A 43994-nucleotide genomic window follows, 5' to 3' on the forward strand; every position below is an offset into this window, starting at 1 on the left:
ATAGCGGCGGGGTTCCACCTCTTCCCATTCCGAACAGAGAAGTTAAGCCCGCCAGCGCCGATGGTACTGCATTTATGTGGGAGAGTAGGTCGTCGCCCTCTTTTCAAGCCCGTTGTTCTCCAGAGCATCGGGCTTTTTTTTGCCCTCTGTTTTGGGGACTGACTTTTTTGCTATCTTCGGAATACCGAATGACTATTGCCCTAATGAATAAACTCAGTCGAAACGACCTTTTCTACGTAGGCCTATTAATATTTGCTATTGCATTGCCATTTTCTGTAGCACTAATTTCTATGGCAGCGGTACTACTTTTCGTTCTTTCAATAGCCGCTGGAAAGCAGATACCTGGCAATGGAGAAATAAAAGAACGTAAATACCTTCTACTAATCATTTCTGTGTACCTGATTCATGTTTTTGGAATTTTGTTTTGCAAGGATTTAAACGCAGGACTGTATGATTTAAAGAAAGCAATTCCTTTCTTATTAGTCCCATTATCATTCTTTTGGGCGCCGAAAATGTCTCCGCAAAAACTTCGGAGGGTATTGCAGGTTTTCGTTCTATCTGTTTTTATTTCCGCGTTCATAACTTTTTGCCGTTTTCATTGGTTCGGAAATCAACCCCTATTGGCTGCCCAATCTGTTGGTTTTGTTCACCATATCCGCTTTAGCCTGATGATTATTTTGGCTATAAGTATCCAAACATATTTGATCAGCAAGGCGAAAACTAGTTATCCAATCAGGTATCGCATCATTCTCTTACCAATCGTTTTATTTCTTTTGTATTTTTTGTTCTGGCAGCAATCTTTAACAGGCATCATAACGTTTTTGGGAGTTGTTCTTATTTCAATAGGGCAGTTTCTACTTGTAAATTCAAGCTACAAATGGAGGTTGGCATCATTGTTAGTGGCGATTGCTTTAGTTGCCATTCCGTCATTTTATCTATATACGGTGATAACCGATTTTTACAGGATAGACGAAGTAGAACTGGAGAAATTGCCAACTCAAACGGCATTGGGAAATCCTTACTGGCACGATTTTGATAATCCTTTTACTGAAAATGGACACTTTGTTGGATTGTATATATGCGAAAGCGAGTTGAGAGAAGAATGGAACAAAAGGTCGACACTGGATTTTGACGGACTCGATAAGAAAGATTATCGTGTTCAGGATACATTGATTCGCTACTTAAGTTCGAGGAACCTAACCAAAGACGCAATGGGATTGGCGCAACTTTCTGGCGAGGAGATTAAATATATCGAGTCGGGAATTAGTAATTATATGCTTACAACGCGGCATCTATCTCTGTACCCTCGTTTGTACGTTAGTGTTTGGGAAATCGATAATTATATGAAGACAGGAAACGCCAATGATAAGTCGTTGGCGCAGCGTATTGAGTATTATACAGCCGCATGGTCGATCTGGCACGATAACTTTTGGTTTGGAGTAGGAACCGGAAATTGGAAGGTAGCCTACCAACAGGCTTATCAGGAAATGGGATCTGATATGGCAGAGGATCAATATGCCGATGCGCACAATCAATATTTAGCTTGGCTGGTACGATTTGGGCTGCTCGGAACCCTTCTAATTCTGTGTTTATTAGCCCTGCCGATTATCCAATCCGGGATGTGCCGAAATGCAATTGGGATGGCATTTGTGGCCATTTTGTTGATTAGTAACCTCGGCGATTCGAATCTGGACACCCATGTTGGCGGATACTTTTTCATTTTGTTTTATTGCCTTTTCCTGACAAACATCGATCAATTGGAATCGCCATCGAGTCAAATGGCCTAAAAGGGATTGTTCTTGACGGAATTCCTATAATAGAGCCGGTATTCGCTCGTTTTTTTGTTATTTTGAATCGCTGAAAACGAATAGAATGATTCAAACAATTACAATAATCGGAGCTGGAAATCTTGCCACACGGCTGGGGACGGCTCTTTATCAGGCAGGGTTGCAAATTATGCAGGTCTATAGTCGTACCGAGGCTTCTGCGGTTGCTCTTGCCAAACAGCTTAACTGCGACTTCACAGTTGAGATAAACAAGATCTGTCTGGATGCCGATTTGTTGATTTTTGCTGTGAAAGACGACGCACTTGAAGGTCTACTGGGACAGTTGGCTTGCAATGAAAAGTTGATTGTCCATACAGCCGGCAGTTTGCCCATGTCGGTTTTGGCAGGTCATTCGTGCAATTATGGTGTTTTTTATCCATTGCAAACATTCTCGAAACAGCGAGAGATTAGTTTTAAATCAATACCAATCTGTATCGAAGCTTCAAGTCCTGAAACTCTCGCCAAACTGAAGGCCTTAGCATCGCTCTTGTCAAATCAGGTTGAAGAGATTAATTCTGCTCAAAGGCAAAGTTTGCACCTGGCAGCGGTTTTTACTTGTAATTTTGTCAACCACTTTTATTACCTGGGGCAACAGGTAGTCGAGGAAAGTGGTGTCGATTTTAATTTACTGAAACCCCTAATTGTAGAGACCGCGGCTAAAGTGATGGAAGTTTTACCCTTTGACGCTCAAACCGGTCCAGCAAAACGATTTGACGAAGCAATTATTAATAAGCATTTGAAAATTTTAGAGCAACAACCTGAACTGCAAGAAATCTATAGTTTTGTATCTAAAAGTATTTTCGAGGCTCATAAAATACCAAATAAATGACATTTATAAAAGATAAACTGAAGGACATAAAAGCCCTTGTTTTTGATATCGACGGGGTTCTGTCGATGGATACCTCAGCGCTCAATTCAGAAGGTGATCCGGTTCGGACAGCCAACGTGAAAGATGGTTACGCTCTGCGAAATGCGCTGAATATGGGCTATCATGTAGCCATTATCACAGGTGGTGCGGTCGACCGGGTACGGATGAGATACGAAAAGTTAGGCGTTCCACATATTTACATGGGTGTTCGCGATAAAATACAGCCATTGAACGACTTTATGGAAAAGGTTGGCATTACTGCCGATCAAGTGCTGTATATGGGCGACGACCTGATCGATTTTCAAATTATGTCGTTGGTCGGATTTCCTTGCAGCCCAATCGACGCAGTGCACGAAATCAAAGAAATTTCTTTGTATATTTCTGATAAAAAAGGAGGAGAAGGATGTGTTCGCGACATCATCGAACAAGTCATGCGTGCACAAGACACCTGGATCAACGAAAAATCTTATTACTGGAGGTCAATCTAATGATGCTCGAAAATCTCATTAAATATAAATTGGTGCTAGCGTCAGCTTCACCGCGTCGCCAACAGTTGTTAGACGAGTTGGGCTTGAAATTTGAAGTCAGACCATCGGATTCTGACGAATTCTATCCGGAGGAACTTGGAATGACCGCTATTCCGGAGTATCTGGCTCAATTGAAAGCCGACTCACTGACCCAAAACATGGCTGACGATGAACTAATTATCACAGCGGATACCATTGTTTGGAAAGACGAAAAAGTTTTGGGAAAGCCGGCTGACAGGAACGAAGCATTCGATATGTTGAAATCCCTCTCCGGCTCACAACATCAGGTGATAACCGGGATGTATTTACAAAGCATCAATAAAAAAGTATCGTTCCATGCGGTTACCGAAGTTTGGTTCGATGAGATGAGCGATGACGAAATCAATTATTACATCGATAAATATCAACCCTACGACAAAGCAGGAGCTTACGGCATTCAGGAATGGATCGGTTTTGTGGGAATCTATAAAATCGAAGGATCGTTTTACAATGTGATGGGCTTACCGGTTCATAAATTGTATCAACATTTAAAGGAGTTTGAATAGAACCCGGTTTACAGCTGTCGCGCGAACAGGCTCTGAAAAACGGCTAATTTACTGATGAATGTCAGGCTGTCAATCAGGGGAGAGCCTTACTTTTGGATGCTGGCTTGCCGGCATTTTTTATTTCATCCGATAAAGTCAAAAAGAATAGAAAACGATAAGTGAAGAAAATGGTGAAAATTAAAATTCTACTGTTGGGAATATTAGTGCATTGCATTCTAATCGCCTCGGGTAACGAGGGAATGTGGATCCCAACCTTACTTAAAAAGTACAATATCGACGAAATGAAGCAAATGGGCTTTAGGCTCACTGCTGATGATATTTACAGTATTAACAACAGTAGTATGAAAGACGGTGTGGTATTGTTCGGACGTGGCTGCACCGGTGAAATGGTTTCCGATCAAGGTCTACTGTTTACAAACCATCATTGTGGCTATTCGCAAATTCAGTCGCATAGTTCAGTCGAAAATGACTACCTGACAAATGGTTTTTGGGCGAAGTCGCAAAAAGAAGAACTCCCAAACCCCGGTTTGACAGTGCGTTTTCTCGATCGTATGGAGGACGTGTCGCAACAGGTTTTTGCAGGAACCGATAGTTTAAAAGGTCAGGATTTGACGAATCGAATACAACGAAATATCACCAAAATCGAAAGAGCAGCGAAGGATAGTAATCACTATGAGGTCGTTGTGAAGCCAATATTCAACGGGAATCAGTATTTTCTGTACGTCTACAAAGTTTTTAGCGATGTACGTCTGGTTGGAGCTCCTCCCTCGGCTATTGGAAAGTTTGGTGGTGATACCGACAACTGGATGTGGCCCCGGCATACCGGCGATTTTTCGGTGTTTCGAGTATATGCCGATAAAAATAATGAGCCAGCCGACTATTCACCAGACAATGTTCCGTACAAGCCCAAAGCCTTCTTCCCCATTTCAATGAAGGGAATTCAACCCGAAGATTTCATCTTGATTTTTGGCTTTCCCGGAAGTACCAATCAGTATCTGCCCAAAGTGGCGGTAGATTTGCTGATGAACCAAAGCAATCCGGATCGAATAGAAATCAGAACGAAGAAACTCGACATTCTTCGGTCACATATGGATGCTGATCCAAAAGTACGGATTCAGTATGCGGCTAAATATGCGTCAACCAGTAATTCGTGGAAACGATGGCAAGGCGAAATTCGTGGTTTGAAACGGATGAACGCGCTGGATATGAAACAAAATTTTGAAGATGAATTTGAAGCATGGGTTCAGACAGATAGCCGATTGAAAGCCCAATATGGAAGTGTTTTGAACGTGTTCGAGAAGCTTTATTATGACCTGATTCCCTACGATCGGGCAAAAAACTATTACGATGAGATTGTGTTTCGTGGAACTGATATATTTAGTTTGGCGACCCTTGTTCCACGAAATAAAGCCAGCTGGGAACAAGCCGGAGCAGACGTTCAACTTAAACTGAAAGACGAGCTCATTGTAAAACTAGACAAGCATTTTAAAGATTTCGACCAGGCGACAGATGAACAGGTCTTTACCGAACTGATGCGTATGCTGAGAGCAGATTTGGATCCGACGCTTCTTCCGAAGGAGTTCAAGAAATTGCTGGGAAAATACGACGACCAAAAATTACTTCAAAAGGTCTATCGAAAGTCGATTCTGACCAATCGGGTAAAGCTGGCCGAGCTAATTCATAATCTGGATGAAAAAGGAATAGAGCAATTGCAAAACGATCCAATCATTTCGCTCTTCGATAATTTGCGCGGCTATTATCTGACCAATGTGGAAAAGCCATACCGGGAATTAAACGACGCGATAGAAAAGGCGCAAAAGACCTATATGGCCGGCATTTTGGAGATGAAAGAAGGAGAAGCTTTATATCCCGATGCGAACCTGACTTTACGCGTAGCGTACGGAAAAGTAGAAGGTTATCGGCCCTATGACGGTGTCGAATATTTGAACTTTACCACGCTCAAAGGAATTATGGAAAAGGATAATCCCAATATTTACGATTACGATGTGCCTCAGCATCTGAGAGATTTGTATGCTTCGAAAGATTTTGGCCGGTATGCAGTAAATGGGGAAGTTCCTGTTGCGTTCACCGCTTCGGTACACACCACAGGCGGAAACTCAGGTAGCCCGGCAATAAATGAAAACGGAGAATTGGTTGGGATTAATTTCGATCGCTGTTGGGAGGGCACTATGAGCGACATTCTGTTCGATCCCGATCAATGCCGAAACATCATGATTGATGTGCGTTACCTGCTCTTCATCATTGATAAGTTTGCCGGAGCAGGCTACCTGTTGGACGAAATGAAGCTGGTGACCGAATAACCGAAAATACAACAAAGGAGGCTTTGGCAGCCAAAAATGAAAGGATGTCATCTCTGGTAAAGATGACATCCTTTCATGCATTTCGGGTGATGTGTTTCGTTGCTGAAGGAGAGTAAATTGGCCTTTTTGTTTGAAGATTCTGTTGATCCGAAAATGGATTCTTCAACCTGTTTGATGCAGATTTAAAATTATTTCACGTTCTTGGGAAACTGAAAATTGGGATATGGAAGAAAGACAGAGTGTTCGATGTAATAAGTATTTAAGCGAAATAGGCTTTTGTTCACGAAGGGAGGCCGATGAATTGGTGCGCAGCAAACGAGTAACCATTAACGACCAGGTTGCCGAATTGGGAGCGCTGGTTTCTGATGGAGATGTGGTGAAGGTTGATGGCGACACGCTTTCTGCCCCCAAAAAAGCAAAATTCGTTTACATTGCTTTTAATAAGCCTGCCGGAATTGTTTGTACGACCGATGGTAAAAGGGAGAAAAACAATATTGTCGACTTTATTGGGCACGACAAACGTATTTTTCCGATTGGACGACTCGACAAGGATAGTGAAGGCCTGATTTTTTTAACCAACGATGGCGATATTGTCAATAAAATTCTGCGGGCTGAAAACCAACACGATAAAGAATACGTCGTATCGGTGAACAAAGCGATTGATGCGGCTTTTATCGAAGGAATGGCTGGAGGCGTGCCAATTCTGGGGACTAAAACCAAAAAGTGTGAAGTTGAGATGTTGGGCAGACAACAGTTCCGTATCGTTCTAACGCAGGGACTTAACCGGCAGATTCGGCGCATGTGCCAATATTTTGGCTACGAGGTAAAATCGCTTACCCGCATTCGAATTATGAATATGAAGCTGGATTTGCCAGTTGGTAAATGGCGAAATTTTAAAGAACACGAAATAGCTGAACTAAAAGCACTGATTTCCGGTTCCAGCAAGATCGCCGGTTCGCCGTCAGCTAAATCAACCGGAAGTTCCGGTAGAAGCTCTCAAAACAGTGCAACTCCCAAAGCCCGACCGCCGAAAAAAGGAACAACCGAAAATAAAGGGAGTTGGGTAAATCCAAAATCAAAATCTTTACGAAACTCGGGGCGCAGAAAATAATCCTTTTTATTTTCTGCAGAACTCTCTTTATTTGTTGAATTTCGTAGCATTCATCACCGGTGATTTAAACGGTAATTACAATCATACCATCGACAATCTGTAGCGGATACGTTTTTAGTGGTCCAAATGGGAGGTTGTCAACATCTAATTGTTTCAGAAGATCTTCATCAATTTTATCAATCCGAACTGCTCCGGTTGTCAGATCGAAACAGGTGCCGTGGTTCGAGCAGGTTAACGTGCCTTCTTCAACCCGACCGCTAACCAATCGGGTTTGGGCATGTGGGCAGAGGTTGTCTACTGCAAAATAAGCTCCGTCGGTATAAACGAGCAAAATTTCCAACCCATCAACTACTACAACTTTTTTACCAGACGACTGGCATTCTTCCAACGAACATACTTCAATATTTTTCATGCCTTAAAACTAAACGAATCATTGAAAGAAACACACCTAAGCATTCGGGTTTTCCGAAATAGTAATAATGGGCTAACACTAATTTGGGCAGCTATTACCTGTTTGAGTCGCAGCGAAAACGGGTGTTTATTTTAGTTTATCAACGATATAGGAATGAAGATTTTCCTTTAAATAGAAATAACTGTTGGAGTTGTAGAACTCGGTATTTTCATAGCCGATTGGAAATCCTTTTTCTACGTAATCGTCATTAATTTCAACGGTTAAGTCCAATAATGAATTGAAGACATTGCCTTGCTCATTGCTGTTAATGTCGATGAATTTTACCGTGGCGCTTGGGGAGAAGTCGCAATCTGAGAGGCAAAGCTTTTTTATCGCTTGTCCTTGGTCGGATCTAAAATAGACGATATCGTTTTTCAAGTCAGCCACCACTTGCCATTCTCCGGGTTTTATCCGATCCAACACACTAAAGGCAAAGCTGACCGGGTTTTCGTTGTTCGATGAGTCGTAGTTCGAAATGTGATAGGCTGCTTTTGCGAATCTGTTTTCCCAACTTTGAGGGTTTAAAGACAAGGTCTCAGTTCCCCCAAACGGTTCAAATTTTTTGATTTGGATTAACTCATCCTGATATTTTTTGTTGCACAAAATCGGAATTGGCATCGTTTCCCCGGTTGATATACTGTATTTGCCATCAATTAGCTCAATCGCAGCAGTATTTCCGTCCTTGTCGCTAATAAAGAAATGACTTCCCGGAAATGTCGGCCACCAGTCAATGTTTGCTGTCGTTTGCAAACCGTCAATCACTTCAGATACAGTCGCATAGTTGTCCAGTTGATATTGGATCCATTGGGCCCAAAACATGTTCGGTTTTAGGCTGTCTTTCGCGGTGAAGGTATGATCGAGAAACAATTCGACAACAAACAAGCCTTTTTCATTTACGCCATAACACGGAAGGTCGAGCCCAAGTAAATTAAAACTTATTGAACCATACTTTGAAGTCCACTCCATCTCCGGTTCTGATGGTTTTTCCTTCGACACAAGATGCTTCCAGCTTAAATTTCGTTTAACAACATTTCGTTTATTCGAGACCACTATCCCGGGCATCGACTTCCAGTTTTCGTTAAACCCAACGATACAATAATTATCTCCTTTCATTAAAAAGGCAGAGCAACTAAACACATTCGTATTCTCAACAATTAAGCACACAAAGGCGAAGGTAATCTTCAAGATGAATTGGATTCGTTGTTTCATTAGGTTGTTTTGTCAGTTTGAGCAGTCTAACTTCGAGCAATTGGATGATCAGGCAGTGCCGTTTCCAGGTTCAATTTACAAAACTTCACCGAAGGTATTCACCGATAAGAAACATTTATCGGTATTCAGAAATAATTGAAATTTGTTCACCGGCTATTCGGGTTCGGTTTTTTTTTTGCCCGGTTGTTACCCGAAATTGAAGAGATGGATTTTCCCCAGTTTGAAGCCAAAGCTAGTTCGCATTGCCAAACCGGTAAACCAACGAGAGCTGTTGCTGCTGGTCGAGCGTGCTTCCGTCCACTAAGTGAAACGAAAGGTTGAACGTACCCTGAATATTGTTGTATTGCAGAAATTTCCAGATCACATCAGTGCGCAGGTAGCTGTCTTGTGCATAGTACGGGTCACCGTTCATTAGTTGGTGTCCTTCGCCAAAACTAAAAGTCGACCGCAGGGCAAAGCGTTTGCCTTCTCCATAAAGCTGCCCGCTCAGGCTGGTGCCGGTCGTGTAGCCATCATCAACATTCCGTTCCCGAATCGATGAGCCTAAAACGCCCACTTTCAGATAGGCTTTTTGAAGTCCGGTTAATTGTTGAAAGTTGTACCCTAAATACAATGCATACCCCATATTGTCGGAAATATGTTCGTCGGCGTTTTCGGCAGCGGTAAGTGCATGGTGATAGAGCAACAGGTAATTCTGAAAATAAAACAGGTTGAAGCGCATCTCTCCCGACAGACCGGCCATAAATGTTTCGCGTTGGGTCATTGTTTGTCGGCTGGTCCAATCAACAAAGCCCAGTTGATGGCCCCAGCTCCAGCTATGCTTACCGAACAATCCTTCAATATTGGGACGGTAATACAAGAAGGTGTCAGCGAGCATGGCCAGCGGAAAATCCAGCAAGTCCATTCGCGGAAAGGCGCCGAAAAAGAAGGTGTTTGTTTGGTCGTTGTAGCGGTAGTAGGCTGTTAGTTTGGGCTTCACCTGATCGGCCTCGGTGCCAAATTCGAACAAGTGACTCAGGCCGAACCGAAATCGGTGCAGGCTGTCGATGGTTGTTCCCAGCTCGATGCTGGTTCGCTCGCCCATGATGGTTTGTGGGTAGCTGTATTTTTGTGTGAATTCGCGGTTATCACCAATGCCATGGAACAGAACCTCGTACTCAGGTTTTTGTGCCATACTGGTCATACTTATGGTGAAGAGTAAAATGAAGGTGAGAAATTGCTTTGTCATAGTTGAGTTATTCTTTCGCGAATTAAACGAAATTGAAGCTTGGATGTTGTTGCTCCGTGTCGATCCTAAAATTGAATTAATCGCATAAAATGTACATGTCGCGTTTCGGATTAATGCACATGACCGGAATATTTCCGGCCCGTTTCACAAGCTTGGTTTCGGGCAATCCAATCATGATATCGAGCAGGCTAATGTGTTGGCTGGCCGGAATAATCATCAGATTATGGGCGTCGACCCGACAACGATCAAGCGACTCAAAGGGCAGTTTGTAACTGCCTTTTTGCGATTCGGAGAATTGCACATCAACCTGAAGTTTGTATAGCAGCTGTTCGATAAATTTGCGGTTTTTGCGTACCATTAACTGGTTGTCCTTGTTTGTTTCGCGGGCGCAAAAAACCTCAATAGCCGATTGGTTGAACCGGCCAAAGTAGGAGGCCCATAGTGCCGTGTCTTTCATTACTTTTCGGTAATCAACCGGCAGCATGGCCCTGTCGTAGCGCAGACTTTCCGGGCTGCTTCCGTTAATAAACAAAAAGGGAATCTGACTTTCCTGTAACGCCTGAATTTTAGTTTTCAGATTTTCCACATTCAAAACCAACATAATCGCGTCGTACTCTTCAGCGATCCGCGAAATGTTTCGGCTTAAATTGCCTTTCAACGTCAGGCTCGAAATCGTCGCCGACGGGAAATCTTCTTTCAACCTTCGGATAATTAGTCCAAGACCTCTTTGTGCACCAAGCTTGTTGTCTTTCGACCCATAACCATAGGGGTGAAAAAGGCAAAGCTCTTTCTTGAAAATCTGGCTAATTCGCAATCCATGTACAATGGCGTCGTTCATCGACTCCGAAAAGTCGCAGTAAACCATTATTCGTTGTTCAGAAGTTTTGCTCATAATTAGTAGGCAAAACTATCTATAATTTTCTAGAAGCTTCGGTTTTGGACTAAAAAAGTTGGCTGTATTGCTTGTTCGTTTCGTATGGGTTTGGAAGTTGAGAAGTCCTCCATGTTTTTATAAAAATCGGATTTGCTACGATTGAGTGAAAGCATTGATCCTGATTTTGCTAAGCGGTAAAATTTAAGCTGAAATTCAATAACGAGCAGCTGACCAAAATCAGCACGAATTATTGATGGCTTTACTACCTTTGGTAAAAACCAGATTGAATCATGCTTAATCAAGCTTTACTTCATCCAAAGTCTATTGTTGTTGTTGGAGCCTCTAATACGCTATCGAAGCCAGGAGGTCATTTGTTGCAAAATTTGCTGGTGCATCCTTTTACCGGCGATTTGTATGTGGTGAATCCTCGGGAGGATCGTATTCAAGGCATCGAGGCTTTTGCTTCAGTTGATGAACTGCCGGCGGTTGATCTGGCTATTTTGGCCATCCCCGCAGCTGCCTGTGTCGATGCGGTAGAGGTGTTAGCAAGGGATAAAGGAGCGAGGGGATTTGTGGTAATTTCGGCCGGATTTTCGGAAAGCGGAGTTGAAGGAAGGGAGTTGGAAACCCGATTGTTGTCGTTGGTTAATTTATACCAAGCCAGCTTAATTGGTCCTAATTGCATCGGATTAATCAGTGCGACTTATGCAGGGGTGTTTACCAGTCCGGTTCCCGCTTTGGATCCGCAGGGAATCGATTTTATTTCGGGTTCGGGTGCAACAGCTGTTTTTATCCTCGAGTCGGGGATGGCTAAAGGCTTGCGTTTCGCATCGGTGTTTTCTGTCGGGAATTCGACCCAAATTGGTGTCGAAGAAGTACTCGAACATTTTGACCAAACTTTCGATCCGCAGCAAAGTTCTCGGGTTAAATTGCTGTACTTGGAAAGTATTCGCAACCCACAAAAACTACTGAAACATGCCGGTTCGTTGATTCAGAAGGGCTGTCGGATTGCGGCCATAAAAGCAGGAGTTGGCGATTCGGGAGCAAGGGCGGCACTGTCGCACACCGGCGCTTTGGCATCTTCCGATCTGGCAGTTGACGCGCTGTTTCGCAAGGCCGGAGTTATTCGCTGCTATGGGAGAGAAGAGTTAACAACGATGGGCGGTTTGCTGCTTTCAAAAGAAATGGCCGGAACTAACTTCGCCGTCATCACCCATGCCGGTGGTCCTGCTGTTATGTTGACCGATACGCTTGAGAAGGGAGGTTTTAAGGTGCCTCGGATCTTGGATTCAGAAAAAAAAAGCAAATTAAAGGCAAAACTGTTTCTGGGGGCATCGGTCGAAAATCCCATCGACTTTTTGGCTACCGGTACGGCCGATCAGTTGAGTGAAATTATTGATGCCGGCGAGAATGACTTTTCCGAAATTGATGCGATGGTGGTTATTTTTGGTAGTCCTGGACTGGGGGCGGTCGATCGGGTTTATCAGGTGCTTAAAGCTAAGATGAAAAGCTGTCGGAAACCAATTTATGCGGTGTTGCCATCGGTCGTGAATGCCGAGGCGGAAATGCGCGAGTTTATTGCATCTGGTCAGGTTTGCTTCCCCGATGAGGTGGAGCTGGGAAAAGCATTGATTCGACTCAGGGAACAATCTGTTCCGAAAATAGCCACACACGAGGCTTTTCCGATTGATCAGGAAGCTGTTCGTGCAATTATGTCGAATGCTCCGGATGGATTTTTAGAGCCTGCTATTGCCGGCGAGCTGCTTAAGGCGGCCGGAATTCCAGTTGTGGCAGATTGTGTCGCTCATTCCGAGAATGAAGCATTACAGGCGGCTCGGCAACTCGGTTTTCCGCTGGTTATGAAGGTTGTTGGTCCGTTGCATAAAAGCGATGTTGATGGGGTTGTGTTGGATATCAATACGTTTGACGAGGTTGTGGTCCATTTTCGTCGATTAATGAACGTTCCCGGAACGCATGCGATCTTGCTTGCCCAAATGGTTTCAGGCATGGAGCTCTACATAGGCGTGAAAAAGGAAATCGGTTTTGGGCATCTGGTTTTGTGTGGATTAGGTGGGGTTTGGCTCGAAGCGATCCGCGATATTCAATGCAGTCTGGCACCACTTAGCGTCGAAGAGGCCGAACAAATGATCACGAAGCTTAGCGCATATCCAATTTTGGCAGGTTTCAGGGGCAAGGCAGGAATTGATTTGGCTGGTTTTGTAGCGTTGCTTTGTCGGGTATCGCATCTTTTGCAGCTTGCGCCCGAAATTTGCGAAATGGATTTGAACCCGATATTAGCGCAAGCCACATCGTTTCAAGCTGTCGATATACGCATTCGAATCGCGAACCAAGTTTCAAAATAAACAGAAGAGGAATTGGTTCGATGTAGAATAGCAGAATTTGAAACCTCGCACATTACATGATAATTAATTTTACGATTTTAATAGCGTCATTGATCAGGATCATTGGAATTTTGTTCGATCTTGAAAGTCCATAGCTGAAGTATGAGAAATAGAAAACTGATTTATTCAAGCCCGTTTCTTTTGTTGATAGTTCTGTTGCTGAATTTAACTGCCAGCGCTCAGGCTCCAACCGAACCGAAGCGCCCAAAAGTTGGATTAGTATTGAGTGGTGGAGGTGCAAAGGGATTTGCGCATATCGGCGTGATTAAAGTATTGGAGGAGGAAGGAATTCCCATTGACATTATTGTTGGAACCAGTATTGGTAGTTTAATTGGCGGGATTTATTCATTGGGGTATTCATCGGACGAATTGGAAAAAATAGTGCAGGCCCAGAATTGGGAGCAGGTGCTGTCGGATGACGTTTCGCGCTTATACCTTTCGCCTCGAGATCAGGCGCTGAAACAGCGCTATCTTTTCTCGTTGCCCTTCAATAATCAGCGTAAGTTGAGTTTGCCGCAGGGCGTAATTCGTGGACAAAATGTAATGAACGTGTTTTGCGGCCTGGCCGGCAATGTGCCCGGTGATGCTGATTTTACGAAATTTCCGATCGCTTTCGCGTGTCTGGCTACCAATTTGGAAAATGGAAATGAAGAAATTCTCGATCATGGCTTTCTTCCAACAGCAATGTATGCGAGTATGGCCATCCCCGGGGTTTTCTTACCTGGCGAGCACGATGGCAAGTTGCTGGTCGATGGGGGAGTCGTGAACAATTTCCCGGTTGATGTGGCGAAAAATATGGGAGCCGATATTATCATTGGTGTCGATATACGCGACGATTATTACGATCGGACTCAAATTAAGTCGTTGGGTGAAATATTTTTGAACCTCATCAATTTTTACAGTAAAAGTAAAGATGAGGAAAACCAAAGCTTTTGCAACCTGATTATTCGACCGAATGTGTCAGGTTTTACCGGAGCCAGTTTCAGCCGAGCAGCTTCGGATACGCTTGTTAAGCGAGGAGCTGAGGCAACCTTGAATTTGCGCGAACAAATTCGGGAATTGAAGAAGCAGTATCAACTTGAGCCGAGGTCAGTTTCCCGCGAGTTGGTAGAGCAACAGAAGTGGTTTGTTTCCGATATTAAGCTGCAAAGCGACAAGGAGATGAACAGGTCGTTTTTAGAGGAAATTATGAATCTGCCTGTTGATCAACGATATGACTATGCCGATATAAAAGGAGCGATAGATCGTTTGTACGGAACCGGTGGGTTCGATCATGTGTATTTCGAACTGGATGATAATGAAAACGGAAAAACGCTTGTACTGCATTTAACACCAAGAGAGGCTCGGTCGCAGAATATTGGGTTCAGAGTAAACACAACCGAAGCAGCTGCCTTACTATTGAATGCCACTTGGAAAGACTATTCCCGAACCTTTAGTTTTCTGTCGGTAAGTACTGAGCTGTCGGCCAACCCAAGCTTGGAACTGGTGGCCGAAACAAATTGGCATGGATTTCCCGATTTAGGTTTTGCGGTCAATGCCAAATATCAAAATTATAATATTTATAACGACGGAAAGAAGGCTTTCGACGCGGATGTTTTTTATACTTCCGGAAAGATTTATATTGAACAGCGATCTAATACGTTTAGGACCGGGTTTGCCTTTCAGGAAGAGTTTTTTGATGGTGATGTTTTTGCCAGGGATGCATCGGATATACTCTCCGACCAAACCAGTTTTTTACTTAGTGGCGCCAGTTTTTACCTGTCATTCGATAATCAGGATCAGTTTTATTTTCCTCGAAAAGGAACCCGGCTTTATTGCGAATTCAATTTCAATACCGATTTGAAGAAAGATGGCGAGTCGTCGCCCTTCCTTTTGTTGAAAATGGAGAATATTTTCCCGGTTAGCTCTAAAACCGCATTCCTGGTGAATTTATACGGACGAGGAATTCTCAACGAATATTTCCCGTCAATCAAATCAACTTTAATTGGTGGCGAAGCTTATTCCCGCTATTTCAATTATCATTTCCCCTTCACCGGAATGCCGCCTGTAGTTATCGGCGAGCGGTACTCTGCGATCGGTTTGCTGGGAGTGCGTTTTCGCCTGTCATCGAGCCAGTATCTTTCGTTTGTCTTCAATAGCTTGCAGCAAGGACGCGAATACAATGAAATTCTTCCGGAGTTGGCGGTCTACGGCGGAGGTGTAAAATACTCGCTAAAAACCATCGTCGGTCCGCTGGATGTTGGTGTGGGCTATTCCGATTATCATAGCAAGCCAACTTTCTCTGCCAACCTGGGTTATTGGTTCTAATTTGGCCCTAAATTTTTGTGGCTCTGGCTGTTTCCACTTCATTGAATGGCTGGGGATTGAAGTCTGTTCATATCTTTTTTTATGCCCGTGCGTAAATAAAACCGTTGATTTGAATGAGAACGGACTTTATTCCCTGACGATATGAATATAACTGAACTTCTTTCGGGCGAAAAGGTTGAGCGATTGAAAAGTATTGAAGAGAAGCTCCTGTCGCGTCGTAAAAATGGTAAAGTAGCCGGAATTGCCGCTATGTTAACCGCAGTGGGACAAGTACTGGTGTTGTTTTGGCCGGTTTTAAAAGAAATGCTAAGCGATGAAAAAACAGTTGATTTAACCCCGTATTTCATCAATCCGGTTAACTACGCGCTGCTTTTGCTGGTGGTCATTTTCCTGTTGATTTATTTTTTGCTGCGGCGGACTAGTGTTTTGTTAAAAGCAACAGAAGAGCCGTTTCGATATACTTTTTACGTTGAACCGTTTCAATTTTTGGAACAGGTAAACGATGCGTTTCAGCTAAAGAATGTGGAACGATTGAAGATGCTCAATTACGATCTCACCGAGCTGATTAATAAACGCATCAAACGATTTTCTATTCTGAAAGAAGAAAGCTCTGATGAAGAGAAATCGATGCAGGCAACTGACCCCAGGAAAACGTCACACATTCGGATTTACGGAAATTATTCGGTACGCGAAGACAAAGAAAACGGCGATTGGATCATTCATATCATGCCTTACGTTCAGGTTGGCAATTCCGCGCGCCCGGCGACTTTGGCCCAATCGGTCAGGTTTTCGCTCACCACCGACGAAACACCCGATATCCTCGACACCCGCGAATATAATCAGCTGATGGAGCGGGTTTATTCAAGAGTAACCACCGAAATTTATTCGCGAATAAAGCAGGATATCGACGGTAAAGTTAAGCTGTTCCCAACTTCATTCCTTCAGGAAAACGCGCTGTATCAGGAAGCGCGCGATATGGCGGCATCGAATACCATTAATGCATTCGACAGTGCAATTGACTTGTACGAGCGAGCCATGCATCAGAGCGAAACTTCTATTCGGGTAAAATTTGCCCGTTGGTTGCTCCTGATCCCCCTGCTCCGTTTTTCCATTATTCGTTTTCTACATCACTATTCCCGAATCCGGATCGGCCATTCGCTCTGTCTTATTTATAAAAAGCGAATCGCTAGTTTGTCGGGGCGAAATGCCAATCCAATTTTTGAAATCAGGCATAACCTAAAGATGGTGATCTCCCGATTGGAACAGGCTATCTTTCTAATTGGCCGGAACCCGGGAAACCGTCCGTATCAGGAAGATTTGAAAACGTTTATGAATTTGGCATTTTTGTCGTTCCCGACGGACTCGCTGATGCGAAAAATATTGTTGCGACCTTCCCGCAGTTTATTCGATGATACCCGGGAAATCCTTTTCAATGCTTATGTCGTCCATGCTCTTTCCGACACCTTGCTGAATGCCTTTAAGCTGGCTCGTGAGCAGCTGGAATGTGCCAAAGCGCTGGCTCCCGACCTCTGCCGGAATAGCGTGCTGTACATCTTAGCCGAAGGATATCTGGAGCCTGACATCGACAAGGCAATCTTGCTGTTTCAAAAGGCCTGCGAAAAAGATCCGAGTTTTCAAATCGCCCGTTATGATCTGGCATTCTGGAGTGAAATGAAATTTCGTAAAGACGGACTAACTGATCGTGACCAGGCGTATTTGGTATTAGGTGAATATGATAATGTATTGAAAGTCAATCCGGGAAATATAGCAGCTCTTGCCGCACAGGGATATATTTACTGGATTTTGAAGGAGTTGAACAAAGCCAGGCGAAAGTTTGAAGAGGGAATTGAAATAAAAGCGATTGTGAGCGAAACGTTTGTTGGTATTTTATGGTGCGGTCTGGCTCGCGTGTATGCCGAAAAAGGTTACATCACCAAAAGCTTCAACTACTATAATCAGGCCATTGTGTCCAGCCCAAATGTTGGTGCTTATTTCATGTACGATAACTCCAATCTCAATACTTCTTTTTACGAATTTATTTCTCCCGGCTTGCTAAATCGTTTTGAAGATTATCAGCATAATTTCTTTCATTTTCGAAGTTTTGGGGTGAACAATGTCGCTCAATTACCCGATGAGCAGGGGTTGTTGCGAAAGGCCTTGCAGGAAAGAAATACGGCTTTTGTTTCGGACATGCTGCATCGGCACGGACTAACGTCCGGCTCACTGGAGATCATCCCCGGAGAAAGTTCAGAGCATTGGACGATTAAATCGAAAAGCGATGAGTTGATGCCATCGGCCCGCATGCAGTTCTACATGCTCGAACTGTCGGAGAAGTCCATCATCGTTCGTCAGGAAGCTTCCGATAATTTGCTGCATGCAGTTAGCAGCTATATTTTGAACGATCTCGGGAATGCCCGGCTGAATTTCTTTCGGCGTTTTGGCGACCAGTCACAACTAAATCAATCGGTAGCTCATTTTGAAGAAGCGATTAAATTCAACGCTAAAAACCTAGTGGCCAAGTACAACAAGTCGTTGGCGCTGCTCTATCAAAAGCCATTGTTGAAACAAATTGATGAGGCTGAAATTGAATGGGACAACATTCGCGAACTCATTGATATTTCAGCGGAAGTGATTCAAAACTATCCGAATTGGATGGAAGGCTTGTCATCGTATTTCGAAATCATGAAACGAACCCGCCAGGACTTGATTGTTCGCAAAGCAGACCTGGAGGCAAAGATAAAACAGCACGAAAAGGTTGAACAGGTGTTCAAACTAAATGTGTTGCAAAGCGGTGCTCCCTCGCAGCAAGTGTTCGATTCCGGAACTGGTGAATTGTCCTCGGTGAATAAAACAACTAACCGAACTGCTCCTGTTAGCAAGGTGGCGGTGTTGGAGCCCAGCGAAAGCCAGACGGTTGACGTTCCGGAAATGACCAAACAGGTTGATCAGATTCGGACAATTCTGGGGATAATCGATGAGAATATTCGGAAGTTGGTGTGGAAGTCGATAGAATCGACCAGCTATGATCCACTTTATCAGGGATTGCAATTGGGTGATTTCGATTCGCAGGCAATCCTTCAATTGATGGATAAAGAAATTGAATGGGTGAAGCTAAACGAGATGGATGCCCGCTCGTTGAAGCTGTATGCTACTGCATTTCAGTATTTTAAAGCGAGTGATTTGTCCGCGAATTATGAAGCTGTTTCCCGCTTGTTCGATCACTTGCTGAATTATTTCTTCCCCGAAGATTTTGATATTTCACTATTGCGGAAGAGCTTGCTCGACGAGATCTCCGGAACAGATCGATACCGCAACGAGGGCTACGAAGTTATCCGGACAAAAGGACGCTTGAGTCTAGCAATTATGGAAAGCCTTCGGAACGAGGAGGTACCGCCAAAATTGAAGGCATTTTTTATCGGGTTGGGATTACCGCTGGAAAAAGATTACGACTGTCAGCTCGAGGATCAATCAAACGAGCATGTTCGTTTTGCAATTACCTGTAAAGACCGACACGATTTGAAACGACGCCATTTCTTGGTTCGGAAAAAAGGGAAACGCATTCAAATCGCCCAATCGCGAGCCGATTATTACGATGAGATTTTAAAATCCTTCACCCTGTTTTCTCTGGCTCAGGATGCTGTTAATTTCGAATACCTAAATTATTATGCCGCGAATTACTTATCGGAAGCGGCCTACAAGAACTGCCTGGTCAATGCGTTATACAGGAACTTCAACCCAATGATCCTGGCATTGTATTCACAGTCACGGGTTGACTGTGACGAACTTATTCGTGTAATTTCTGAATTTGAGAAAAACCTCAACGTAGATGAATCGCCGGTGACCATGGCGAACGTGTATAACCGAGCCGGTAACTTGCTTTACGAAAAGGGGAGGGTGCGCGAAGCAATAAAATATTATCAGAAAGCTACTGCTTTGGATGAAACGAAGCCTATTTACAGGGCAAATCTTGGGTTGATGTATGCTCAACTCGATCCGGCAGACTACAAAAATGCAGATCACAATTACCAGTTGGCTGTGGCACTTCGCAAGAAAGCTGTATCCGATGATTATGATTTGGAATTTTATTTGGAAGGATGGGCTGAAGTGCTTTATAAGATCGATAAACTGGAACTTTTCGAATCCGAAGCAAGCAAACTCACGAGAGCAGGGGCGGATATGGCGCGTTTAGCCGGTGTTTATAACCGTATTGGCAACCTGTATTTTGGCGATCGGCGATTGAATGAAGCGATCGGCTTTTATGAACAAGCCATCCTTTTCGATCCAATTCGACCGATTTTTCATGCCAATCGGGCATTAATGGCTTTGGAGCTTGAAAGTCCCGATTATGAGCTTGCCCTGGCCGAGTATCAAAAAGCTTTAAAGCTACGTAAGGAACTGGATAAAGACGAGTTCAGTCTGTCGTATTATTATGAGTATTTGGCCGATACGTCGTTTAAAGCCGGTAAAATGCAGGAGTTCATCACACAATGGGAGGGGGAAGATCCATCGATTTTAAAAGCGGAAGATAAAGCGAATGTTTACAATAGGCTCGGTAATTTGTACTATAACGGCGAGCAATACCAGCAAGCCAAAAATTGCTATGCCGAAGCGATTCGGTTAGTTCCCCAACGCCCAATTTATCAGGCCAACATGGGACTCGTGTTGAAAAATCAACCATCGCCCGATGTGCAGCAGGCCTTGCAGTTTTACAAAGAAGCCGTACGATTGCGCAGGGTGGCTGCATCTGATGAATATTCACTGAGTTACTATTTGGAGTATTATGCCGATTGTGCCCGTAGTGCCGGATGTTTGTCGGATTTTATGGCTGTATTTGATCGGAAAGAGCTTGAACGCGAAAAGCCGGAAGATGCGGCCAGTTTATATAATTTACTGGGCAATCTTCTTTTTCAGGACTCGCGGGTTTCGGATGCCATTCCGTATTACCAATTGGCGATTAAATTGCAAGAGAATCGCCCGATTTTCTATGCCAACCTGGGCTTAATGTTCACGAAACAGATTTCGCCCGATTTGCAGACTGCTTATTCATTTTATGTGAAGGCTGTTTCGGTGCGAAAGAATGTCCGGGAGGATGCATATGATTTGTCGTACTATCTCAACTATTTGGCCGATTCGGCCGTTCGGGTGGAACGATTGGCGGAGTTTTCAACCTATATGGACCAGTCGGGCGATTTGATTGATAAGCCGGAAGAGTTGGCCTATTTGTATAATATTATTGGGAATGCGCTTTATGAGTTGGGCAACCCGGGTGAAGCAAAGAGCTGGTATTCTAAAGCGATTGAATTGAATGCGCAGCGTCCGGTATTCTATTCTAATCTGGCGCTCATGTATCGCGAGCTTTCACCTCCGGATTATCAACAGGCGCTAAAATACTACGAACAAGCTTATCGGATTCGGGAAACCCTTGAGCAGGATGACTACGATCTGACGTTCTTTCAATCCCAAATCGACCAGGTGAAGGCGCTCATTTAAATTGAATTTAGTCTGAGATTGCAGAACATTTTGTCATGTGGTTATTTTCTCAGCAACAGGTTTTCACGGTAAACTTCCAAGGCTGCCGGAAAAGGCTGAAGGGCTCGTTCAAAAATCCCCAGCGAGTAGGCAATGGTTAAACCATAATTGGTAATCGGAATTGATAACTGACGGGCCTTCATTATACGCGACAACATTTCACGTCGGTTCCACATACAAGCTCCGCAGTGGATGATGATTTTGTAATCCGTGATGTTTTCGGGGAAGTCGCGTCCCCGGGCGTGGTCAATCTCCAGTTTTCCACCAACATATTGGGTCAGCCATCGCGGAATTTTTACCGTACCAATGTCTTCGCCAATCGGGTGATGCGAACAGGCTTCAGCGATCAAAATTTTGTCACCGGCTTTTAACTGGTCAATCGCCATCGCTCCACGAACCATCTCTGCCAAATCGCCCTGATGGCGCGCAAATAAAATGGAGAAGCTTGTCAATGGAATATTGGGAGGCGTATCAGCGGCTACTTTTAAAAAGGCCTGACTATCGGTTACCACCAGTTTGGGCGGTGTGTTCAGCCGGTTCAAAGCTTCGCGCAATTCGCGTTCTTTAACTACCATACAGAACGAATCGCCGTCGAGCAGGTCGCGTATACTTTGCACTTGTGGCAGAATTAAACGGCCTTTAGGGGCTTCTTTGTCAATCGGAACTACCAGCATTGCCATTTCGCCGGGGCCAACCAAATCCGAAACAATGGCTGGTCGGTTAATAAAATCATCCGGAGCCGATTTCAGAATAGCCTCGCGCAATTCAGGAATGCCCATTCCGGTAGTAGCCGAAGTTTGCAAACATTGCAGCTTTTCACCGGCTAAGCTATTGAGCAGGCACGATTGAGCAGGGAAAAGATCGCATTTGTTGAAAACAATGAGCATCGGAATCTCGCGTTCCCGAAATTGTTGTACCAATGTTTCCTCAAATTCACCCCATTCCTGGCTGTTCGAAACAACGATGGCCAAATCTGTCCGGTCGATTACCGACATGGTTTTCCGGATGCGCAGTTCTCCCAGTGCACCTTCATCATCAACACCGGCAGTGTCGATAAATAAAACAGGTCCCAACGGAAGTAGTTCCATTGGTTTTTCAACCGGGTCGGTTGTTGTTCCGGCAATTTCCGAAACAATAGAAACCTGCTGGCTGGTCAAAACATTCAGCAAGGATGATTTGCCAACGTTGCGCCGTCCGAATAAACCGATATGCAAACGAAAGGATTTGGGAGCTTTCATGGATTTGAATTTGAGGCGAAAATACAAAGCTTTTGGCTCGGAATCAAATAATTGTTGACAGCTGTATCGTGTCGGTTTCATTGAGTAGGCACCCGCAGCCGCCCACTTAACAATGCATTTCCAGACTTAAGTATGGCATGTTTTCGGGTGTCAGATTTCTTTAAAAATAGCTTTGATAATTTGATGATCGTTTATTGATATTTTTAGAGAGCTAGAGCTATCAGACAGAATACGTTCCCATTTACCATTTGTGTATGATTCCCAATGGTCAAATTGATAGCCTTGAATGTTGTCAAAAGTTTCAATTTTTATCTCTTTGTTTTGGGGATAGCAGCGTTGGAATTGACTACTTCCGCTATGTTGCAGCCCATTAATATCTGCTGCAGATATATTGTAATATAGCTCCGGTATGTCGATATTGCTGTAGAATTTTAGAGTTTTGAAACTACTACTGAGCTTCTGACTATCGTAGGTTATTTTTACAACGATCGATTTAAATTGCGCAGGACTGTTGAACCATGGCTTAATGCGAATGTCAGCGTTTACGCCTGGTGTCGAAAATAGTGATAGGTCACCTTGCGTGTCTTTTCCTGATGCGTCAAGTAAAAGTGATTTTGAATCATTTGAAATGCTTTCTGTCTGGATGTCATTGCCGATTAAGTCAATGTGTGATTCCCAACAGACAGGGTCGTGTTTGTCGCTGCTCAAATGGTTAAATTTGTATAAACGGCCATCCTTTTGCAAGGTACTAATGCCCGAATGAATAAAATTTAGATTAATGTAATTGCTGCCCTCCTTTTCAAGTGTTACTTCGTTGTTCTGGTTCGCATGGATAAAGTGATCGTTGGAGAAAGAACAAGATGCGACGCTCAAGTCAACTAACCTAAGATTTTCTTCGTTGGGGGGGAACAAGTTCTCTTTTTCGTACAAATTAAGTTCAATGGTTTTGCCGGCATTAATTTGATTTATTTCAGATTTGTTTAACGAATAGTAAATAACATCGGAGGACAGTAAGCTCCCGCCAGAATTAAAGTGACTGATTATTCTAAAGTTTATTTTTTGTATAATTTCATTGAAAAGGATGCTTGATTTTTCCAGAACACTTTCATCGAACTTACCATTAGCCTGTTGAATTGTCTTTTGAACATTTCCTACAAATTCTTCCACATTTACATTATCCTCAGGAAAGGATTCAATCAGCCGATATTCATAGGCTTTGGCCATGAGGTAGTGGTATTCGAATAACCTTTTCATCGACGCATTTTTCAAATTCTCGATGGTGAGCTTTTCAGCAGGAGAGAGTGCACTTTTATCCTCAGAAAGAATTCTGTCTTTTAAAAGTAGTATTTCAAGATTTCGTTGAATCTTATTTTCGTTTGCCCAATATGTCGATAGTTTTTCGTTTATGGAATTGCAAATTACCAGTGCACTGTCAACAGCTTTTTTTAGCTGTTCCGTTAGTTTGTTATGGTCGCTATTTGCTGACAATAGTTTTTTTAATTCTTCTTCAACTTTTTTGTTATTCGCGACTTGGCCGGGTAGTTGCTGAAACGCTCGAACTGTTTCCACAGTATTGTCTAGTGAGTTTTTCACACAGCCTGCATATTTTGTGGTATTTTCAGCTAGTTCCTTGTGTTTTTTGTTTTTTAGTGCTTTTGAATCACTTTGGGCAACGATTGAAGAGCTCGCTTCAATTTCTTCATCCGGTATTGAATTTGCCACTTGCTCGATGCTTTCCGCCAATTCTCCTGCATTCGCAGCGACAAGTTCAATATTCTGGAGGCTCAATGGATCGTCAATGTCAATATCCGCAACGGTGCTCGCTATCACAGAAACCCCGACAGCAACTGCTGCAACGATCTGACCACCTGGGACTACTACTGCAACACTCGCGACTGTTTTTGCAACAAAACTGATCATGTTTCCCCATGCTCGTTTGGTCACATTCCGTTTTGCATTCGGATGTAAATCGCGGGCCAATTCTGAAATTTGGTTTTTGCAGGTCGTTTGAAGAGTTTTCATCTCAACTAAAAGTGTCGAATCACTTTCGATTTTACTCAGCAATTTTGCGTCTTCATTTTCAAGATCGGAGTTCTCTGATTTAAGCTTTTTTATTGCGTCATCTATTTTTTTAATTTCCTCTTGTAAGCTGTTGTTCGCAGAACCCAAAACATAATTGATGAAAATAGCGTTTGAAGCGTATTCGATCTCTTTTGTAAATGCAGCCTTGTTGATTTCATAGGACACCATTGGAACCCATCCGGGGGGATTGCCATAAATATCCAACCCATTTAATGCGTTAAATTGTAAACTTTGAAATTCAGAAAGCAACAGCCTTCCTTCATTTTTAATACGTTCATCGTTTGTTCTTGCAACAAAATCAGATAACTCTTTAATGCTATTTCTACAGATTATTCGCGCAGAATAATAATTGCAATTTCCCAAATAGGTTTCTGCTTTTGCAAAGTTATCGGCATGCCGGACCAGATCCCGATCATATCCATTTGTATATTTCCGTCCAACTGATGACCCCGACTTGAAAAGTAGGGCCGAATACTCAGAACTGATACTGCTTTGGATATAAATTGTATTCGCTTTTGACGTGATTTCGGAGGTTTTAAGATTATAGGTACCTAGCCAATAGGGATTTTTAAAATCATGACTCAGGACTTCCACTTCCTTGCTATATTTTCGATTGAGATAGTTTGTTGTTTCGTTTTTCAAGCTGAAAGGAGAAATTTCGATATAATTGAAGGATTTGTTGATTGTAAAAAACGGGTGTTTTTTGCATGAGTCGGTAAAAAAATCGAAAATTAAATTACTGTCCGGTTCATAAAATAGATACAAGCGTTTATCATGTGAGATTACGATATCAGTAAAATCAAATGTATTTATTGTATCTACGGCACAGGCTAATCTTTGATTTTCATATTTTGTGATGTCGGTAATAATTGGGAAGATATAGTCTCTGATCTGACCATCAGTCTGCTCTAGTTTAACCAAAAGCCAAGTGTTTTTTAAGGCAGAATAGGTATTCATGGCAACACTCAAACAAAAGTCAAGCGCATTGTCTCCACGGTAACTTTCATTAAACAGAACTTCGTTATTGCCAATGATTTGTTTTTCAATAATTCTTTTGAAATCTTTTTGGTTAAACGAAACAATTGTGTTGGCGTGTTTAGCGAACTGTTTGGCTTGAGCTCCCTCCTGTTGCCGCATGACCTCAATACTTTTGGGTAAGTTGTTTATTGAAATATCGTATTTCGGTGATTTTTCGAAATCGGATGAAATGTCATATTCATAAACACGTTGGTCAATCAAAACCGTTGTTTCAGGAGATAAAACATCGGGAGATGATTGTTGTTCCATGGTTTTGTTAACGACACCAAAAGAGAGTGGTGTCAATTTAAGAGGATTGATATAATCTGCGTAGTCTTTGGCTTTTTGTTCGTTACTACATGAGCAGGCCAAAATTAAGGTAAACATGAAAAGGTAGTACAACTGATTAATTTTGTTCATTGGGATGTGCGAATAAAGGTTGTTGTAGACAATAAAGATGCGACAAAATTAATCTTTAATAGGTATTAGACAACAATAGAATATGGTTAAGTAGGTTTTTGCATTGTTATTTCATTCGTTGGCGTTTGCCAGTTGGGTGGCTGAATTGGATTTTGATCATAAAACTTAAATAAATTATAGATTCTATGTCGGTATGATGACAATGTCGGCCGTTTATATATATATCATGAGCAGTTCCAATTGATATGTGCGCTATTTATTAAAGTTGTGGCAATGTATTGAAAACAACGTTTCGGATTTAGCATTAACAGGATAATGAGGGCTGATAATGATAGTTCTTTGTCTATGGGCTATTCTTCTACTTAATTCGATTGTCGATTAATTCTTGAAGCCAATCGATCAATGTTACGGTAAGTGGTTGGCGGTAGAAACTTTATTTCGTTTCACACAAATTTAGTAGCTTGTTTTAGCAAACAATTTGTTTACTAGAGCTTTGTTGGGCGTTCACAACAGGACAATAAAAAAGAGGCTGTCCAATTTTACTTTTTGGACAACCTCTTTGTATTTCGAATGTGAATCGACTATTCTTTTTCAGTCTTTTCAGTTTTTTTGTCGCAACAGGCTTTGTCTGCTTTTTCCGCTTTTTTGTCACAAGCTTTTTTCTCGCTGCAGCATTTCTTTTCTTTATCGCAAGTTTTTTCTGTTTTTGGCTTTTCGTCAGTCGTATTTACAGGAACTGCGAAAGTTACTCCACATGTAAAAACTATCGCCATCATCAAGACCAATTTTTTCATTTCTTTCAATTTAAGGATTTATAACTGGCAGCAATTTATCGAGAATAGTTCTAAATAAAAAATACTATTAACAAAGTTTTAAAAATTTATCGAAAATCATTAATAGTTCTAAAATCCTAGTTTATTGACTGCTTCGGGACTGATTAGTTGTTCGAAGGTACTCTCGTCTATCAGTTTTTGCCGAAGTACAACCTCCCTGATTGAGCAGTTTTCTTGTTTGGCTAGCCCGGCAATTTTTGAACATTGTTCGTAGCCCAGTTTGGGGATCAGTGCGGTGATGACAGCTGTTGAGTTTAGCACCTGAGAGCGGCATTTGTCGCGGTTGGCAGCCAGGCCGGCAACGCACCTGGTACGAAACGAAGTCGCTGCTTTTTCCAGTAATTGCAAACTGCCAAGCAGTGCGTCGGCAATAACCGGCATAAACTGGTTAAGCTCCAGATTCCCGTTCATACAGGCCTGCGTGATAAGCTGATCGTTTGCGATCACCTGCATTGCTGCCTGCGCAATGCTTTCCGGAATTACCGGGTTCACTTTGCCCGGCATAATAGACGAACCGGCCTGCACGGGCGGTAGCGTAATTTCTCCCAAGCCCCCGTCGGGGCCACTCGAAAGTAGCCGCAAGTCATTAGCGACCTTGAACAGATTGGCGGCGCAAGCTTTCAATATGCCCGATACTTCAACAAACACATCGGTGTTTTGTGTGCATTCCATCAGGTTTTCTGCACGGGCTAGTGAGCTGTTTGTTAACTCGCGTAAACGGTCGGTTGCCCGAAAGATGAATTGACGCGGAGCACCCAGTCCACTGCCAATCGCTGTTCCACCGAGATTGACAACCCGCAGTCGTTCCTCACATTTGTATATCCGCCAGCGATCGCGGTTAAAAGCTTCAGCATAGGCAGCCATTTCGCGGCCTAGCGTAGTCAGAACGGCATCCTGCAGCTGGGTTCGTCCTATTTTTACCACATCGGCAAATTCCTTTTCTTTTTGTTGAAAGGCTTCCTGCAGTTGCAATACGGCTTGTTCAACAGTTCGCAGCCGAAGAATTGCTGCCAGTTTCGTGGCGGTGGGGTAGCTGTCGTTGGTTGATTGGTGCAGGTTTATATCGTCTAGAGGAGACACGGATTGGTAGTCGCCTAATTCTTTCCCTAAAATTTGCAGAGCCCGGTTGGCAATTACTTCGTTTACGTTCATGTTGGTTGAGGTGCCAGCCCCGCCCTGTATAGCGTCAACTACAATCCACCGGTTCAGTTCGCCGGCGGCCAGTTCGCGACAAGCTTTTTCAATAGCATCCGCTTTTTCGGCCTCGGTGAAATAGCCCAACTCCCGATTAATCTGGAAACAGGCCAGTTTTACCCAGCCGTAAGCGCTTTTCAAATCCGGATTCACAGGGCGTCCGGCTAGTTCAAAGTTCTGCAAAGCCCTTGCTGTATGAATTCCATACAGCGCTTTTGCCGGAATTTCGAGACTGCCTAAAAAGTCGGTTTCCGTTCGGGTTGGTGTAGTTCCGGAATTCATGTTTTAAGGTTTGGGATTGTATTTGGAGTTCGTGTTGAAACGAGAGTGAGAGCTTTAGGCTCATCACTCAAGTCTCAGTCCTTTAGTCGTTTTTAACAAAATACGTCCGTTTGGCCCTTGTTTACCCGGTCTACGAGTTTGCGGGCACGTTCAGCCGGAAGTCCCTCCAGTTCAGCAATAGTTCGTTCAACCAAATCAACGCCAACTTTATAGGTTTCGGGCGATGCGTAATTGTTAAGGTATTCCATAAAACTACTTAGTGCGTTTGGTCCGCAATGTGCTTTTATTGCTCCGGGTTTGGCCAGATCCATAAAATCCTGACCTGTTCGCCCCAGGCGATAGCAGCCGGTACAGAACGAGGGAATATAGCCCATCAGAGCCACATCGCGAATGACCTCGTCCATCGGACGGTGATCGCCGAGGCTAAATTGGCCGGATATTTCGTCATCTTCTTCGTAGCCACCCGGATTGGTGCGGCTTCCTGCCGATATTTGCGATACGCCCAAGGCAAAGGTATCGCGGCGCATTTGTTGGGTTTCTCGCGTCGACATAATTATACCGGTGTAGGGAACGGCGCAGCGCAGAATGGCAACAATACGTCGGAACTCCAAATCGTTGACTGGGAATGGCGGTTGCGATGCCAGGTCGGATCCGGTGGCGGGTTCCAAACGCGGAACGCTAATTGTGTGTGGCCCAACACCAAATGCACGTTCCAGCTCACGAATGTGTTGCATTAGTGCCAGCAACTCGAAACGGTAATCGTACAGACCAAACAGTACACCGATACCAATATCATCGATACCAGCCTCCATAGCCCGGTGTGGTGCTGTTACCCGCCAGTCGTAGTCCATTTTTTTTCCGCCAATGTGTACTTTTTTATACGTTTCGCGGTGGTAGGTTTCCTGAAAAATCTGGTAGGTTCCTATTTTTTCAGCCTTCAGTAGCTTGAACTCGTCTACTGTGAGCGGAGCAACATTCACATTCACACGACGAATTTCAGCTCCTTCGTAACTAGCTTCGTAAACCGAGCGAACAGAATCGAGCACATATTGAAACCCTTGTTTGGGGTAGCTTTCACCGGCCACCAGCAGCACCCGTTTATGACCTTGTTTGATCAGCGCTTGAGTTTCGTGTTTAATCTCCTCCTGATTCAATGCACGACGAACAATGGCTTTGTTTTTTGCGCGGAAAGCGCAATAGGTACATTCGTTGGCACACAGGTTGGTAATGTAAAGCGGTGCAAACACAACAAGGCGCTTGCCATAAATGGTGTCTTTTATAAAGTTGGCGGTATCGAACAGTTCCTTCATCTGCAACGGATCGCTCATGCCGGTCAGCACGGCCACATCTTCCAGCGAAAGGCCTTTCATTTCGCGCGCTTTCACCAGCACTTCCTGAACCTTTGCAGTATCGGGTTTGCTGTGTTTCGAAAGAATTTCGCTGATCGATTGGTCGTTTATGAAATCGGTGTTTATGGTCATTTCTGTAGTGGTTATTTTTTTGATAATGCGGATTTTACCTGAACGCCGGGGATTAAACCCAGCCGGCCTGTTAGCTGCCCCAGCTCGTCGGTTGTACTGTCGACAACCAAGGTGATAACGGAATTTTCACCTTTAATATGCGGAATTCCGGTACGGGCTAAAATAATTGAGGCATGTTTAGAAAGAATTTCGTTGACTGGAGAAGCAGCTTGTTCGCGGTCTTCAAGGATAATTCCCACAAAACCCAATCTTTTTTCGGTGTTCATGACGTTTGGTTTTTGCGGGGAGATGCGGACAATAATTAGTTACTAAATCAATCGGCAAGAAACGAACCGGCTTTCATTCAGCAATAATTTAACAACAAGTCCCTTGAAGTCAGTCTGCCGACCTTCCCGCAGGTTATTGGACAAAATTACAAATCTTCTTCCATTTTCCGGGAGGTGAAGCGGACAAATTGGGAGGGAAATGGAAAATTAATCCTTGAAAATCAGCCACAACGGTATTGGCTTTGGCGATTTATTTCATCTTATTGAGCGATTTTTGGATCATCTCTGCCAAAACATGCCAGTCAATATCAGCGAGTTTATTAAAATAGAGGCATCCTTTGCCGGTTTTGTGTTTGCCAAGGCGTTTCAGCTCGTCGGCTAACTCTTCTGGCGCATTGCACGACATCAGATAAATCGAAAAATTCTGTTTACGAGGAGAGAACCCAATTTGAAACCAGTCGCCCTCGCGACCACTGGCGTATTGGTAATGGTAATCTCCGAACCCGATAATGCTATCGCCCCACATTTTAGGTGGAAATCCGCTGAGCTTTTTCATCAGTTCCAGAATTTTAAAACTGTCGTCGCGTTTTTGCGGTGGATCAACGGTCTGCAGGAAGTCCTCGACAGATTGGTTGGTCGCTTTGGTTTTTAGTTCAGCCATATCACTTGTTTTTTTAGTGAAACAACTTTAAAGGGTTTAGGTTGAAGGCGATTCACCGGATGAGCGTTCGGAAATCAGCCGGAGAAATTCTTATCTTCGCAGCGTGAAAAAGTTTGACGATATTTTGGCACAGCTCGAGTTTAGCCGGGAGGATTTAATTCGAATGCTTGAAGCGGAAGGAGCCGAGCGTACCGCTCTGTTCTCGGCTGCGGCAGCCCGAAAAGAGGCGGTAGTAGGAAAGAAGGTTTATTTTCGGGGGTTGGTGGAATTCTCGAATGAGTGTTCGAAAGATTGCCTGTATTGCGGAATCCGACATAGCAACGCGAAGGTCGTTCGTTACGAGGCAGCCGACAATGATATTTTGGCGGCCTGCCGTTTTGCCTGGGAAAATAAATTCGGCTCGGTGGTGCTGCAATCGGGCGAATTGGCTACTTCGTTCTTTATCGACCGGGTGGATTCTCTCGTCAAAAAAATCAAGGAACTATCGAACGGTGAACTTGGAATCACCCTTTCGTGTGGCGAACAAAGTCGCGAAACCTACCAGCGATGGTTTGCAAGCGGAGCGCATCGCTATTTGCTTCGAATTGAAAGTTCGAATCCGGAATTGTACGCTAAAATTCACCCCAACAACGATCATCATTCTTTCGAAAAACGTCTGGAATGCCTGCGTTTGTTGAAGGAATGTGGCTATCAGGTTGGAACCGGAGTGATGATTGGACTGCCATTTCAAACGATGGGTGATTTAGCCGACGATTTGCTGTTTTTGAAACGGATTGATGTGGATATGGTGGGCATGGGCCCATATATTGAACACGAAGATACACCGTTGTACAAACATCGTGATTTACTGAAAACTAAGCAGGAACGCTTCGACTTGGGTCTGCGAATGGTTGCCACCCTGCGTTTGTTGATGCCCGATATTAATATTGCTGCTGCAACTGCGTTGCAGGCAATTGACCCTGCCGGTCGTGAAAAAGCGGTAAAGATTGGCGCGAATATCATTATGCCAAACCTTACACCGAGCGCTTTTCGAAAGGAGTATCAGCTTTACGAAGACAAACCCTGCCTGGATGAGGATGCCGATCAATGCCGCAATTGTCTTGAAGCCCGCATTGAACTGGCGGGTAGCGAAATTGGCTACGGCGAATGGGGCGACTCGAAGCATTTTGAAAACCGCCGGCACGATTGAAATACGATTGCTGTTTTTTAGTCTTTTTAGTGTTGAATGACTATTTTCAAATAACTTCTTTCTGATGGCGTACTCATTCGGACCAGGTAAATACCAGACGGCTTTTGTGTTGTGGTCCATTCAAATTGTTGCGTTCCTTCATCTAAAATACCTGAGAACAGAACCGTTTCTAATTGCCCTTGAAGGTTAAAGATTGTAATGGTAACGTTTTGTTTTAGCGAGTTATACACTTCAATGGTTGTGCTCCAATCGCTTGGATTCGGATAGTTTCGTACAATATAACTGTTATTCTCGATTGGTGTTGAACCAGAGGTTGTTACATTTTCATTACCCGGACTACCAAGGATTGTCGACGAAATGGACCAGTTTTGTGCCAGCGAATTATCAGCATTCAAGTCTTTCAGTATTAAACTGTAGCCCAAACCATCCGCTTCAGTTGGCCAGGGAGACTCTGAAGAATAGCATACCTGATCAATTAGCTCACTTTTCGAATTATACAGGCGAATACACTCGCCGTTGCTGCTAAATCCAAAGCCAAGTGATCCTTGATAATTTTCGACGTCGGGGTATATTAGGTTGAAATTGGCCGTATTACGGCACACCACCAGATATTCATGTGGGCCCAGAATTGTGTTGGTTTGAAATTTATACTGGTTAAGATCGTCGGAATCTTTCAGAATCCAATTGGAAAGGTTCACATAGTTCGGACTGTTATTATATAATTCCACCCAGTCATCACTGTCAAATTCGTTTGAAGGATGATACATGATTTCGGTGATTTGCATATTTTTCGACGATTCATCTTCCTCGAAAACAGCTGTCAGGGAGTAGGCTTTATCCATAGGAACAGAAATCTGCGCTTCGGTGGATTGAAAATCACCTTCCCAGCGGGCAAATTTGTATCCAATTGGAGCAATGGCAGTCAGCTCAATTGGAACCTCTTCAAAATAGATTCCGGTCCATGGAAATTGATCTAACAAAATTGTATTAAGTTGGATGTTTGCCCCTTCGCATCCCGATGTTGCCAATTGTACATTGAGGCTGTCGGCCAGGCTGAATTGTTCTAAAATGAATTTTCGCAGAATTGATGGTCGCTTTTCGGCAAATGTTTTTAGTCGGGAAATATTGAATTGCCATTTTTCAGGGAAACTTCCCCATTTTTCCGTATGATATTCAATTTCGTCTTCAATTGTTTGAACGGACGCGACGATTCTGTTTTTCATAGAATCGGGTAAAAGAGTGGTGTTCAGATGGTCGGCAAAGGTGTTAATAAATCGCTCTTTAAACCCTTGGTTGGTCATTAAAGATCTCAAAATTAGCGTCGACCAAGCTGGGTTTGGCCAGTCATCATTATCCGGATCTAAGGCCAGGGCGATGGAATTGGTATGTAATTCTTCATCGAAAAACCAAATACCGAATGTCGCGTCAACGTCGTAAAGAATCCATCGCCACTTTCCTGTTTCACTTTGTTCTCTCCAGTACTTGATGTTATTTCCGGGCCAGTCGGTATTGTGGGCATATTGTTCAATAATGTTGTATCGAATAAAATTGTCGATGTCCATTTGGGTTTTAATGTAGTCGTAGTTTGCAGTGGTCGCCAGACTATTATTTTGAATGAACTCCAGCATGTTGAGGTAATTCTCATTCGACCCGGCTACAACCAGTGAATCATACTCCAGAATATCGATGTTGTCCTCGTCAATTCCGTTGTTATCAGCAATAAAATGTTCATTCACTTTTTCACGGATGTTATAGATTCCCCAATAGTCGCCGTTTAAATAGATAACACAAGGCTGCGCAGCCTGTGCATCCAAATCCAAGTCGATCCCAATTTGGGTTAGTATCAAATCGCGGACGATGGTTCCCCAGCTTTGAACTTCACCAAAACTATCGGTTCCACCACTTCGGAATACGATACTTTCGAAGCTGTCAATGGGCTTTTGATCAAATATTTTACAATCGATATCGCCATCGCCGTATTTTGAACGAGCGTAGAAAGCCATCGATTTTTGGTCGTATCCTCTTGAATAGTTGCCAAATATTTTGAGACCACCGTTCATCGAAAAACCTTCTTTGTTCGATGGGAAATACAATTCGGCATGAACCGCCTTTTCCCAATCCATCCAGAAGTTGGCTCCTCTGTATGGAAAATTCGATGCAGCATTTGGTCCGGTAGTATAGATGCCGGAGTAGTAGTCCCAAAGGTTGTCAGGGGTAGTTGAGATGAATACCACCGGAAGTGCTTTGTTGTAGGAAGGGAAATAACTTTGAGTGACAATTGTTCCGGGCAGGTAGCCATTCTTGATGATTCTGGCTTTTACGGTTGTGGGATTGTCGAGATGAATGGGAGCGAAGTAGAAAAGCGACAATGTGTCGGGATCCGAGCCGTCGGTTGTGTAATAAATCGTGTCTGCAGGGTTTGCAGTGCTTAAAACAAGTTCAACCGATTGGTCATAAATTCCACCGGCAACCGAGAACTGCGGTAAAACCGTTTCTTCGTTCAGAAATGCTGTGCTTGTGTTTGGTAACCAGGGTGTTGGTGTCTGGAAAAAATATAGCTGGCTATAGTCGTTTGGTTTGAAACCGGCAGTGTGGTCTATTCGCAACGCCGGCACAATAAGTTCATCGATTTTTTTCGCATTTGTGTCGAATAGGAATAAACTGTCACCCTCGGCGCTAAGTTTGAAGTTCGTGTGACTGGTTAAACTCTGCAGCCCTAATATTGGGAGCGTTTGCTGATCGGTATAAGTTGCACTTTGCGCCGACAAAAACGGAATAGCCGTTAAATCGCTCGATTCAGCCCAATTGTTGTGAACCTCAATGGCCAGCAAATTTGTACCAACCTTGAGCAGTTCGCTAAAGTTTTCAATGTTGAACGAATCAGGCGCTAGTCCCTGGTACATGCCTGCTTCATGATCAATGGTAGCCAGATCGTCAAAATTTACTGGTTGCCCGATTGTTCCCAGATTAGCCCGGGCAATTTCGACTCCATTAATGTAGGCCACAAATCCGTCATCGTAATCCATGTGTAGAAGCAGCTGTGTGATTTCTGATGGGGCGTCTATTGTAAACTCATTTCGAAGATAAATACTGATCGTTTTTTCTACAATTGTGCTATCGTCATTGTCGGCATATCCAAATCCGCTTTTACCATTTAGCCAGGTTGTGTCGTCATATGTCAGGCTATTCCAGTTAGCAATATTATCCTCCGGAACTATGTATTTCCATTCATCCCCCATCTCAATAATAGGATTCCAGTGCGAGGGGGCAACTTTCCGATCTTTGCCCGATGCAAAAATAACGATCGTTTCGCCCGCTTTCAGACTGTAGCTTGGGAATTGCCATTGGGAAGACGAGATTTCATCATCTGATATGAAATAATTTGACAGGTTAACCGATGACTCTCCTGAGTTGACCAATTCAATCCAGTCCGAAAAATCTCCATCCTCGTCCTGTAGCACGGTTGAGTTGCTCGATTGTACTTCGCTAATCCGCAACTGCTGCCCAATTGAAGGAAGAGTGAAATAGATAAAAAGTAAACAGAGGTAGATGTTTTTCATGGATGCAATTTGAAATGAGTCGAGCCCAATTTATAAATTAATTTTGTAATCGATGGCAAGGATGTTTATCCTGGTTGGATCCGGTTTGTTGGCAGTTTTGGCCACAACCCGCAATACACCAGGCTTGTTCCGTTTGTTAAAGCAGTATTCCATTCAGGCAACAAATCTGAATTTTTCAATTTGCTGTGCGCTGTAGTTATTTACGCTCCAAAGCAATTCATAACTGATTGAGGCCTCCGGCGGAATTCCTTTTACGTTATAGGAAGACTGTATTCGATTTCTGAAATAAGTTGTTGTGATATAGTCGGTTGTTTGAATCGTTTGCTTAACTCTAATTTTCCCGGAAGGCGAGTGTTGTTCTGGATCTTTTGAATGTGTATAGACCGTATAAGTTTCCTTATTCAAATACTCAACCCGATACCATCCGTTATTATTCGGTTCCGTTTTATCAGCCTGAATACGATCGTTTCCGCAGACAATAAAGAAATCGACATTGGGAGCATAATACTCACGGCTCTTCAATGAAAATTCACTTGTATAATTCAACAGATAATCGTTGCCGGCATTCGTTGATGTGCCTCCTTCTCCTTCTTCCTTGTCACAGGAGGCAAAAAATAGTAGCAAACAGAGAGCCATTCCAAACTCTTTGTAGCGCAGCATACTCCACATAGTTAAATCGATTTAAGACTTGACGTTTCCCTCTTTTTGTCGGTTGTAATTTTCGCTTTCAAAAATTCAACGGCGCTAATGGCTCGTGAAAATATGTAAATATTTTGAAATCCAAATTGTTAGAGGGGCGCACTGTCAATAAATTGTCAGAATAGTCATTCAACTTAAAAACTTACCACAAATTAGCCTCGTCAGGTTTATTGGTAATTTCGTGTTGAAGTAGCCACTTTTTCCGCCATAAACCACCAGCATATCCAATTAAATTATTTTTCGCGCCAACTACCCGGTGGCAAGGAATGATGATTGCTATTGGGTTTTTAGAGTTTGCACCACCAACTGCCCGAACCAGATTTTTATCGCCTAACATTTGGGCAACTTTTCCATAAGTGGCCAGTTGGCCGTAGGGAATGTTCAGCAATTCATTCCAAACTTTTTTTTGAAAGTCGGTACCTGAAGGTTGAATTGGCAGATCAAACTCGAAGCGGTATCCGGCAAAGTAATCATTTAGTTGCTCGGTGACTGAAGTCAGAAGTTTTGGGTCGAAATTTTCGGAAGTCAACTCCCTGTCGCTGAATTGTAACGAACTAATTTTACCGTCCTCTGCTTCAATGCAGAGTGGGCCGATGGGAGAGAAATAGGTAAATCGCTCTTTCAATTGACTAAGGTTTAGTTGATGCTAAATTAACAAATAAATAACATTGAAGGCTATTTAATTTAGCTAAAAAACGATTAAAACACCATCGAGTTGTTTTAATCGTTTTACTGGTTCAATCACAATTCAATTTTAATAGCGATTGCGAGGTGTATAGTGAGTATGTAGCAGTCGATGAGATAGTTCTCCCAATGGTTTGCCCAGAAAATCGCGGTATAGCAATAGAACTTCCGGATTCTCGTGCGACTTACGAATGGTCATCGCTTCATCTTCGGCGTAGATCGCTTCCATGCGTTTTTTCCGAATTTCAGGATTGGTTGGGATCGGTTGTCCACCACCGCCCAGACATCCGCCGGGGCAAGCCATAACTTCGATAAAGTGGTACGGACTATTCCCCGCTCTAACCTGTTCCATCAGTTTTTTTGCATTGACTAAGCCATGAGCGACAGCACATTTTAGCTCAACTCCGTTCAGAAATTCCCATTCCTGAATTGGATTTTCAATCCGTATGCTTGCTTCCCGAACGCCCTCAATACCTCTAACCGGAGTTATGTTTAGTTTTTCAAATGGCACTTCGCGCCCGGTTATCAATTCGTATACTGTTCGCAATGCCGCTTCCATTACTCCACCGGTAGCTCCAAATATTACGGCTGCTCCCGAAGATTCCCCCATCAGGCGATCAAATTTAGAGTCGGGCAATTTGCCAAAATCGATACCGGCTTGTTTAATCATGATCGCCAGCTCTCTGGTTGTGAGGACATAGTCGACATCGACAAAACCGCTGTCGCGCATTTCCGGACGGGAAGCTTCGAATTTTTTTGCCGTGCAGGGCATCACCGAAACCGAAATGATTTTATTGGCATCTAGCTTTCTCGATTTTGCATAATATGTTTTTACAAGAGCTCCAAACATTTGTTGAGGCGATTTGCAGCTTGAAAGGTTTTCCATGCATTCCGGATAGAGATGCTCGACATATTTGATCCACCCCGGAGAACAGGATGTTGCCATCGGAAGTTTGACTGAGTCATCCTTTTCTACCAGTTTCTTTTTTAGCCGATCAAGCAATTCAGTTCCCTCTTCAACGATTGTGAGGTCGGCCGAGAAGTCGGTGTCCAGAACGGAGTCGAATCCGAGCCGCTTTAAGGCTTCAACCATTTTTCCGGTTACCCGCGTTCCGGTGGGTAGTCCCAGTTCTTCTCCCAATCCAACCCGCACGGCGGGAGCTGTTTGCACAACAACGTGAAGTTTCGGGTTCGCCAAAACATCCCAAACTTCTTCGATGTAGTTACGCTCAACCAGTGCGCCGGTTGGGCAGTGAATGATGCATTGTCCGCAATTGGTGCATACCACGTCGGTCATTGATTTTTCGATGAATGTAGAGATCTTCATCTTATCCCCTTTGTGAGCGACAGTAAGAGCGTTTACTCCCTGCAGTTCGGCGCATGTTCGTACGCAGCGCTGGCAACGAATGCATTTGCTGTCGTCCTTCAATATTGATGGTGAAAAATCGTCGATTGTATATTTGTTGTTTTTCACTAGCGGAATAAAATCCTGAGTCATGATTTTGTAATCAGAGGCCAGTTTTTGAAGCTCGCAATTGCCGTTTTTATAGCACGAGGTGCATTCGGCCCGATGTTCGGAGAGGAGCAACTCAATAATATGTTTTCGGGAATTGCGAACATGCAGGCTGTTGGTTCGAATATCCATTCCTTCTTCGCATGGAGTAGCACAGGCGGCTGACAGTCGCTTTTGTCCAAGCAGTTCAACAACACAAACCCGACAATTTCCGGCTATACACAAGTCCTTGTGATAGCACAATGTTGGAATGATAATCCCTGCTTCCTGGGCAGCATCCAGAATCGTCAGTCCTTTTTCAACCTGGCGGGGTATTCCGTTTATGCTGATATTTATTTTTGAATTCATAAGTTGGATTTTAGTACGATGAAATAATTCGTGTTTTGTTTTCGACCCGATACAAAATCAAACGAGATTAAATTGAAAACGCAGTTCCGAAGAACTAGTAGATCATCTCTTCTCTGAAATTTTCGACAATAGACGAGAATGAGTTGGCTACTGATTGCCCCAGTCCGCACTTTGCAGTCAACTGCATGGTTTCGGTTAGCTTTAGCAATTTGTTGAGGTAGCTGGTCGGTTTTTCTCCTCGTTTCACGGCTCTTATTCCCTGGTGCAGTTGTTGACAACCAACCCTACAGGGAGTGCACTGTCCGCAGCTTTCCTCGCGGAAAAACTCCAGGTAGTTGTCGAGCACATTGTACATGGATCGCGAACTATTGAAAAGCATCATCGAGCCGCCTGTAGGGAGTGATATGCCCGATAGTTTTCCTTTGTAGCCAATGGCAGTTTCCTCGAATTTTTTCCGGGGAACCAAAAAGCCGGAGGCACCGCCAACCTGAACAGCTTTGGTATCGCCGTCGCCAAATTCATTCACAAAATCCTGTAAGCTCATCCCTAGTTCCAGTTCATAAATTCCGGGCTTCGGTGTGTCTCCGGATACGGAGAATAATTTCGATCCCCGGGAGTATTGGACTCCAAGGTCGTAAAATTTTTTCGCTCCATATTTCAGAATTGTAAACGCGTGTGCCAACGTTTCCACGTTGTTGATAACCGTTGGTGCGCCTTTGTATCCGACATTGGTGGGATAGGGCGGTTTATTTCGTGGTTCGCCCCGTTTTCCTTCCATCGACTCGAACAGAGCTGTTTCTTCGCCACAGATGTATGCACCGCTCCCCAGAAAAATACGGACTTGAAAGTCGAGGTTGATTTCGCGACAGAACTGCTCAAATTCGGTGATTGCTTTTTGCAGTTGCGGCACCAGGTATTTGTATTCACCACGCAAGTATATGTAGCCTTGTTTGGCACCAATCACATAGCCACAAACTGCCATTGCAACGAGTACTTTGTAGGGGACAAGAGTGAGAATTTCGCGGTCTTTGAAAGTTCCGGGTTCGCCTTCGTCAGCATTGCAAATCACATATTTTTCCAAGCTGGAATCTTCGGATGTGAGCTTCCATTTTAAACCGGTTGGGAATCCGGCACCGCCACGTCCTTTCAGCTCCGAACTCATTAGTTCGTTTATAATTTCATTGGGTTGAAGCTGAAAAGCGCGTCGGAGAATTTGTCCCCAGTCATGTTCATCTTTAAAGATGAAATCGGCCCTTTTTAAATGATAGGTGTCAAAAGCCATAGTTTTAATTTTGAGTGGGTTTCATATACTTGTTCAATATGTCGCGGACTTTTTCCGGAGTCAGTTCGGTGTATACGTCATCGTTGATGAGCATAGCCGGAGCTTTGTGGCACCATCCCAAACAGTTGGTTTGCAGCAGTGTGAATTTGCCGTCGGGGGTGCTTTCGCCGACACTAATTTTCAAACTGTCTTCAATCGCTTGTAAAATCTGGTTTTTACCTTTCATAGAACAGGTAATGGTTTTACAAACTCGAATGGTGAATATGCCCATTTTGCGATGCTCGAGGAAGGAATAAAAGGTCGCTGTTCCATAAACTTCGGCAGGTGGAAGGTCGAGCTCTCGTGCAATTTCAATTAAGGCAAATTCGGAAAGGTACTTCTCCTGGTTTACTACAGCTTGTAATATGGGGAGAAGGTTTTCGCGGTTCCGACCGTTCGTATCTGCCATTTTTTTTATTAGATCCTGTATCGGATTCATATTAGGTGATTTTGATTTTTTTTTGAACGAGTCTTCTATATGTAGTCAAAGCAGGAGGCCCATTGAGGCAGGATCAGAAAAGGAATAAAATGTTCTCACATAGGAACGAAACGAATCGTTATTGTATAAAGTTAAAGAACATAGGCTTGAATATTTCGTTCATTTTATCAGTATTTGTGATTTGTTTGCTGTTGTTTAGCATGTTGCGCGGCGAATTACAGTTTCATCGTGACGAATCGTTAAATATTTTACCGGCGTTTATTCTCCGGATTTAAAGCTAATATTCAGGTGAGTCTGCTATTTTTGTACTCAAATATTAAAAATCAGGAAATGGCTGTTGAGATTGAGCGGAAATTTTTGGTTCAGGATGGATTTTGTCCTCGGGGGGAGCAACAAATACGGATGGTTCAAGGGTATCTTTGTGCAGACCCGGAACGAACAGTTCGCGTACGAATTGCAGATGATAAGGCTTTTCTAACTGTTAAGGGTAGAATGACAGGGATAAGTCGTCCTGAATTTGAGTATGAAATTCCGGTTTCAGATGCCACCGAATTACTAAAATTAGCGGTGTTTCCGGTGATTGACAAGGTGAGACATATAATTCACCATAAGGCGAAAAAATGGGAAGTGGATGTTTTTGAGGGAGCAAATAATGGCTTGATTATTGCTGAGGTTGAACTTTTCGATGTTAAAGAACAGATCCAATTACCCGATTGGATCAGCACGGAAGTTAGTGGCGATATGCGCTACCACAATTCCTGTTTGGCAACGAATCCATTTCAGAATTGGAAATCGTGAGGCTTAGCTGGAGTTGTTGCGAAATGTTATTAAGTCGGATAAAATTAGTTTAAGCCAACTATACAATTACACATTATGAGAATTAGGTTTTTTCTGTTTGGAATTCTTATCGTATTGGGAATGCAAAATGTCGTCGCTTTTTCGGTGCCGGATAGGCAGAAGAGTGGTTCAGAACAGGATTCCGTTAAAGCGAGCATTCAATATCTAAATTATTTTCTCAGCCGCCAAGGGCATTGGTTTCCGCAAAGTTCAGAAATGGAAGGTCGGATGCGGGGATTAATTCAATACATTCAGGCCGAAAAAGTTGATACCTTATTGAAACAGTTGAATGCTTACAAGGAAAGCGAGCAGCGTTACTTTTTCAGAACTCCTGATAATGTAACCGATAGCTTGAAGGTTCCGGGTTATATGGATTTTCCTACAGTGCATGAGCAAATGAAAAAAATTGACCGATCTGTTCGCAACAGTATCGTTAAGGACCAAATTCCGGTGCCGGAACAATTATTGCAAAATATTGATGAGAAAGCTCGTATTATATCACCGGATGAATCTTATAAATTGTTAGGTACAAAATACGTTAGCATCCCTGATAGCCTGGAGAATTTTGGCGCGTTGCCGGATTCGTTGTTAACCAATCCGGACGATTTCAGACGTTTGCAACGAATGGACAGTACTAAACGAGCAATGCTGGACAGTGCCCGGATAAAATACAACGAGATCGTGTTGAAACAGTTCGTCGATTCGGTGAGTGAAGCTTATCGGACGGAATATATCAAGCAATACTCATTGAAAATGCAACGAGAATTTTCGGATTCTATTCGCTACCGGAATTATCGCGTGCTAACTGCATACAACGAACAGGTGATGGCAGCAGTGAATGATTCGGTTGAAAGTAGTTTGCGGATCTTAACAAATTATGTGAATGCTGAACAGCTTTCGTTTTGGTTTCATAATACGACCAAAGATTCGGTGGAGGTTTTTCTTAGTAATACTTACCCGGGGCAGTCGCGACTGTTTGTGAAAAACGAGCAAAACGATTCCTTGGGGATTCGGATACAAGCTGTCGACCGTGCTGCAATTCGCCTGCTGATTGATGATGGTGTTACATTGACCCGCTTTTCGCAAAGGCAAACGAAAGATGTTAGTTTTGAGCCGTTGTTACGCCCCTCGTCATTACAAAAAGTTGATAAACGATTTAATGTGATTACTCCATGGATATTGGGTGCTGATGCAACCTTCGGCTTCACTCAAACCTTTGTGAATAACTGGAAAAAGGGAGGGAAAAGTTCCCTGGCCACGTTGATGGTTCTTAAAGGTTACGCCAATTATACATCGAAGAAGACGAGTTGGGAAAACTCAGTCGAAATCAGAAATGGTTGGTTGAAACCGGCCGATGATAAGATTCAAAAAAACGATGACAAGTTTGAATTCATAACCCGATATGGAATTCAGGCCTACAAAAAATGGTACTACTCACTTGAAATGGATTTTGAAACGCAGTTTTTTAAAGGATTTGACTACCCGGATCGGGACACTCCGATTTCAGGTTTTTTATCTCCGGCCAAGACGCTGTTTAAGCTAGGTATGGATTACAAGCCCAGTAAAGATCTGTCTGTGTTAATTTCGCCACTAACCTTGAAGAACATCTACGTGAAAGATACCGTAAATGTCGATCAGACCAATTATGGTGTGTCTGAAAATAGACGTAGTTATTGGGAACCTGGTTTGAACGCCGATATTAAATACAAAACCAATCTTACTCCGGACGTGACAATTCAAACGAAGTATAAGATGTTCTTGAATTACCACGCTCCATTTAGCAAATTTGATGTGAATTGGGAAAATACGATCACGATGAAAATCAGTAATTACATTAACATGCAGGCCTTAATTCATTTGTTATACGATGATAATGTGACCTTTGCGACCAGTAGTGTCGACGCTGACGGAAAAACGATATACCGGGCTAAATGGCAGTTTAAAGAGTTTGTCACAATCGGGTTCACCTATAAATTAAATAAACCAATGTATAAGCGCGAACGGCTTAATTAATAATCAGAATTATGAAAGAGTATAGAAAATATTTTCCGATTACCGCGGAACCAAAAGATGTTTACAACGCGCTTACGAACAAGTTTATGATTGAAATTTGGACTGGTGAAACGGCCGAGATGGAAGAGGTAGCCGGGAGCGAATTTTCGATGTGGGATGGCAGTATTTGCGGGAAAAACATCGAGTTTGTGAAGGACCAAAAAATAGTACAGGAGTGGTATTTTGGGGAAGAAGAATCATCGGTGGTTACCATAAAACTACATCCGAACAAGGGAGGAACCAGTATGGAGGTTTTCCAAACAAATATTCCGGATGAGGCTTACGAAAACATTGCTGAGGGGTGGGAGGATGACTATTATGTTGCGCTGAATCAGCTGTTTGAAGAATAATTTTGTCCTGTTTGTAAAATGGAAAAAGCCGTCCTGAGTGGCAGGAACGGCTTTTGCTTGTTTAACGCAATTATTCGAGGTAAGGGATATTTTGAATATTTTTCGAACTAAATTTTAGAATTGACCGTGATTTTTTATTTCACTTCGATAATCGCGTACTTTGATATTTTCCAGAATTTTTCCGGATTGTCAATTTGCAGGTAGGCAATTTGCCCGTTCTCTTCAACCATCGAGTACGAGTCGCTGGGATGATCGGAGATTACTTTTGCTTTTTGTGCATGCAACGGAATTAGTTTGGTGTCGCGAATATCGAAGTTGGTAAAATATTCA

The 43994-nt window shown here is 43.3% G+C and carries 30 protein-coding genes, 1 rRNA gene and 1 pseudogene; 14 read left to right on the forward strand and 18 right to left on the reverse strand.

Translation table 11 applies throughout. The features are described 5' to 3' along the window. The 7 genes from rrf to rluF all read left to right on the forward strand — a co-directional run. Positions 1-101 (forward strand): 5S ribosomal RNA (gene rrf, locus ABZD21_RS13270); the annotation flags it as partial. 1242 nt (positions 102-1343) lie between these two features. After that, entirely contained in the window at positions 1344-1787 is a 444-nt protein-coding gene (locus ABZD21_RS13275) for an O-antigen ligase family protein (RefSeq protein WP_372775546.1), read from the forward strand. A gap of 85 nt (positions 1788-1872) precedes the next feature. Continuing rightward, complete coding sequence (locus ABZD21_RS13280; protein ID WP_372775515.1) at positions 1873-2655, forward strand: Rossmann-like and DUF2520 domain-containing protein; 783 nt, start codon at positions 1873-1875, stop codon at positions 2653-2655. After that, positions 2652-3182, forward strand: a complete 531-nt coding sequence (locus tag ABZD21_RS13285) for a KdsC family phosphatase (protein ID WP_372775516.1) — start codon at positions 2652-2654, stop codon at positions 3180-3182. Before ABZD21_RS13280 ends, ABZD21_RS13285 begins: the two co-directional genes overlap by 4 nt. Before the next feature lie 32 nt (positions 3183-3214). Then, the gene (locus ABZD21_RS13290; RefSeq protein WP_372775517.1) at positions 3215-3766 is read left to right on the forward strand and encodes a Maf family nucleotide pyrophosphatase; all 552 of its coding nucleotides are present in this window, start codon (positions 3215-3217) and stop codon (positions 3764-3766) included. 167 nt (positions 3767-3933) lie between these two features. Then, the gene (locus ABZD21_RS13295) at positions 3934-6087 is read left to right on the forward strand and encodes a S46 family peptidase (RefSeq protein ID WP_372775518.1); all 2154 of its coding nucleotides are present in this window, start codon (positions 3934-3936) and stop codon (positions 6085-6087) included. Between the two features lie 223 nt (positions 6088-6310). Next, positions 6311-7198 (forward strand): 23S rRNA pseudouridine(2604) synthase RluF, encoded by an 888-nt coding sequence (rluF, locus tag ABZD21_RS13300; protein WP_372775519.1) that lies wholly within the window; start codon positions 6311-6313, stop codon positions 7196-7198. Positions 7199-7262: 64 nt separating this feature from the next. Here rluF and ABZD21_RS13305 read toward each other — a convergent pair whose 3' ends face one another. The 4 genes from ABZD21_RS13305 to ABZD21_RS13320 all read right to left on the reverse strand — a co-directional run bounded on the left by ABZD21_RS13305 (position 7263) and on the right by ABZD21_RS13320 (position 10978). After that, positions 7263-7610, reverse strand: a complete 348-nt coding sequence (locus ABZD21_RS13305; RefSeq protein WP_372775520.1) for a Rieske (2Fe-2S) protein — start codon at positions 7608-7610, stop codon at positions 7263-7265. A 126-nt stretch (positions 7611-7736) separates the two neighbouring features. Further along, on the reverse strand, positions 7737-8858 hold the full coding sequence (locus ABZD21_RS13310; RefSeq protein WP_372775521.1) for a linear amide C-N hydrolase: 1122 nt from the start codon (positions 8856-8858) through the stop codon (positions 7737-7739). A 232-nt stretch (positions 8859-9090) separates the two neighbouring features. After that, positions 9091-10086, reverse strand: coding sequence for a hypothetical protein (locus tag ABZD21_RS13315; protein ID WP_372775523.1), 996 nt, complete (start codon positions 10084-10086; stop codon positions 9091-9093). A gap of 76 nt (positions 10087-10162) precedes the next feature. Further along, entirely contained in the window at positions 10163-10978 is an 816-nt protein-coding gene (locus tag ABZD21_RS13320) for a hypothetical protein (RefSeq protein ID WP_372775524.1), read from the reverse strand. Between the two features lie 272 nt (positions 10979-11250). Here ABZD21_RS13320 and ABZD21_RS13325 point away from each other — a divergent pair, with 272 nt between their 5' ends. The 3 genes from ABZD21_RS13325 to ABZD21_RS13335 all read left to right on the forward strand — a co-directional run bounded on the left by ABZD21_RS13325 (position 11251) and on the right by ABZD21_RS13335 (position 21159). Beyond that, positions 11251-13323 (forward strand): acetate--CoA ligase family protein, encoded by a 2073-nt coding sequence (locus ABZD21_RS13325; RefSeq protein ID WP_372775525.1) that lies wholly within the window; start codon positions 11251-11253, stop codon positions 13321-13323. A gap of 141 nt (positions 13324-13464) precedes the next feature. Beyond that, on the forward strand, positions 13465-15669 hold the full coding sequence (locus ABZD21_RS13330) for a patatin-like phospholipase family protein (RefSeq protein ID WP_372775526.1): 2205 nt from the start codon (positions 13465-13467) through the stop codon (positions 15667-15669). Positions 15670-15810: 141 nt separating this feature from the next. Then, complete coding sequence (locus tag ABZD21_RS13335) at positions 15811-21159, forward strand: tetratricopeptide repeat protein (RefSeq protein ID WP_372775527.1); 5349 nt, start codon at positions 15811-15813, stop codon at positions 21157-21159. 41 nt (positions 21160-21200) lie between these two features. Here the strand turns inward: ABZD21_RS13335 and hydF are convergent, their stop codons facing one another. The 7 genes from hydF to ABZD21_RS13370 all read right to left on the reverse strand — a co-directional run bounded on the left by hydF (position 21201) and on the right by ABZD21_RS13370 (position 30672). Further along, positions 21201-22436: a [FeFe] hydrogenase H-cluster maturation GTPase HydF gene (gene hydF, locus ABZD21_RS13340; RefSeq protein ID WP_372775528.1), complete on the reverse strand. Its 1236-nt coding sequence runs from the start codon at positions 22434-22436 to the stop codon at positions 21201-21203. 150 nt (positions 22437-22586) lie between these two features. Further along, entirely contained in the window at positions 22587-25955 is a 3369-nt protein-coding gene (locus tag ABZD21_RS13345) for a hypothetical protein (protein WP_372775529.1), read from the reverse strand. A 581-nt stretch (positions 25956-26536) separates the two neighbouring features. After that, entirely contained in the window at positions 26537-26749 is a 213-nt protein-coding gene (locus ABZD21_RS13350; protein ID WP_372775530.1) for a hypothetical protein, read from the reverse strand. Positions 26750-26857: 108 nt separating this feature from the next. Further along, entirely contained in the window at positions 26858-28264 is a 1407-nt protein-coding gene (locus tag ABZD21_RS13355; RefSeq protein ID WP_372775531.1) for an aspartate ammonia-lyase, read from the reverse strand. A gap of 92 nt (positions 28265-28356) precedes the next feature. Then, positions 28357-29745, reverse strand: a complete 1389-nt coding sequence (hydG, locus tag ABZD21_RS13360) for a [FeFe] hydrogenase H-cluster radical SAM maturase HydG (protein WP_372775532.1) — start codon at positions 29743-29745, stop codon at positions 28357-28359. Between the two features lie 11 nt (positions 29746-29756). Then, the gene (locus ABZD21_RS13365) at positions 29757-30011 is read right to left on the reverse strand and encodes a TM1266 family iron-only hydrogenase system putative regulator (RefSeq protein WP_372775533.1); all 255 of its coding nucleotides are present in this window, start codon (positions 30009-30011) and stop codon (positions 29757-29759) included. Between the two features lie 250 nt (positions 30012-30261). Then, positions 30262-30672 (reverse strand): DUF1801 domain-containing protein, encoded by a 411-nt coding sequence (locus ABZD21_RS13370; protein WP_372775534.1) that lies wholly within the window; start codon positions 30670-30672, stop codon positions 30262-30264. A gap of 103 nt (positions 30673-30775) precedes the next feature. On the opposite strand from ABZD21_RS13370, the gene hydE reads away from it, so the two are divergent. Continuing rightward, positions 30776-31861, forward strand: coding sequence for a [FeFe] hydrogenase H-cluster radical SAM maturase HydE (gene hydE / locus ABZD21_RS13375; RefSeq protein ID WP_372775535.1), 1086 nt, complete (start codon positions 30776-30778; stop codon positions 31859-31861). A gap of 26 nt (positions 31862-31887) precedes the next feature. Here the strand turns inward: hydE and ABZD21_RS13380 are convergent, their stop codons facing one another. The 6 genes from ABZD21_RS13380 to ABZD21_RS13405 form a co-directional block, all read right to left on the reverse strand. Beyond that, the gene (locus ABZD21_RS13380; protein WP_372775536.1) at positions 31888-35421 is read right to left on the reverse strand and encodes a CotH kinase family protein; all 3534 of its coding nucleotides are present in this window, start codon (positions 35419-35421) and stop codon (positions 31888-31890) included. A gap of 153 nt (positions 35422-35574) precedes the next feature. Next, the gene (locus tag ABZD21_RS13385; RefSeq protein WP_372775537.1) at positions 35575-36090 is read right to left on the reverse strand and encodes a hypothetical protein; all 516 of its coding nucleotides are present in this window, start codon (positions 36088-36090) and stop codon (positions 35575-35577) included. Positions 36091-36262: 172 nt separating this feature from the next. Beyond that, entirely contained in the window at positions 36263-36745 is a 483-nt protein-coding gene (locus ABZD21_RS13390) for a methylated-DNA--[protein]-cysteine S-methyltransferase (RefSeq protein ID WP_372775538.1), read from the reverse strand. A gap of 129 nt (positions 36746-36874) precedes the next feature. Further along, complete coding sequence (locus ABZD21_RS13395) at positions 36875-38665, reverse strand: NADH-dependent [FeFe] hydrogenase, group A6 (protein ID WP_372775539.1); 1791 nt, start codon at positions 38663-38665, stop codon at positions 36875-36877. A 94-nt stretch (positions 38666-38759) separates the two neighbouring features. Next, positions 38760-39947, reverse strand: coding sequence for an NADH-ubiquinone oxidoreductase-F iron-sulfur binding region domain-containing protein (locus ABZD21_RS13400; RefSeq protein ID WP_372775540.1), 1188 nt, complete (start codon positions 39945-39947; stop codon positions 38760-38762). 4 nt (positions 39948-39951) lie between these two features. Next, positions 39952-40395 carry an NAD(P)H-dependent oxidoreductase subunit E gene (locus tag ABZD21_RS13405; RefSeq protein WP_372775541.1) on the reverse strand — a complete coding sequence of 148 codons (444 nt, stop codon included), beginning with the start codon at positions 40393-40395 and terminating at the stop codon, positions 39952-39954. Between the two features lie 360 nt (positions 40396-40755). On the opposite strand from ABZD21_RS13405, the gene ABZD21_RS13410 reads away from it, so the two are divergent. The 3 genes from ABZD21_RS13410 to ABZD21_RS13420 all read left to right on the forward strand — a co-directional run bounded on the left by ABZD21_RS13410 (position 40756) and on the right by ABZD21_RS13420 (position 43664). Next, entirely contained in the window at positions 40756-41223 is a 468-nt protein-coding gene (locus tag ABZD21_RS13410) for a CYTH domain-containing protein (protein ID WP_372775542.1), read from the forward strand. Between the two features lie 75 nt (positions 41224-41298). Continuing rightward, a complete protein-coding gene (locus ABZD21_RS13415; RefSeq protein ID WP_372775543.1) occupies positions 41299-43275 on the forward strand; it encodes a DUF3078 domain-containing protein in 1977 nt (658 codons plus the stop codon). An 11-nt stretch (positions 43276-43286) separates the two neighbouring features. Further along, the gene (locus ABZD21_RS13420) at positions 43287-43664 is read left to right on the forward strand and encodes an SRPBCC domain-containing protein (RefSeq protein WP_372775544.1); all 378 of its coding nucleotides are present in this window, start codon (positions 43287-43289) and stop codon (positions 43662-43664) included. A 134-nt stretch (positions 43665-43798) separates the two neighbouring features. On the opposite strand, the pseudogene ABZD21_RS13425 reads toward ABZD21_RS13420, so the two are convergent. After that, positions 43799-43994: pseudogene (locus ABZD21_RS13425) on the reverse strand (hypothetical protein); the annotation flags it as partial.

It is taken from the genome of Mangrovibacterium sp. (assembly GCF_041596335.1).
Classification (GTDB): domain Bacteria; phylum Bacteroidota; class Bacteroidia; order Bacteroidales; family Prolixibacteraceae; genus Mangrovibacterium.

Bases quoted from the DNA above. Each gene is read 5' to 3' on its own strand.
- ABZD21_RS13275 (WP_372775546.1), top strand. From the start codon at position 1,344: ATGAAGACAGGAAACGCCAATGATAAGTCGTTGGCGCAGCGTATTGAG.
- ABZD21_RS13280 (WP_372775515.1), top strand. From the start codon at position 1,873: ATGATTCAAACAATTACAATAATCGGAGCTGGAAATCTTGCCACACGG.
- ABZD21_RS13285 (WP_372775516.1), top strand. From the start codon at position 2,652: ATGACATTTATAAAAGATAAACTGAAGGACATAAAAGCCCTTGTTTTT.
- ABZD21_RS13295 (WP_372775518.1), top strand. From the start codon at position 3,934: ATGGTGAAAATTAAAATTCTACTGTTGGGAATATTAGTGCATTGCATT.
- rluF (WP_372775519.1), top strand. From the start codon at position 6,311: ATGGAAGAAAGACAGAGTGTTCGATGTAATAAGTATTTAAGCGAAATA.
- ABZD21_RS13305 (WP_372775520.1), bottom strand. From the start codon at position 7,610: ATGAAAAATATTGAAGTATGTTCGTTGGAAGAATGCCAGTCGTCTGGT.
- ABZD21_RS13310 (WP_372775521.1), bottom strand. From the start codon at position 8,858: ATGAAACAACGAATCCAATTCATCTTGAAGATTACCTTCGCCTTTGTG.
- ABZD21_RS13315 (WP_372775523.1), bottom strand. From the start codon at position 10,086: ATGACAAAGCAATTTCTCACCTTCATTTTACTCTTCACCATAAGTATG.
- ABZD21_RS13320 (WP_372775524.1), bottom strand. From the start codon at position 10,978: ATGAGCAAAACTTCTGAACAACGAATAATGGTTTACTGCGACTTTTCG.
- ABZD21_RS13325 (WP_372775525.1), top strand. From the start codon at position 11,251: ATGCTTAATCAAGCTTTACTTCATCCAAAGTCTATTGTTGTTGTTGGA.
- ABZD21_RS13330 (WP_372775526.1), top strand. From the start codon at position 13,465: ATGAGAAATAGAAAACTGATTTATTCAAGCCCGTTTCTTTTGTTGATA.
- ABZD21_RS13335 (WP_372775527.1), top strand. From the start codon at position 15,811: ATGAATATAACTGAACTTCTTTCGGGCGAAAAGGTTGAGCGATTGAAA.
- hydF (WP_372775528.1), bottom strand. From the start codon at position 22,436: ATGAAAGCTCCCAAATCCTTTCGTTTGCATATCGGTTTATTCGGACGG.
- ABZD21_RS13345 (WP_372775529.1), bottom strand. From the start codon at position 25,955: ATGAACAAAATTAATCAGTTGTACTACCTTTTCATGTTTACCTTAATT.
- ABZD21_RS13350 (WP_372775530.1), bottom strand. From the start codon at position 26,749: ATGAAAAAATTGGTCTTGATGATGGCGATAGTTTTTACATGTGGAGTA.
- ABZD21_RS13355 (WP_372775531.1), bottom strand. From the start codon at position 28,264: ATGAATTCCGGAACTACACCAACCCGAACGGAAACCGACTTTTTAGGC.
- hydG (WP_372775532.1), bottom strand. From the start codon at position 29,745: ATGACCATAAACACCGATTTCATAAACGACCAATCGATCAGCGAAATT.
- ABZD21_RS13365 (WP_372775533.1), bottom strand. From the start codon at position 30,011: ATGAACACCGAAAAAAGATTGGGTTTTGTGGGAATTATCCTTGAAGAC.
- ABZD21_RS13370 (WP_372775534.1), bottom strand. From the start codon at position 30,672: ATGGCTGAACTAAAAACCAAAGCGACCAACCAATCTGTCGAGGACTTC.
- ABZD21_RS13380 (WP_372775536.1), bottom strand. From the start codon at position 35,421: ATGAAAAACATCTACCTCTGTTTACTTTTTATCTATTTCACTCTTCCT.
- ABZD21_RS13385 (WP_372775537.1), bottom strand. From the start codon at position 36,090: ATGTGGAGTATGCTGCGCTACAAAGAGTTTGGAATGGCTCTCTGTTTG.
- ABZD21_RS13395 (WP_372775539.1), bottom strand. From the start codon at position 38,665: ATGAATTCAAAAATAAATATCAGCATAAACGGAATACCCCGCCAGGTT.
- ABZD21_RS13400 (WP_372775540.1), bottom strand. From the start codon at position 39,947: ATGGCTTTTGACACCTATCATTTAAAAAGGGCCGATTTCATCTTTAAA.
- ABZD21_RS13405 (WP_372775541.1), bottom strand. From the start codon at position 40,395: ATGGCAGATACGAACGGTCGGAACCGCGAAAACCTTCTCCCCATATTA.
- ABZD21_RS13410 (WP_372775542.1), top strand. From the start codon at position 40,756: ATGGCTGTTGAGATTGAGCGGAAATTTTTGGTTCAGGATGGATTTTGT.
- ABZD21_RS13415 (WP_372775543.1), top strand. From the start codon at position 41,299: ATGAGAATTAGGTTTTTTCTGTTTGGAATTCTTATCGTATTGGGAATG.
- ABZD21_RS13420 (WP_372775544.1), top strand. From the start codon at position 43,287: ATGAAAGAGTATAGAAAATATTTTCCGATTACCGCGGAACCAAAAGAT.